The sequence below is a fragment of the Pseudoalteromonas rubra genome (assembly GCF_001482385.1).
Classification (GTDB): domain Bacteria; phylum Pseudomonadota; class Gammaproteobacteria; order Enterobacterales; family Alteromonadaceae; genus Pseudoalteromonas; species Pseudoalteromonas ardens.
Window position 1 is genome coordinate 865,071 of the sequence record NZ_CP013612.1, and the last position, 57,671, is coordinate 922,741.

General features: G+C 48.3%; 54 protein-coding genes (1 of these 54 only partly in view). 33 read left to right on the plus strand and 21 right to left on the minus strand.

The window, feature by feature from the left end; all coding sequences use genetic code 11:
• A protein-coding gene (locus AT705_RS22795; protein ID WP_058798616.1) for an ABC transporter permease crosses the window boundary here: on the minus strand, nt 1–162 show its 5' portion. Its footprint begins 2,226 nt before the window's first position; only the first 162 of its 2,388 coding nucleotides appear in the window; it begins with the start codon at nt 160–162; its stop codon lies beyond the left edge, outside the window.
• Nucleotides 163–339: 177 nt separating this feature from the next.
• On the opposite strand from AT705_RS22795, the gene AT705_RS22800 reads away from it, so the two are divergent.
• Nucleotides 340–1,452, plus strand: a complete 1,113-nt coding sequence (locus AT705_RS22800) for an amidohydrolase family protein (RefSeq protein ID WP_082669146.1) — start codon at nt 340–342, stop codon at nt 1,450–1,452.
• Between the two features lie 109 nt (nt 1,453–1,561).
• On the opposite strand, the gene AT705_RS22805 is transcribed toward AT705_RS22800, so the two are convergent.
• Complete coding sequence (locus tag AT705_RS22805) at nt 1,562–2,173, minus strand: hypothetical protein (RefSeq protein WP_058798617.1); 612 nt, start codon at nt 2,171–2,173, stop codon at nt 1,562–1,564.
• Between the two features lie 108 nt (nt 2,174–2,281).
• A complete protein-coding gene (locus tag AT705_RS22810; protein ID WP_058798618.1) occupies nt 2,282–3,316 on the minus strand; it encodes an alpha/beta hydrolase family protein in 1,035 nt (344 codons plus the stop codon).
• Between the two features lie 348 nt (nt 3,317–3,664).
• Between AT705_RS22810 and AT705_RS22815 the strand changes: the two genes are divergently transcribed.
• Nucleotides 3,665–4,339, plus strand: a complete 675-nt coding sequence (locus AT705_RS22815; protein WP_058798619.1) for a type 1 glutamine amidotransferase domain-containing protein — start codon at nt 3,665–3,667, stop codon at nt 4,337–4,339.
• Between the two features lie 73 nt (nt 4,340–4,412).
• Nucleotides 4,413–5,021: a glutathione S-transferase family protein gene (locus tag AT705_RS22820; protein ID WP_058798620.1), complete on the plus strand. Its 609-nt coding sequence runs from the start codon at nt 4,413–4,415 to the stop codon at nt 5,019–5,021.
• A gap of 131 nt (nt 5,022–5,152) precedes the next feature.
• On the opposite strand, the gene AT705_RS22825 is transcribed toward AT705_RS22820, so the two are convergent.
• The 4 genes from AT705_RS22825 to AT705_RS22840 form a co-directional block, all read right to left on the minus strand.
• On the minus strand, nt 5,153–5,653 hold the full coding sequence (locus AT705_RS22825; protein ID WP_058798621.1) for a phosphatase domain-containing putative toxin: 501 nt from the start codon (nt 5,651–5,653) through the stop codon (nt 5,153–5,155).
• Nucleotides 5,654–7,645, minus strand: coding sequence for a methyl-accepting chemotaxis protein (locus AT705_RS22830; RefSeq protein ID WP_058798622.1), 1,992 nt, complete (start codon nt 7,643–7,645; stop codon nt 5,654–5,656).
• A 262-nt stretch (nt 7,646–7,907) separates the two neighbouring features.
• On the minus strand, nt 7,908–8,333 hold the full coding sequence (locus tag AT705_RS22835) for a DUF2141 domain-containing protein (RefSeq protein ID WP_058798623.1): 426 nt from the start codon (nt 8,331–8,333) through the stop codon (nt 7,908–7,910).
• A 185-nt stretch (nt 8,334–8,518) separates the two neighbouring features.
• A complete protein-coding gene (locus AT705_RS22840; RefSeq protein ID WP_058798624.1) occupies nt 8,519–9,097 on the minus strand; it encodes a pyridoxine/pyridoxamine 5'-phosphate oxidase in 579 nt (192 codons plus the stop codon).
• Nucleotides 9,098–9,316: 219 nt separating this feature from the next.
• Here AT705_RS22840 and AT705_RS22845 point away from each other — a divergent pair, with 219 nt between their 5' ends.
• From AT705_RS22845 to AT705_RS22855, 3 genes are all read left to right on the plus strand, one after another.
• Nucleotides 9,317–9,934, plus strand: a complete 618-nt coding sequence (locus tag AT705_RS22845) for an HAD family hydrolase (RefSeq protein ID WP_058798625.1) — start codon at nt 9,317–9,319, stop codon at nt 9,932–9,934.
• Nucleotides 9,935–10,045: 111 nt separating this feature from the next.
• Nucleotides 10,046–10,771 carry a YebC/PmpR family DNA-binding transcriptional regulator gene (locus AT705_RS22850; RefSeq protein ID WP_058798626.1) on the plus strand — a complete coding sequence of 242 codons (726 nt, stop codon included), beginning with the start codon at nt 10,046–10,048 and terminating at the stop codon, nt 10,769–10,771.
• A 146-nt stretch (nt 10,772–10,917) separates the two neighbouring features.
• Nucleotides 10,918–11,190, plus strand: a complete 273-nt coding sequence (locus tag AT705_RS22855; protein WP_157576959.1) for a hypothetical protein — start codon at nt 10,918–10,920, stop codon at nt 11,188–11,190.
• 140 nt (nt 11,191–11,330) lie between these two features.
• Here the strand turns inward: AT705_RS22855 and AT705_RS22860 are convergent, their stop codons facing one another.
• Nucleotides 11,331–13,262: a phytase gene (locus AT705_RS22860; RefSeq protein ID WP_058798628.1), complete on the minus strand. Its 1,932-nt coding sequence runs from the start codon at nt 13,260–13,262 to the stop codon at nt 11,331–11,333.
• 114 nt (nt 13,263–13,376) lie between these two features.
• Between AT705_RS22860 and AT705_RS25995 the strand changes: the two genes are divergently transcribed.
• The 3 genes from AT705_RS25995 (at nt 13,377) to AT705_RS22870 (ending at nt 15,583) form a co-directional block, all read left to right on the plus strand.
• Nucleotides 13,377–13,511, plus strand: coding sequence for a hypothetical protein (locus AT705_RS25995; protein WP_257721235.1), 135 nt, complete (start codon nt 13,377–13,379; stop codon nt 13,509–13,511).
• A 153-nt stretch (nt 13,512–13,664) separates the two neighbouring features.
• On the plus strand, nt 13,665–14,579 hold the full coding sequence (locus AT705_RS22865; protein WP_157576960.1) for a GGDEF domain-containing protein: 915 nt from the start codon (nt 13,665–13,667) through the stop codon (nt 14,577–14,579).
• Nucleotides 14,570–15,583 (plus strand): AraC family transcriptional regulator, encoded by a 1,014-nt coding sequence (locus AT705_RS22870; protein ID WP_058798630.1) that lies wholly within the window; start codon nt 14,570–14,572, stop codon nt 15,581–15,583. Before AT705_RS22865 ends, AT705_RS22870 begins: the two co-directional genes overlap by 10 nt.
• A gap of 87 nt (nt 15,584–15,670) precedes the next feature.
• Here AT705_RS22870 and AT705_RS22875 read toward each other — a convergent pair whose 3' ends face one another.
• The 5 genes from AT705_RS22875 to betI all read right to left on the minus strand — a co-directional run bounded on the left by AT705_RS22875 (nt 15,671) and on the right by betI (nt 21,479).
• A complete protein-coding gene (locus AT705_RS22875) occupies nt 15,671–16,375 on the minus strand; it encodes a TorF family putative porin (RefSeq protein WP_058798631.1) in 705 nt (234 codons plus the stop codon).
• Between the two features lie 12 nt (nt 16,376–16,387).
• The gene (locus AT705_RS22880) at nt 16,388–17,605 is read right to left on the minus strand and encodes a BCCT family transporter (RefSeq protein ID WP_058798632.1); all 1,218 of its coding nucleotides are present in this window, start codon (nt 17,603–17,605) and stop codon (nt 16,388–16,390) included.
• A 134-nt stretch (nt 17,606–17,739) separates the two neighbouring features.
• Nucleotides 17,740–19,407 carry a choline dehydrogenase gene (gene betA, locus AT705_RS22885; protein WP_058798633.1) on the minus strand — a complete coding sequence of 556 codons (1,668 nt, stop codon included), beginning with the start codon at nt 19,405–19,407 and terminating at the stop codon, nt 17,740–17,742.
• A gap of 16 nt (nt 19,408–19,423) precedes the next feature.
• Nucleotides 19,424–20,887, minus strand: a complete 1,464-nt coding sequence (gene betB / locus AT705_RS22890; RefSeq protein WP_058798634.1) for a betaine-aldehyde dehydrogenase — start codon at nt 20,885–20,887, stop codon at nt 19,424–19,426.
• Between the two features lies 1 nt (nt 20,888).
• Nucleotides 20,889–21,479, minus strand: coding sequence for a transcriptional regulator BetI (betI, locus tag AT705_RS22895; protein ID WP_058798635.1), 591 nt, complete (start codon nt 21,477–21,479; stop codon nt 20,889–20,891).
• Nucleotides 21,480–21,902: 423 nt separating this feature from the next.
• Here betI and AT705_RS22900 point away from each other — a divergent pair, with 423 nt between their 5' ends.
• A complete protein-coding gene (locus tag AT705_RS22900; RefSeq protein WP_058798636.1) occupies nt 21,903–23,708 on the plus strand; it encodes a hypothetical protein in 1,806 nt (601 codons plus the stop codon).
• A 250-nt stretch (nt 23,709–23,958) separates the two neighbouring features.
• Complete coding sequence (locus AT705_RS22905; RefSeq protein WP_058798637.1) at nt 23,959–26,019, plus strand: TonB-dependent receptor plug domain-containing protein; 2,061 nt, start codon at nt 23,959–23,961, stop codon at nt 26,017–26,019.
• Here the strand turns inward: AT705_RS22905 and AT705_RS25085 are convergent.
• Entirely contained in the window at nt 26,016–26,180 is a 165-nt protein-coding gene (locus AT705_RS25085; RefSeq protein WP_237113848.1) for an SDR family oxidoreductase, read from the minus strand. The two genes, AT705_RS22905 and AT705_RS25085, sit on opposite strands and share 4 nt — an antisense overlap.
• Nucleotides 26,181–26,338: 158 nt before the next feature.
• Here AT705_RS25085 and AT705_RS25545 point away from each other — a divergent pair, with 158 nt between their 5' ends.
• Together AT705_RS25545 and AT705_RS22915 are read left to right on the plus strand one after the other, a co-directional pair.
• A complete protein-coding gene (locus AT705_RS25545; RefSeq protein ID WP_167552019.1) occupies nt 26,339–26,518 on the plus strand; it encodes a LysR substrate-binding domain-containing protein in 180 nt (59 codons plus the stop codon).
• 89 nt (nt 26,519–26,607) lie between these two features.
• Nucleotides 26,608–27,255 carry a glutathione S-transferase family protein gene (locus tag AT705_RS22915; protein WP_082669122.1) on the plus strand — a complete coding sequence of 216 codons (648 nt, stop codon included), beginning with the start codon at nt 26,608–26,610 and terminating at the stop codon, nt 27,253–27,255.
• A gap of 46 nt (nt 27,256–27,301) precedes the next feature.
• Here the strand turns inward: AT705_RS22915 and AT705_RS22920 are convergent, their stop codons facing one another.
• Together AT705_RS22920 and AT705_RS22925 are read right to left on the minus strand one after the other, a co-directional pair.
• On the minus strand, nt 27,302–29,548 hold the full coding sequence (locus tag AT705_RS22920) for a hypothetical protein (protein WP_058798639.1): 2,247 nt from the start codon (nt 29,546–29,548) through the stop codon (nt 27,302–27,304).
• A 111-nt stretch (nt 29,549–29,659) separates the two neighbouring features.
• The gene (locus AT705_RS22925) at nt 29,660–30,352 is read right to left on the minus strand and encodes a pirin family protein (RefSeq protein ID WP_058798640.1); all 693 of its coding nucleotides are present in this window, start codon (nt 30,350–30,352) and stop codon (nt 29,660–29,662) included.
• A 191-nt stretch (nt 30,353–30,543) separates the two neighbouring features.
• Here AT705_RS22925 and AT705_RS22930 point away from each other — a divergent pair, with 191 nt between their 5' ends.
• The 12 genes from AT705_RS22930 to AT705_RS22985 all read left to right on the plus strand — a co-directional run bounded on the left by AT705_RS22930 (nt 30,544) and on the right by AT705_RS22985 (nt 45,016).
• Nucleotides 30,544–31,356, plus strand: a complete 813-nt coding sequence (locus tag AT705_RS22930) for a hypothetical protein (RefSeq protein ID WP_058798641.1) — start codon at nt 30,544–30,546, stop codon at nt 31,354–31,356.
• Between the two features lie 168 nt (nt 31,357–31,524).
• Nucleotides 31,525–33,126, plus strand: coding sequence for a tetratricopeptide repeat protein (locus tag AT705_RS22935; RefSeq protein WP_058798642.1), 1,602 nt, complete (start codon nt 31,525–31,527; stop codon nt 33,124–33,126).
• A 422-nt stretch (nt 33,127–33,548) separates the two neighbouring features.
• Nucleotides 33,549–33,794 (plus strand): hypothetical protein, encoded by a 246-nt coding sequence (locus AT705_RS22940; RefSeq protein WP_058798643.1) that lies wholly within the window; start codon nt 33,549–33,551, stop codon nt 33,792–33,794.
• A 243-nt stretch (nt 33,795–34,037) separates the two neighbouring features.
• Entirely contained in the window at nt 34,038–34,646 is a 609-nt protein-coding gene (locus AT705_RS22945) for a hypothetical protein (RefSeq protein ID WP_058798934.1), read from the plus strand.
• Between the two features lies 1 nt (nt 34,647).
• The gene (locus tag AT705_RS22950) at nt 34,648–35,748 is read left to right on the plus strand and encodes a glycosyltransferase (protein ID WP_058798644.1); all 1,101 of its coding nucleotides are present in this window, start codon (nt 34,648–34,650) and stop codon (nt 35,746–35,748) included.
• Between the two features lie 17 nt (nt 35,749–35,765).
• On the plus strand, nt 35,766–36,938 hold the full coding sequence (locus AT705_RS22955) for a radical SAM protein (protein WP_049865836.1): 1,173 nt from the start codon (nt 35,766–35,768) through the stop codon (nt 36,936–36,938).
• A gap of 8 nt (nt 36,939–36,946) precedes the next feature.
• Nucleotides 36,947–37,630: a glycosyltransferase gene (locus tag AT705_RS22960; protein ID WP_049865837.1), complete on the plus strand. Its 684-nt coding sequence runs from the start codon at nt 36,947–36,949 to the stop codon at nt 37,628–37,630.
• Nucleotides 37,627–39,249: an ATP-binding cassette domain-containing protein gene (locus AT705_RS22965; RefSeq protein WP_058798645.1), complete on the plus strand. Its 1,623-nt coding sequence runs from the start codon at nt 37,627–37,629 to the stop codon at nt 39,247–39,249. Before AT705_RS22960 ends, AT705_RS22965 begins: the two co-directional genes overlap by 4 nt.
• 10 nt (nt 39,250–39,259) lie before the next feature.
• On the plus strand, nt 39,260–40,363 hold the full coding sequence (locus AT705_RS22970; RefSeq protein WP_058798646.1) for a glycosyltransferase: 1,104 nt from the start codon (nt 39,260–39,262) through the stop codon (nt 40,361–40,363).
• Entirely contained in the window at nt 40,360–41,079 is a 720-nt protein-coding gene (locus AT705_RS22975; protein WP_058798647.1) for a DUF1796 family putative cysteine peptidase, read from the plus strand. Before AT705_RS22970 ends, AT705_RS22975 begins: the two co-directional genes overlap by 4 nt.
• Nucleotides 41,076–44,123: an amino acid adenylation domain-containing protein gene (locus AT705_RS22980; RefSeq protein WP_058798648.1), complete on the plus strand. Its 3,048-nt coding sequence runs from the start codon at nt 41,076–41,078 to the stop codon at nt 44,121–44,123. Before AT705_RS22975 ends, AT705_RS22980 begins: the two co-directional genes overlap by 4 nt.
• Nucleotides 44,124–44,206: 83 nt before the next feature.
• On the plus strand, nt 44,207–45,016 hold the full coding sequence (locus AT705_RS22985; protein ID WP_058798649.1) for a substrate-binding periplasmic protein: 810 nt from the start codon (nt 44,207–44,209) through the stop codon (nt 45,014–45,016).
• Here the strand turns inward: AT705_RS22985 and AT705_RS22990 are convergent.
• Entirely contained in the window at nt 45,006–45,449 is a 444-nt protein-coding gene (locus tag AT705_RS22990) for a GNAT family N-acetyltransferase (protein ID WP_058798650.1), read from the minus strand. The genes AT705_RS22985 and AT705_RS22990 overlap by 11 nt on opposite strands.
• 314 nt (nt 45,450–45,763) lie before the next feature.
• Between AT705_RS22990 and AT705_RS22995 the strand changes: the two genes are divergently transcribed.
• The 3 genes from AT705_RS22995 to AT705_RS26140 all read left to right on the plus strand — a co-directional run bounded on the left by AT705_RS22995 (nt 45,764) and on the right by AT705_RS26140 (nt 48,778).
• Nucleotides 45,764–46,084 (plus strand): hypothetical protein, encoded by a 321-nt coding sequence (locus AT705_RS22995; RefSeq protein WP_058798651.1) that lies wholly within the window; start codon nt 45,764–45,766, stop codon nt 46,082–46,084.
• Between the two features lie 247 nt (nt 46,085–46,331).
• Nucleotides 46,332–47,927 (plus strand): PepSY-associated TM helix domain-containing protein, encoded by a 1,596-nt coding sequence (locus AT705_RS23005; RefSeq protein WP_237113849.1) that lies wholly within the window; start codon nt 46,332–46,334, stop codon nt 47,925–47,927.
• 98 nt (nt 47,928–48,025) lie between these two features.
• Nucleotides 48,026–48,778, plus strand: a complete 753-nt coding sequence (locus tag AT705_RS26140; RefSeq protein WP_058798654.1) for a hypothetical protein — start codon at nt 48,026–48,028, stop codon at nt 48,776–48,778.
• A 53-nt stretch (nt 48,779–48,831) separates the two neighbouring features.
• Here the strand turns inward: AT705_RS26140 and AT705_RS23015 are convergent, their stop codons facing one another.
• Nucleotides 48,832–49,797, minus strand: coding sequence for a hypothetical protein (locus tag AT705_RS23015; protein WP_058798655.1), 966 nt, complete (start codon nt 49,795–49,797; stop codon nt 48,832–48,834).
• Between the two features lie 86 nt (nt 49,798–49,883).
• A complete protein-coding gene (locus AT705_RS23020) occupies nt 49,884–50,831 on the minus strand; it encodes a LysR family transcriptional regulator (protein ID WP_082669124.1) in 948 nt (315 codons plus the stop codon).
• Nucleotides 50,832–50,915: 84 nt separating this feature from the next.
• On the opposite strand from AT705_RS23020, the gene AT705_RS23025 reads away from it, so the two are divergent.
• The 3 genes from AT705_RS23025 (at nt 50,916) to AT705_RS23035 (ending at nt 53,477) form a co-directional block, all read left to right on the plus strand.
• The gene (locus tag AT705_RS23025; RefSeq protein ID WP_058798657.1) at nt 50,916–51,998 is read left to right on the plus strand and encodes an alpha/beta hydrolase; all 1,083 of its coding nucleotides are present in this window, start codon (nt 50,916–50,918) and stop codon (nt 51,996–51,998) included.
• A 217-nt stretch (nt 51,999–52,215) separates the two neighbouring features.
• Nucleotides 52,216–52,845, plus strand: a complete 630-nt coding sequence (locus AT705_RS23030) for a LysE family translocator (protein WP_058798658.1) — start codon at nt 52,216–52,218, stop codon at nt 52,843–52,845.
• 131 nt (nt 52,846–52,976) lie between these two features.
• Nucleotides 52,977–53,477 carry a GNAT family N-acetyltransferase gene (locus tag AT705_RS23035; RefSeq protein WP_058798659.1) on the plus strand — a complete coding sequence of 167 codons (501 nt, stop codon included), beginning with the start codon at nt 52,977–52,979 and terminating at the stop codon, nt 53,475–53,477.
• 82 nt (nt 53,478–53,559) lie between these two features.
• Here the strand turns inward: AT705_RS23035 and AT705_RS23040 are convergent, their stop codons facing one another.
• Nucleotides 53,560–54,168: a LysE family translocator gene (locus AT705_RS23040; RefSeq protein ID WP_058798660.1), complete on the minus strand. Its 609-nt coding sequence runs from the start codon at nt 54,166–54,168 to the stop codon at nt 53,560–53,562.
• 236 nt (nt 54,169–54,404) lie between these two features.
• A complete protein-coding gene (locus tag AT705_RS25605; RefSeq protein WP_208856790.1) occupies nt 54,405–54,599 on the minus strand; it encodes a nuclear transport factor 2 family protein in 195 nt (64 codons plus the stop codon).
• A 278-nt stretch (nt 54,600–54,877) separates the two neighbouring features.
• On the opposite strand from AT705_RS25605, the gene AT705_RS23050 reads away from it, so the two are divergent.
• The gene (locus AT705_RS23050) at nt 54,878–56,983 is read left to right on the plus strand and encodes a TonB-dependent receptor plug domain-containing protein (RefSeq protein WP_058798661.1); all 2,106 of its coding nucleotides are present in this window, start codon (nt 54,878–54,880) and stop codon (nt 56,981–56,983) included.
• Complete coding sequence (locus tag AT705_RS23055; protein WP_058798662.1) at nt 56,973–57,458, plus strand: TlpA family protein disulfide reductase; 486 nt, start codon at nt 56,973–56,975, stop codon at nt 57,456–57,458. Before AT705_RS23050 ends, AT705_RS23055 begins: the two co-directional genes overlap by 11 nt.
• Nucleotides 57,459–57,671 lie beyond the last annotated feature (213 nt).

Sequence of the window (57,671 nt, forward strand, 5' to 3'; positions counted from 1 at the left end):
AAACCAGATGTGGTAAAGCACAGTAGCAACACAGAGTACGGCACTGAGTGTCAGTGTCAGCAGGACAAGCATGCTTAATGCCCAGCGTGGTTGCCTGCGCAATTGCATAAGCGCTGGCTGTAAACAGGTGAACCAGATAAAGTCGCGATAGTGCTGTGACATAACCAATATCTCTTGAATGGTCGGTGATCAGGATTTAGTCTACAGCAAAGAATGAACCAGAAAAATTGTATAGTGATAACAATTGGTTATATATTTCATGCTGCTATCAATTGCAAAAGCGGACCAAAAGTCCGGAATTGCCATGTTGCCATTGCTCAATCAGGGCAGGGAGAAACCGTGAAAATACATAAATTACGTGCTGCACTGCTACCTACGGTGATGGTCCTGACAGCGGCTTGTCAAAGCACGCTGAGCGAACGTCATTTGACACAGTTTAAGCCGGATACCGCTCAGGCTTGTTACGACAGGGATACACAGCCTTATACGTTTGTGGTGGATGCCCATGCCCACTTTCGCCCTTTCGGTGGTGAGGCGGTTCCTTACCCAGAACTGATTAGCTATTTTCAGCCTGCGGGCGTGTTATTTGTGAATGCTTTTGGGATCGGACAAATGTTCAGCGCGCAAAGTGGTTGTCAGCGCTTTTCAGTGTGCCCGACGGGAGAGATTAAGCCGACCATCAGAAACGATATTATCAATGCATCCAACGCGTTATTGCACCCAAACACAGATGTTCATCTGACCCTGTCAATGAGCTTTGCCGACCTCAGCGAGCCGCAGCATGTCGCGCAAAAAATGGCATTGCTGGATGATGAATTTGGACCTGCATTTACCTGGATGGGAGAGGTGAATCTGGTAAAACAGGCCTTGTTTGATCATTCGCACCGGGCAACGCCGCCGCAACGAATAGATGACTGGGCGCTGTTTATGGCCCGGCTCAGAGCACCTGAAGGCGGCAGGGCACCCATGCCTTTATCAATTCACGCTGATTTCGGCTCAGATCAGGCGCCAACCAAGTACTTGCATCTGATGGAAAGTGTGCTGGCCCGTTACCCGGAAAATCCGATTGTCTGGGTCCACATGGGGTTGTCACGGGAACAAACTAAGCTTGACCCGCAGCTGCACATCGAGATTTTATCCCGCTTGCTGGATACCTACCCTAACCTGATGCTGGACATTTCGTGGCGGGTTTTATATGAAGCGTACTTTCGTCATGGGGCAATACGTGAGCAGTATGTAGCGTTTTTTAATCGCTATCCAAAACGTATTCTGACCGGTAGTGATTTTGTGGCAGCAAAAGGCTATCAGCAAAGGGATTACAAGCGTGAAGTAGAGATTAATAGCCGCATTAATCAATATCTAGATGATGAGGCATTTCGATACATAGTGCTGGGGCAAAACTATTTTGATTTGATGAAGCTGGACTATCAGGCCCCTGAGGTATGCCGATAAATTAATAAAATACTGACAGACCTTGTAGAACAACCCCGTGCCCGTCATGTCGCGGCAAGCTATCATCGCATGGCGGGCTTGATTATTATTGCTATTGCTATTGCTATTGCTATTGCTGTTGCTGTTGCTGTTGCTGTTGGTACACCAGTTGTTCTTCATACTCATCAAGTGTTTGCTGGTACTCCTGTGCTGAGATCTCTGTGAGCTGAAAGCGACGCTCTAAAATCAGCACTTGCTTGATGTAACGCATACTGGCGATAAAGGCCTGAGGGGCAACCTGCTTTGAGCGCTGCAATGTGATCAGGTGCTCATTCAACTCACTTAACCCTTCCTGTGACAAGTTTTTACTGATCAAATTCTGAGTGAGCATATTATCCAGGTAGTGTGGGTAAACGAGTGGATTGCGGGTAAAAAAGTCGCTCTGTTCACCAAACTGTTCGGGATTACCCTGGTAGATTTCATTGAGTTTTATGCTGTAGTCCAGGCTTTCCTCAACCACCGCTTCGGCGGCATTAAGTACCTTAATTAAGTCTTTAATTTCTTTTTTTTCTGCATCGTAATTGCTGATCGCAATTGCCAACAGCACACCGACTAAGGTGGCAACCAGGGTCAGAATGAAATTGCAGGCAACTTCGTAACGGAGCGTAAAAGCTTTGCATGAAGGGGTAAACAGTAAAGCGCTGAGCGCCAGCAGAGCAATGGTCAGTATGATGTACAGCATAATTGGATATTTTTATTATTGTATAAATAAGGTATTGATTTTATGTCTATTATGCAACTAAAAGCGAAAGAGGGTAAAGCTTGCTTGCTGCTTCACCCTGGTTTTAGGCTATAAGCGTTGTGGTTGTGCCTTGTGAGCGTGTGTATTCAGCCACTCGACCAGTGTGTTCAGTGCGCCTGGAGCAAAGTCATCTTCCGTTAAATACAGTGCTGCTCGCATCGACAGCTCGGTTTTAAGCAGGCTGTGGGAAGCATTGCTGATCACCTTTTGAGTCAGCTTGTCTGATGCCCCCAGGGTAGTGGCAAATACCTGCTGGCTATGTTCAATATCAACCCGGATATCTGAATCGCCAAAGAGCGCCAGCATCGGAAAGCGGATCTGGGCAAATCCAAGACTGACGTCGGAGTCGATATTCGCACGTACAAAGCCAAAGCGTGCTTCATCCTCCAATGGTTGTGCCATAAATGGATGCAAGTGTAGGTCACTACCCAGATAGTCATTAAATCCGCTTTTAATGAGCTGATATTCCAGCTCATTAAGCTCTTCAATCTCTTGCCACACGGCCGTGTCGTCAGGGTGAATTTTTTCTTCCTCTATCAGGCGCAACCACATGGTATATTTACTTTGTTCCCGCCAGTTTGCTGCACCACCTATCAGGGCGGCAAAGGTGATTTCGGGTTCATTGCCTAATTCGGCCAGCACCCAGCTTGCCTGGCTGAAGCCAACCACGCCAACGGGGTTATTCGGATAGCCATTTTGTCTCAGATAGCGAATAGCACTGCGGACCTCCTCTGCACGTTGTGACATGGTTTGCATCAGCCAGTCGCCATCAGAACTACCAACGCCAGGTTTACTCCATGACAGCGTCGCGTATCGTTGTTCGTTTAAAGTGGTGATAATTGGCTCAAAGTAGCCTTTGGCGCTGTGATCCATCGCGCCATCACCATGTACAAGCAAAACGATAGCATCGTTACTTTGGTGCACTTTAGGTATCACCAGTCTGGCCTGTAACGTGTTGTCGCCTGAACTGAAGGTGATGATACGGTCTTCAACCAGCTCCTGGTTACGGTTATGACAACCGCTGAGTGAGCAAAGTAGAAAAAAAAAGAAGGCAGTGAAAAAAGTCGGATTCCATCTGGACATTATGGTCTCTCCTTTACTTGATACGTCCAATAGTCATCAGACTTCTACCATATAGACTGACCCGCTCAAAGGATGTAAAGCTCTGTGGAAAAGTTGTAATTAGCTGTAAGACTTCAGCTAGGGTAAAGGTAATTTTTGTCTGAGCCAATGGGTTTGGTCGCATCAGGGCTGATATCAGCAGCCTGCAACTAGTATCAAGTTATTTTTGCAGTATGGCAAAAGTGTTTGCCAGTTACATCCATTATCATTTATTGAGAAATAATCTACAGTGAATGCACACAAAGCAATGGCTTCGAAAAATGCCAGTATTGCACATACAGATCAAATAACTCAGGAGGGTAAAGTTCGATGAAAAAAGTTCTAATTCCGGTCACTAATCACGCAACCTTAGGCGAAACAGATCAGGCAAATGGTACCTACGCCCCTGAGCTGACACATGTCGTTCATGTACTAAAAGCACAGGGAATTGCCTTTGAGCTGGCGTCTATTGTGGGTGGTCATGTGCCTTTATATGGCACAGAAACAGAAGGCGATGAGGTAAACCGGCAGATGCTTGAAGATCCTGAATTGCAGGCAAAAATAACCAATACGCTGAAAGTCTCAGAGGTTAATATGAGCGATTATGATGCGATTTTTTACCCGGGTGGCTTTGGTCTGCTCAGCGATTTGGCAAGCGACGACCAGTTTGCTGCCTTGGCAGCAAGCCATTATGAAGCGGGTGGGGTGATAGCGGCAGTGTGCCATGGGCCAGCGGCCTTATTACCGATCACCCTGAGTAACGGTGAGCCGCTCATTGCTGATAAGTTGGTCACTTGTTTTACCCGCGAAGAGGAAATTGATTTTGGTACCATCAGCGATATTCCGTTCTTGCTGGAAGAAGCCATTGCCCGTAAAGCGACGCAATACAGAAAAGTGCAGCCCTGGCAGGAGCTGGTGGTCGAAGATGCACGCCTGATAACGGGTCAGAATCCGGCCAGCGCACACGCTGTGGGTGTGGCATTGGCTAAACATCTTACACAGTAATCATTGTTATCCACGCCGGCCGTTGTGGCTATGTGTACGGCCGGCTTTTCTCAGATAAGGGATCCATGTCTTCATGATTAAAGTACACCATCTCAATCAGTCACGTTCAACTCGCGTACTGTGGCTGCTCGAAGAGCTTAAGCTGCCTTACGAAGTGGTACATCACGAGCGCGATCCACATACCCGGCTGGCACCAGTAAGCCTGGGCCAGGTTCATCCGCTAAATAAAGCGCCGGCCATTGAACACAACGGGCTGGTGCTGTGTGAGTCGGGGGCCATCATGGAATATTTACTTGATCAGGCTGAGTCGACAGCGCTGCGTCCTGCAAAAAGCGACACCCATTATTATCAGTATCTTGAATGGTTGCATTTCGCCGAAGGGTCTCTGGCACTGCCGGTGATCACGACTTTGTTACTGGGTATGGAGCAGCGTGAGGGAAGCGCGCCAATGGATGGATATATTGCCAAAGAGCTGGCACTGGATCTGAGTTATATTGAAGCAACGTTGTCGCAGCAAACGTTTTTTGCTGGCCCGCAATTTAGCGCAGCAGACATTATGATGACCATCACGCTGGAGTTTGCGGCGAATCTTAAGCTGCTGGATGATAAACCACAGATACAGCGCTATCTTAACCAGGTACAAAGTCGCGAGGCTTATCAGGCCGCCAGAAAGCAAGGGTAAATTGTGGCTATGGGCTGCTTTGTTTTATCTGCGCAGAGCTACTCAAAGTCTTAGAGCATTTTCGTCAGCAATACGGGTTTGCGTAATGCATTTGCCACTGTGCTATGACAGTGGCAATCAATAGCGAATGATTACTCGAAGCGGGAAAATTGATTGAAAAACCCAAGCTGAGCCGGGTGATTTAACGCTTTTGGACGCAGTGCTTGCACCTGAGGGATGATGTCCGCTTTATCCAGCCCAAGTTGATACATTAACAAACCAATGGCCAGCCCTGTGCGTCCTGAGCCACCTTTACAGTGCACCGCAACGGTACCTTGTTTAGACAGGATTGCCTTAAGCTGCGGCCAGCTTTTCATAAATGCCTGTGTAAAGTCTTCATTAGGTGGGGCATCATCTGCAATGGGCAACTGAAACCAAGACATGCCAAGGTCTTCGCACACCTGAGGTAACGCGCTTGCTTTGTTGCTTTCTAATTCCGCAGGATACATGAGTGTCACAATAGCTTGTGCTCCGGCGTTACGCAATTGTTGTGCGGATTCATCCAATGTGGTGCTCTTAGTACCCGGGCACGGGGTAAATAACAAAGCTGCGCCATTATCAAGACGCAGCGTATCGAAAGGGTGTGAGGTCATTTAGTCTGTCTGTTCCTGTACTTTATAGCGGTCAATTAATTCATCCATATCCATTGCGGCTTCTGCGATATTAGAGGCCGCCACGGCAATTTGCTCAGCCCCGGTTACTGTTTCGGTGGCCTTGGCAAATATTTCTACTATATGCCGACTGACTTCGTCAATGACATTGCTTTGCTGCTGGGTATTCACTGACACCGAATCCGTTACTGATTCCACCTGTTTCGCCTGTTCGACTATTTTGCCTAACGCTTCTTTAATCAGCTCGGCACGTTCGGCAGCCTGCATGGCGTTTTCTTTGCCCTGGGTGATGACGTCCGAGGCACATCTGGCGCTGGTTTGTAATTCGCTTACAAGTGCAGAAATTTCTTCCGTAGACTGTTGAGTGCGACTGGCCAGGCTACGCACTTCGTCGGCAACCACTGCAAAGCCGCGGCCCTGTTCGCCGGCCCGGGCGGCCTCAATAGCTGCGTTCAGTGCCAACAAATTTGTTTGTTCAGCAATGCTTTTGATCATATCAACCATGCTGGAAATACTACCTACCCGTTCGTTCAGCGCATCGACAGATGTCGCAGATTTTTCCATATCAAAGGATGCTTGCTGGATCACTTGCACAGCGTCTGTCACGACCTTCTGACCATTGACAGACTCTTGTGAAACGGACTTTGCCGCAGCCGCATTTTCTATCATAGAGTTGGCGATGACCTGAATATTGGCACTCATTTGCTCAGCCGCAGAGGCAATGGTCTGCACACCGGATTGCTGTTCAACCAAATTGGTCTGGCTCTGGCTGATGGCACAGGCGGTTTCGTGGGTTGATGTAGTGATTTTGTGCGACGCACGACCAAACTCTATCAGGTCTTCGGCAAATTGCCGGGTCAGACTGTTTATGTCGGTTGCTGATTTGCCAAGTTCGTCGGAGCTAAGAATGCCGATTTCATGCGCCAGGTTGCGTTGATCCATTGCGATGATTATGCCTTCTGCGATCTTGGCAGACTGCTGATGGCGAAGACGGATTGATATGAACAGCGCTGCTGTTATCAGTAAGCCTATTACCAGAATGATCAGTTCAACTATCAGAATGGTCACCGCTGCTTCCTGAATTTCGATGGCCGTTTTATCGACCAGTGTCAGCGCTTTTTCTTCAGCTTCTTTGAGCGCATTAATTCGTTGAGTAGCGGCAGAAAACCAGGTCTCGGGATCTTGCCCAAACCCTGAATCCCGATCAGCGACGGTGGCTCTGAAGGCGTCAACGTTTTTCATAGCTCTGCTGCTTAATGCTGCAGAAAACATGGCTTTCATCTCTGGGGGCGATGCTTCGAGTGCTTCAGCCAGATAGACTTCTTGTTTGGTGTGAAGCTGGGTATAGCGGGTGCGAAGTGCCGGGGTAATTGTATTTTGCGCAAACACACTGGTTAGCACCGCACGCTCTATGCCAGCAGATTCTTTGGCGCTGGAGAAGTTGTATATTGCCATTAACTCAGTGGCAACGATGTAATCACGGCTCAGTCGCGCTGCGGTGATAACAATATGCAGGCCCTGGTTGTTAATGTCGGTGTAGTATTTTAATGCTTCAGGCAAGCTCATAGAGAGCGAGCTGACTTTGCGCCTTACACTGTCGAGCTGGTCAAACTTTTGCAGCAATATGTTGAGCTCGCGCGTCATTTCTTCCGACAAGTCCCAGTGTATCACCTCGCTTTTAAGCTTAGTGAGCTGGCTTTCGGTCAGACGGCGTTGCTGTGTCAGGTTGCTTTGAAATTTTTGGCCTTGTGAACCTATGAAGCCTGCCGAAGCACCGCGCTCTTTTTGCGTTTCGTGTATCAGCGCGAGCACAGCATGGCTCAAAAAGGCATTATATTCGGCGTCATAGGCGTCATTCATACGTTTTGCTGACACTGACACATCATAAAAAATGACGCCGCCTAGCAATAAACACGGAAGCAGAACGACAAGGGTAAGGTGGCTGGATATGGTTTTAGCTATTGTTTTGAGCATGCACGACTCACTTCTTGGGTTTTAGCGTAAATAGCTGTTTAAATATAGTGCGAAGTGACAATTTTGGATCACTTTACGCACACACTATTGCATAAAGTTTCGTTATTGATCCAGTAACTTCATAACACTTAATAAGAAAAAAATACTATTATTGTGTTGGGTGCGTCATGTTTCCCTTACGGGTATGTTAATGGGTTGGGCTTTTTTGATGGGGAAAGGGGGGAGTGTCACAGACTAAAGGCTTACTGTGACACTTTTCTGGCTAACGCAGTCGTATTTCTAAACTCTCATTTTGTTGCGTGACTTGTACCGCCAGTTGTGGGAACTGGGGGGCACCTGTGAGTGTTGCATTATTGCTAAAACCATAAGGCTCGGTCGGCAAACCAAAGCGGTTTCGATTCAGCCTACCGTCGTTGTTGAGGTCCTGATAAACCATAAAGCTGTATTGTCCGGGTTCTATGTCGCGTAATATGAGCTCTGGCTTGGTGCCTGATACATGCTGTTCTGCCACCCGCCATGCTTGTTGCTGTGTAAACGAGGCCGGAGAGTCATAACCGACGAGCTTCAGGGTGCCAGAGTGGTGTGCCAAACCACTGAATGTGATGGTCAGATCCTGTGCCATCGCGCTGGTTGAAAGTGCCGCAAGTATGCAGGCAAGGGCGGTGGTGCGAGTCAGATGTTTAGTCATGTCAGTTATCCTTTGATGAGTTATTTTGTTGATGGGATAACTTTACGAAATGGCGCGGGTGTTTACGTGTGTGATCTGTCATGACAAGGACATGACAGATGTCATTCGTGTTCAAATGACAGGCTTGTTGTTTGCACCTCTTGAGCTGAGCAAATCCTCCAAGATGGCAAGGGCCTTTGCACTTGCTAAGGTTGTAACCGGGTTTTGTACCAAGCCCCATTTTTATGCTGGTAAAGTTCGCGCACATGGAGTCTGGTTTCTTTGAAGGTCAGAAACTCGATACTGAGCGGTTGTATAACAAAGCCACCCCAGTCGTCGGGGAGTGGTATTGTTTGTGCCCGAAAGTCACTACCAAGTGTTTCGAGTGTGCTGGTAATGGCTTGCATTGATACCAGCGGCTGGCTTTGCTGACAGGCTAAGGTGGTGAGCTGAGCGTCATGACTGCGACTTTGCCAGTAACGCATTGCATCGGCACGGCTGATCTCTGATGCCTGTCCTTTAACACGAACCTGATAGCCCAGGGCGTCCCACCAGGCTGTCATAGCCACTTTGGGGTTACGTCGTAAGTCTTGTCCTTTGTGCGAACCCAGGTGCGTGCAAAAAGTAAAACCGGCATCACTCACCGCTTTAAGATCTACAAAACGACCACTTGGGAAGCCCTGTTCGTCTAGGGTAGAAACGCAAACGGCGCTGCGTTGTTTGAGATTAGGCTGAGCTTTGGCCTGCTGCCACCAGGACAGAAACTGCTCGATAGGGTTATCCATCACGATTCCTTGTTGAGTTGTTTATCTTTACCATGGCATGTTCCTACTTCGGTTTCAAATGATCTGTACAATGGTTGCGTGCGTATAAATTAAAAGTCCTATTGCTGCGATGTGACCAGCAGGTAGGGCCTCAATAATTTTATTTTTAATATCTTTGCAAGGTGTTTCGGCTTACCCTATGTTTAGTTTGATTGAAGCCTTGGTGATAAGGAAATATGAATGGCTGATTTAACGGTAAAAGGTGTGATTTTTGACCTGGATGGGACCCTGGTAACTTCCTCACTTGACTTCGCGTTGATCAAAGCGCAGGTTGGCTGTGATCGTGATGCAGATTTACTCGATTTTGTCGAGTCTTTGCCGTCTCCTTATATGCGCGAAGAAGCCATGGCGCTGATCCATCAACATGAGATGCAGGACGCACTGCATGCCGAGCCAATCCCCGGAGTGGTAGACACAGTGTCATTTTTTAAATCCATTGGCATACCTATGGCCATCGTCACGCGTAACTACTCCAAAGCAGCGCAGTTAAAGCTTGAGCGATGCGGCCTAGAGCTGGACTATATGTTGACACGCGAAGATGCGCTACCTAAGCCGGATCCTCAGGCACTGCATATGGTTGCTGACAGCTGGTCTTTACCGTATCAACACTGTGTTTATGTGGGTGATTATAAATACGATATTGAAGCTGCACAGCGAGCCAGTATGCATGCTTGTTTATTTGCCCCCGTTGGCCTGCCAGATTATGCTCAGCAGGCTGATATTATCATTGAGCGATTTGTTGACCTGCCTGCGGCACTTGGCTTGCATCATCGGGCTCGAACTGGCCAGTTTGCCTAAAAACCTCAGAGGAACTGCCGCAATATCGGGCAATTCTCGTCTGGGTATGGCCCAAAATGCAATGTCTTGTTAGAATCTTGTCCAATTTAATTTGCACAAACGAGAATTAAGATGGGTAGAGCATTTGAAGTCCGCAAAAACGCCATGGCAAAAACGGCAGCGGCAAAGACCAAAGTAAACTCAAAATATGGTAAAGAGATCTATGTAGTCGCAAAAAATGGTGGCGCTGATCCAGACACCAACCTCTCCCTTCGTCGTTTGATCGATAAAGCTAAGAAAGACCAGGTTCCGGCACACGTTATTGAAAAAGCGGTTGAAAAAGCGGCCGGTGGTGCAGGTGAAGATTACTCACCAGCACGTTATGAAGGTTACGGCCCTGGTAACTGTATGGTGATTGTGGACTGTCTGACAGACAACCCGAACCGTACTATCAAGGATGTACGTCTGCCGTTCACAAAGACAGACTCAAAAATTGGTAGTCCGGGCTGTGTTGCTCACATGTTCGATCACTTTGCTATCCTTGGCTTCGCCGGTGATGACGATGAAGCCGTACTGGAAGCGCTGATGATGGCGGATGTAGACGTGACTGACGTTGAAGTGGAAGACGGCCAAGTTTCTGTGTTTGCACCTCACACCGAGTACTTCAAAGCGAAAACTGCCCTGATCGAAGCGTTTGACGGCATCACTTTCGAAGTAGATGAAATTACCTGGGTACCACAAACACACGTTGAGATCACAGGTGAAGACGATCTGGCAAACTTCGAGAAGTTTATCAACATGCTGGAAGACTGTGACGACGTGCAAAACGTATATCACAACGCCATTGTGAAAAACTAATCTGTTTCGACAGATAAGTTGCCTTTCTGGGCGCAAAACTAAGAAAGCCGGGCTAGTGCGCTCGGCTTTTTTGTTGTTTTGTGTACATACTCTGGGTGAGTTGCTGACTAAGCCGAATGGCCAATATCAATCAGATCACGAAGTTAATGACTGAAGAACAATGGAATAAGGCGATTAAGGACAGTGGTTCAGGCCCTGATTTAGTCTATGCAAAGTCGATATTTTATAACCAAACGGATGAAGCAATATTTGGCCGTTTTCGGGCAAATTTTATTGAACGAGCGGACGAGCTTAGGTTTATGCCTCCATTGTTATTCAATGCTTATCTGGGCTACTTTACCCGCTATCTCACAGAGCATGAGCACCCTGATGATGATAAATCCTCATTTTACTACCTTGCTAGAAGAAAAGCTTACTGATCGGTTGATCGGTTGATCGGTTGATCGGTTGATCGGTTGATCGGCTGAACGGGCTGGAGAAAACCTTCACGTCTGAGTCAACTGAATAACACGAGTGTAAGCAAGAGGCCCACAGCGGGCCTCAAGATACAATTAGCAGGCTATTTAGCAGCTGTATGAAGCCCGGTGGTGCTCATAACATCCTGCCAGCTAACGTATTTAAAGTTTTGTGGTTTATCTGGAAAGCGGTTACGACCGTCCTGGATCACCAGCAGGCCTTCGGGGTAGTCTGGCGTATGCAGGCGGGTGGATAAAGCCAGGCCATCGGTTTCTGATGCCCCATCAATGCCCTTAAAGCCATCCAGACCAACGCGAAACCCTGCTAAATGGCGGTAGGGCGGTGTCGCTTCGTAAAGCTGGTAGCTGTTGTTGCCCTGACTGGAAACGACCAGAACAGGAGATTTGCCAAACGATAAGGCAAGGCCTTCGACGTCATCAACCAGGTGCTCACCCACTTTTGCCACTGACACAGGCTGGCTGTTATCCACCGGGTTCAGGCTGGTGGCCCAGATCCCAACATCTTCTTCGCCAATAAACAAGCGGCCGCGCTCATCATCTGCCACACAGCCTTCTGGTTGTGAGTTCAAAGGTATTTCGCGTACTTTTTCAGCGGCAATTTTTCCTGTGTTAGCTTGTAATGCGTACTGAATTGTCAGGCCAGCTTTGTTATTGGCAAATACATAATGGTTGCCCTCAAAAGCGGCCATACAGAGACCATAAATTTCATCAAACCCGGCAGGCACTGTTCCCAGCCTAAACACTGTGCCATCAGCTTCAATACCATAAAACGCGAGACTATCATCATTGCGCTTACTTGCCGCAGCGATACTGATGGTGCGACCCTGCCAGCTGAAACCATCGCGCAGGTCGACGTTATTGAGTCGACCATCTTTGAACTGTTGCAACAGGTTACCTCTCAGATCATAGACTTCCAGACCTTGTTTTTTGTGTGTCCCCAGTACCAGAGAAGCAGCGGGGTTACTCGGATGCACCCAGATGGCCGGGTCATCCATCGCATCGCCAAACTGCTCAGCAGGGCGGCTTTGTGCCTTAGCCCGAACTATTGGCAGCGTTTGTGCGGTTGGGGCAGATTTAAGTGCAATATCCGCAGTGGCATAACTGCCTTGTTGTTCATTGGCAAAGCTCAGCTCGGCAGTTTGTTGCCCCGGTGACTGGCTGAGGTTCATCATAGTGGCTTCGTAATTTTTGAGCACTAACGTGTCAGCGGGTATCCAGCTGTCTGCGGCGTTTGGTTTATCCCAGTACAGGATCTCCTGGCCATTTTCCAGTAACGCAAAGAGTTCGCCAGAGTGACTGGTTGCCAGGCTTATTGCGGGTGCTTGCTGCTCGCCGTATGGGGCAACCAGAGAGACCGGGTAATATTGTGGATTGTCTTCAATGCGCGCTGAGTAGCGCCAGATCCCCAGTGGTTCGCTGATGTAGAGGTAGCCATTGCCAGGGTCCACGGCACAGGAATCGGCGTCGTAGGGCAAAGATAATGAGCGCAGTAGCAAGGGGGCTTGCAGCCAACGCTGCTGCTGGCGAAGCAGCCATTGCTCCGCCCTGCCACGTCCATCGGAAACAAAGATAGACAGAGTCTGATCTGCCGGATCTGCAAATAAGCAGAAGTTATCGACCAGGAGTCCGGTTTGCGTGAGTTCAAAGCGTGGTTGCAGTTGTGCATCAGTAGCATCCAGCGTGCCCACAAATACACTGTCTTTGCTACTTTCAAGCGCGGCATATAGCCACTGGTTGTCATTTATCGCACTGAGGCGAAGTTGTTTAAATGCGCCCGGGTGTTTTGCTTTGAGTACATTACCCTGATGCAAACTGAGTCCATGTTGCTCTGACGCCGTCAATACCTGATCTGTTCCGGGCAAGGGCCAGCTGTCAACAATCGCCGCGACAGAGCCTTGTATTTTGGTTTGCAGTGGTTGCTTAACTACTAGCTGTGTTTGCTGGCTTTGGCAGGCGCTCAATGCGCCCAGTAGACCTAAGGTAAGCATGGTTTTAGATAAGGTTTGTATGTTCATATTTTAGCTCCGACATCATAGAGAACTGACAGAAGCGCGCCTACATCAGGTGTTGTGTTCAGGCCGCCAAACCATCAACGGGTGTAAAGAGAGCGGCTACCTTAAGCAGGTAATGTGACAGTTCTGTTTCACCCTGAGCTGGGTTTGGCAGTCGATGAACCTAAAACGATGCAGATAGAGCAATATCGTTGTAATGATGAGCTGCTTTGTCTTAATAGTATCGTCTTTATTTCATATAAAACGCAATAAAATCATAGTGATATTCGGTTTTATTCAGAGGGCCGGTATAACCCGGAGCAAGTTAAGTGAGCTATTCTGGCCGGGTCCAATTAGCTCAGACCATTATTGAGCTTGCCTTAAAAGTGTCATATATCCGAGCTAGGATACCCGGATGAATGCTAATTGGCTAAAAAGATGAATAATGTCAGCAGTTTATGTTTAACTCTCTGTGTCAGTATCTTGCTGACTATGTTGGCACTCTTCATCGGTGACCTGAAATCTGTGAATGACATCGATTGGGTTGACGCCGTGGGCGAGGCCACCACGTCGATGATGGCAGCTATTTGGTTTATTCTCTTGCTGTTGTGTCGTCCAAGAGGCCGGGTTACCACGGTTTTGCTGCTGGGCTCTGCAATCTACTGGCTCACGACCTGGCTGGACCTATTGGATGAGTTCATTGCTTACCCGCTACAGAGCAACCTGTTTACCTGGCTTGAGTCGCTGCCTGCCCCAATCAGTATGACCTTGCTAACCTTGGGGCTAGTCACCTGGTATCGCGAACAGCAAGCGGTCAATCGTCAGCTGAAACAAAGAGAGCATTTTCATCGTGAACATAGCCTGATCGACCCCGTTACTCAGCTTTACAGCCTGCGCTACTTGTTGATCCAGCTTAACCGTGAAGCGGTATTGCATGATAAACGCAACCAGCCGCTTTCGTTGGTGATGGTTGATATAAAGGGTTTTGCTCAATACAACCGGGTACATGGTGTGCAAAAAGGCGACGAGTCTCTCAATGAGGTTGCCTCTGCGCTGGAAATTGCGCTGCGAGAAACGGATCTGGCGTGCCGTTACACCAGTGATCGGTTTGCGGTTTTACTGCCCGAAACACCACCGGATGAAGCCAGAGTACTGTCGCAGTTGATCCAGGAGTGCTGTAACTCAGCGCTAAAGGGGGCGTTGACGGTGACCACAGTACAGGCCACCCGAATTGCCGGGGAATCAGAGCACGCTCTGTTCGAACGATTGAATCAACAGCTGGCGGGAGCGAAACGCACGAGCTCTATGGCTATGGACGGGGAGGATGTGCAATGTCTTTGAAATTTGCCTATTTGCATGACAAGCGCATGCCGGCACACTTCCTGATTACCATATTAGAGCTGGCTGAACACTATCAGATAAAACCACAGCACCTGATCCGTGGGTCTCAGTTGTTTCTTGAAGATTTAGCCTATCCGGGGGCCCAGGTTGCCCCAATCAACGTACTTATTATCCTGAAAAAGCTCAAGCGAGAGCTTGCTGAGCAGCCGCAACTGGCAATGGAGCTGGGGCAAAGAATTGCGACCGGGCACGGTCATGTTTTGTTTGACTTGTGGCGTTATGCCCCTGACTTACACAGTGCACTGATGGCCTGGGCAAGAGTACAAAAAGGGTTTGAGACGCTGATCCAGTTTAATGTTGAGCGACACCAGGGCAAGCTGTATATCAGGCTGACTGAATCAGCGTCATTGAGTACTCAACAGCGAATGGTGTTTGAGATTGTCCTGTCGGCCTGCCGCTTATTGCTGAAAGAGCAGCTAGGTGCACAGACCTGGATACAGATAGAGCTGCCCTGGTCGCAACCCGGTCAGGATTTTCATTATCCGGTCTATCTGGGTGAGCATGTACGGTTTAATGCACCGCGTTGCGCGATTGTGCTGTCTGATGAGGTGATGTATCAGCCTTTTAAAGAGGCCAGTGCATTGCGCTTTGCTCAGGCAAAACGCAGTGCCAGCCAGCTACCGCACCCACCGCAATTACTTCAGGCACACTTACGCCGCTTATTTCGAAAGAACCTTGGACAGGCCTGGTCGCTGGAATATACCGCCAATTATCTGGGCATGAGTCCGGCCACACTGAAGCGTCGCCTCAAACAAGACGGCACTAATTTCAAATTGTTGGTTGATGAAGTGAGGGGGCAAGAAGCCTTGCACCTGATGGACCTCAATCAGTGGAATAACAGCCAGCTTGCCAGCACCATGGCGTTTGCTGATGTGCATAGTTTTCGTCGCGCATTTAAGCGCTGGACGGGCGCTGTGCCAAGTGCCTTTCGCTGTGGCTCTTAGGTTGTTGGGATTAGGTGGTACTAGAGCGTCATTGGTGAAAAAACATGAGGCCTGGCACTGAATTAGCAGTGCCAGGTTGTTCTGGGGTTACAAATCAAACGTGCGTGCAATCGAGAACACAAAGCGTTCGTCGGTATGCTCACCATCGATAGTCGTGTCTTCCACAGTAAAGGTTAGATCGAAATCAAACTGCGTGGTGGCGTAAGATACTGCATAATGCGTATAAGAACTGTCGAGTCCATCCCAGGCATATTTTTCAGCATCGAATGAGTTAGACACGTCGCCACTGAGGGTAATAGAATGGTTATCGGCAATATCAAACGTATGTGACAGCATTACAATGCTATGACCGACATCAACACCGAAATAGTCCCAGCTATACCATAAGTTGACATTGGTGGTGCCCAGGCTACTTGCGTAAGCAAACTTAGTGTAGGCTTCAGGGTAGTTATAGTCGCTGGACGCATCATCGCCGTGATAGGTGTAATATGCGATACCATAGTCTACCGTCCATGCGCTGGAAAGCTCTGAAGAGCGACCAACGTAAAAATCCCACTCGTGGCCTGTGTCATCGCCAAAGTCTACACCAGAGGCCCAGGTACCCACATACCAGCCAGCATCGGCTGCGTAGTCCAGGCTACCCTGAATGGTTGGGTCGCTCTGTGTCTGTGATACCCCGTTAAAGGTGTAGTCAGAAGTACCTGTAATGGTTGTCGACCAGCCAGCCATAGCCATGTTGGACAATAGAGCCAGAGGAAGTGCGCAGAGTGTTGTTTTTAAGTTAATTTTCATTTCTTTTGAACCTTAGTTTACGGTCTCGATACGGCTGAAGTCGATGGTATTCTCTTTAGGTGAACGGGTAATGTTGGCCACTGTTTTGAATTTGCTATAGCAAATATAGCTAAAACAGCCAAAAAAGAGCGCAATAACCAGTGCACCAACCCATTGTATCTGCAAAAAGTTTAGTTTAAATAGCAGCGTCAGCAATGACAAGGCGGCAATATTAAACAAAATATAGTTGCGTTTCCCGAGTTTTTTAACCGTCAACCCAAGGTTGTCTGTATACAGTCGAACTAATGAGTCCAGAGAATTGATCACGAAAATCACGCCAACAATCACCATAGCAAGATTTTTAATCCCTGCTGTGTTGATGCCTGCCTCATGATAGTGATACAAAACACCAAACCAGACAGCGATGGGAATAGACGGGAACACCAGCATTGCAGCCAGAACCTGATAGGTTTTCAGGCCACCAACAAAACGGGAGGTGAACTGGCCTATCATAATGCTCCATGCAAACCACCAGAACAGATAAAATTCGTGGTAATCATTTAGCGGCAACACAAACTCGTTGATATTGCTAAAGTAGTCACCCAGTAGCGCAATGTTATTCGTAAAGGCGTTCATCTCACTGTCACCAAATACGAACGCAGAGGCCCACATAAAGGCGATCAGCGCGAGAAACATCCAGGTCGTAGAGATACTCAGAATGCGCACATACTTCAGGCTGGTGCTTGAATACACCGCAAAACAAATAGCGGCGAACACGATGAGATAAAAGGTTGGAATAATGGACTCGCCATCGCCCACACTTGGCATATACCAGGGCAGGTTAGTCAGCAACAGATAGGCCGTAAAGGCGCAAGTACCAATAATAACGACATTATTGATAAATTTAACCCAGGGAATTTCGAAAAACTTCACCTTAGGTTCTATTACGCAGAAATAAAAACACGTCAGAAAATAAAATCCCCAGATCAGGAAGCCCCAAAAGCCAAATTCGATGGCAAGTGGATTGGCAAACGCATATTCTGGGCTTGCTTTTATGTCTGCGTAACTCGCAAACTCCGTCAGCGGAAACATGATAAGTCCAACATCCAGGCCGGACGTAAATAAGATAGCAATAAAGGTAAAAGTTTTAACCGGTGTCACACCGACACAGCGTAAATTCCCCCATTTTAATAGAATAAAAGCGATAGCAACCAGGGTGAATACAATGCCTGCACTAAGCCATACTGTCATTGTCACCCTCCCAAAACAAGTAAAAATAACTCATTGTCTCTCCGTTTTTTTGTTTCCGCATTAACCCGATACAACCAATTTGTACCGCGCACCACTGCAGATCCCGCGGCCCGGTTGGGCCGCAGGTGGCTTTGTTAAATCTCCGTGCTACGTTGTGCTGTCTGCCATTGTCTCGCAATGGCAACCTGAGCGTTGTTTGCTTTAAGGGCTGGCTGACCCAGAATAAGGTCAGCGGCTTTCTCTGCGACCATAATGGTTGGCGCGTTGAGGTTGCCGTTAGGGATGGTCGGGAAGATAGATGAATCCACTACATTCAGGCCATCAATACCATGTACCTGGGTGTTTGAATCCACCACGGCCATGTCATCTTCACCCATTTTGCATGAGCAGGACGGATGATAGGCGCTTTCGACTGCCTGGCGTACAAAGGCATCGATTTCAGCGTCGCTCTGTACGTCTTTACCTGGCTGAATCTCGCCATCTCGGTAGACATCAAAGGCCGGTTGTTCAATGATCTCACGAGTGAGTCGGACACACGCCCGGAAGCCTTCAATATCATCCTGATGGGCCAGGTAGTTAAATTGGATCTTAGGCGCCTGCGTGGGGTCGGCTGATTTAAGGGTGATCTCACCGCGACTTTTTGGTTTGTTGTGACCAATATGGACCTGGAACCCGTGTCCGTCAAACGCACTTTTACCGTCGTAGCGAATGGCCGCGGGTAAAAAGTGATATTGGAGATCCGGCCACTCTACGCCTTCTTTTGAGCGGATAAAAGCACAGGACTCAAAATGGTTGGTAGCGCCAAGACCTGATTTATTCAGAAGCCAGCGTGCGCCGATCAAGCCTTTAGAGAAGCAGTCCAGTTTGCCATTCAGTGTGATGGGTTGCTTACACTTATACTGGAAATAAAACTCCAGGTGATCTTGCAAGTTCTTGCCGACACCTGGCAGGTGGTGCTTAACCTCAACACCGGCGGCCTGCAAAGCTGCCTGGTCGCCGATGCCCGACAACTGCAACAAGTGAGGCGAGCCAATTGGGCCTGCACTTAAAATCACGCGACGTTCGGCGCTTACACTGTGGGTTTTACCTTTATATTGGTACTCAACACCGACCGCGCGTTTACCCTCTAGCAGTACTTTATGTACCAGTGCGCCGGTAACGATTGTCAGATTGTCACGCCCCTTTACAGGGTCAAGGTAAGCACGGCTGGCGGAGCATCGACGACCACCTTTCACCGTCATATGCATGGGACCAAAGCCTTCTTGCTGCTCGCCATTGTAATCTTGTGTGGTGGCATATCCTGCTTGTGCACCGGCTTCGATAAATGCGCGATACAGCGGGTTGGCCATTTCATTACCATTGTTGGTACCCAATGGACCATCATTGCCACGATAAGGGTCGTCGCCCAGATACCAGCTTTCAGCACGCTTAAAGTAAGGCAGGCAGGCCTGATAATCCCAGCCCTGTGCACCGTGCTGCTGCCATTCATCGAAATCTTTGGCGTGGCCACGTACATATACCATGCCATTGATAGACGACGAACCACCGAGTACCTTGCCGCGTGGGCAATGCATGACCCGGTTGTCCAGATAAGGCTCGGGCTCAGTATGAAACTGCCAGGCGTATTTGTCGGTGTTCATCGGAATTGACAATGCCGTGGGCATCTGAATAAAGATGCTTTTGTCACTGCCACCGGTTTCTAGTAGTAAAACCCTGTGTTGTGGATTGGCAGACAGTCTATTTGCCAGTACACAGCCTGCTGAGCCAGCTCCGACAATGATGTAGTCGAATACTTTTTTCATAGTCTGGCTCCTTTGCTTAAAATGGGCTTTCGATTTGGCTCATACCGACGTAAACAGACTTGGTCTGGGTGTAGTGACCCAGTGTTTCGATACCATTTTCGCGGCCAATACCAGATTTTTTGTAGCCACCAACTGGCATTTCGGCAGGAGAATTACCATAGGCATTGATCCAGGTAATACCGGCTTGCAGTTGGTGGATAACACGGTGTGCACGTTGAATATCACGGCTAAACACGCCAGCAGCGAGGCCTAAATGGGTGTTGTTAGCGCGTTCAATCGCTTCTTGTTCGTCATCGAACACCATGACGCACATCACCGGACCAAAGATCTCTTCGCGAACTATGGTCATGTCCTCATGACAGTCAGTGAAGATGGTCGGTGCGACAAAGTAGCCGTTAGGCGCAGATGCAGGGCTCAAGGCATGACCGCCGGTAAGCACGGTGGCTCCTTCTTGCTTGCCTTGCTCAATGTAATCCAATACCAGCTGCTGATGTTTTTTCGAGATCAATGCACCCAGGTTCACTTCGGGATCAAGTGGATCGCCCGCAATGATATTTTGCTCTGTACGAGTCTTGAGTTGCTCAAGAAACTGCTCATACACCCCGCGCTGAACATAAACACGTGTGCAGTTGGTGCAGATCTCGCCCTGTGTGTAGAAGTTGCCTAACATGGCAGCACTGACTGCCTGCTCGATATCGGCATCATCAAACACCAATAGCGGCGACTTACCGCCCAGTTCCATAGTCACGTCTTTAAGGTTAGAAGCCGCACTTTGCATGACTTTTTTACCTGTGCCCACTTCACCGGTGAATGACACTTTTTCAATTTCCGGATGCAGCGTGAGCCATTGCCCAACTTCAGCAGCGCCTTGTACAACGTTAAAGACACCAGCTGGCATACCGGCCTCGATAAAAATCTCGGCCAGCTTCAGTGCACCCAGCGGGGTTTCTTCAGACGGTTTAAAGATCAAGGCATTACCTGCCGCCAGTGCTGGGCCGGATTTCCAGCAAGCAATTTGCAGTGGGTAGTTCCAGGCACCGATACCCGCGCAAATTCCTAACGGCTCTTTGCGGGTGTAGTAAAAATCATTGCCGACCATCTGTTGCTGGCCAACCTGCGCAGGCGCCAGTCCAGCAAAATACTCGATTACGTCAGCACCGGTTTGAATGTCAACGCACTCGGCTTCTTGCCAGGGTTTGCCCGTGTCCAGCACTTCAATTTTAGCCAGTTCATCATTACGTTCACGTAATAGCGCCACTGCTTTATTCAGAATTCTGCTGCGCTCAATGGGTGCCATGGCAGACCACTGCGCAAACCCGGCTTTGGCACTGTCGATGGCTGCTTTTTGAATGTGCGTATCGGCCACTTCAACGTGATAAATGACTTCGTCGGTCGCGGGGTTTTTTACCGCAAACTGCTCGCCGGTCTGGTTGGCAAGATAGCGGCCGTGAATAAAGTTCTGGTAGACAGGTGTGGACATATTAGACTCCAAATTGTTGGATGAGGGACTGGATATAACGCTTGGCCAGATCCTGCGCGCTATCAAACTGCGCATCATCGGCTTTATTGAGAACGGCTCTGAGCCACAGGCCGTCGATCATGGCGGCACTCAGCTCTGCGGCTTCACGCGCTTTGCCTGGGGCCATTAACTGTTTAAACGAGTACAACAAATTGCTGTAAAGTCGACGTGCATTGACGCGTTGTAAGCGATGTAATTCAGCATCGTGCATGGAATGCGCCCAAAAGCTCAACCAGGTGCGGGTGGTGTCTCGCTGTTGTTGCACCACGGCAAAGTTGGCTTCGACAATAAACATCAGGCGTTGCTCAGGCTTGCATCCCTGAGCTGTGCGTTGCAATAAGCTGCGTTGCAGACTGCTCAGCAGATAGCGCACTGTGGCTTCTATGAGACCTTGTTTACCACCAAAATAGTGGCTAATGATCCCCGACGACATGCCAGCCTTTTTACTGATGCTGTTAATTGTGGTGGCCTGTAATCCAAGCTCAGCTACTGACTGCAAAGTCGCCTCAATCAGCTGTTGGCGACGTACAGGTTCCATTCCGACTTTGGGCATATTTTTATTAATTGATCGTTCAATAAAAATAAATTTTAAAGTGAATGGAGAGACAATTCAAGGTTGACAACTTGTAAATAACACTTTTGAGAAAATAGGAATCATATCTAACTAAATAATACATAAAGGCTTTATTGTGCATAAAACATCAATGAAACTTTGTTTTAATTGTCTGTTATTGCAGCGCAAATCGAACACATTGTGGCGAACATAGGTCATTTATGCAGGGATTGGACCTTATTAACGAAATTCAGGTGCTTTTTTATTGAGCATTTTTACTCACTATTCCAACTCTATGGATTGTTGATATTTTCACCTCATCAACTGATGGCTGTCCTTGTGTTTCGGGTCATTTATTACCGTTGTATGACCCTTTATTTGCTGCTAGGTTAAAAGCTGTCTGAGCAAAAGGAGATTAAAAAAATGATAAAAGTAAGGAACTTAGCTATTGCCTCTTTGGTTGCATCGGGGTTCAGCATGACACCCGTATTAATGGCACAAGAGGCTGTTCAGCCGCCACAGAGCAACGCACTTGCGCCACTACCAAAGTTGCAGCTTGACAGGGAATTACTCTGGGATGTGAAGCAATTCGTTAAATTGGCGAATAAAGTGAAGTTTTTTTACCCCAGCCAAGCCGTTGCGGACACCAACTGGGATAAGTTTATTGCTGAAACTGTGGTGGCGATGAGCCAGGCTCATCCATATCGGAGACATACTCTGGGTTTGCAAAGGTTGCGTGACATTGCGCCATTTATTCGTGCGCCATGGCAGCAACAGCCCACTTTATCTGGTGATACGCCCGCTGTGGCCTGGAAACAATCCGCTGCCAGAGCTTTTTATGCGTATCAGCGGACGCTCTCTTACCAAAAATACAGTGAAATCAAAGAGAGTGAGTTTTTACCGGAGCGTGATTTTGTGCGTGTCCGATATGGTTGGCACACGGTATTACTTCCTTTGGTTTTGTCTCAGGGTGCCAGTGAACAAGGCCAAAGTTACAGTGATTACCGTCACTGGAAGGTTGGCACGGACTTCGAGTCATTGCCAGTTTGTATGTCGACCGTGGCGGGAATGTGGAGTGAAATTAATCACTACTGGCCCTATTTTGAACAAGTTGAGGTGAACTGGCAGCGCGCGCTTGGCCGTTTGCTAAAAGCTTGTGCGGCCGAGACAAAGTTTGAACGGGCAAAAGCCATCCAGCGCGAATTTAAAACCTTGCAGGACAACCATGTTGCGATTTACTTCCCCGATGGTTATCAGCCCAAGCTCAGCTACGAGTATCCGTTTAGAATCAGGCGAGTAGAAGGCAAGGCAATTGTTACTGGGATCAGTGAGTCCGAAAGCCAGTCGCTGGATATTGGTGATGAGCTGATTGCGATTAATGGTGAGTCCTTTGAGAATCGGGTGGAGGAAAGGTCAAGTTGGCTTGCTCGTAGCGCGCATATCAGCATGTACTCAGCAACTTTGCTGTTAAATTACACCGCGTCAAATGACCCAATCCATGCTGTGTTCAGAAAAGCAGATGGCTCAACCGTTGAGATTGAAGCCACACCTGTGCCGGTTGGCAAAGCAAACTATACGTCACATCATCCTGTCGTACCAAGAGAGTCTAATGTGGTAACAGACTTGGGTGAGGGCATGTGGCAACTCAATTTATATAACCTGACTCAGGCAAACCTTGAAGAAGTCAAATTGCAGCTGCAAAATGCGCGCGCTGTGGTACTCGATTTAAGAAATTATCCGAGGGACTTTCTAGCCTGGCATGAGGGCTTATCATGGTTTATTAAACAGCCTGTTACGAACAATACGCTCTTTGAATATTGGCAAAAAGGGCCCGCACGACGCGCTCATTATCAGCTTCCTTTGCCATCGACGATTGAGGTCTCAACGGCCCCACTACATGTCCCTGTGATTGCTTTGTCATCAAAGACGGCACGTAGCCAAACTGAGTATGCACTGACCTTTGTCAAAGAAGCGGGCATACCTGTTCTGGGTGTGCCTACCTCTGGCATAAATGGCGATTATATGCCAGCCAGCTTTTTTAGTTCGGATCCAAACGGTGGCGTGACCTTACTTTATACTGGCTTGCGCGCAGATAATGCGGACGGTTCTCCTTTGATTGCGCGAGGTGTGCAACCTGATATTTATGTTGCCCGAACTCTGGATTCCATTATTGCCAATGAAGACAACCAGCGCTCGGCAGCAATTGCCCATCTAAAAGACCAGCTCTAACTAACGGCATTGAGTTTGATGTAAATAACAAGCCAGCGACATAGCTGGCTTTTTTACTTCAAAGTACACCAGATTGTAGCCTGAGTACTTATTCAATGGGCTTATCTGATGAGCAAAAAGGAATATGCTCACTGTGTCGTTATGACGGGATATTAAGTGGTACCCACGACTTTTTTGCACCTCTATTTCACTCAAAAGTCAAAATGCTTAGCTATACTTGCCGAAGATCTCTTTGTTAAGTAAGTGGTACATGGCCCGGTTAGTTATCTGTTTTTCTGCTTTGGTGATATTGCACAGCTCGCCTGCTGCGGCGCAGGAGTCGCAGGGATCTGTATTTACAATGTCGTTCGAAGAACTACTCGACCAGGATGTGACCGTTGCCGCGCGCAAAAGCGAATCTTGGCTGGCTTCATCCGGCACCGTTTATGTGATCAATCGCACAGACATCGAACGTTATGGCTGGCGAGATCTAAAGGAGATCCTCGCTTCGGTTCCCAATATGGACTACTTCTATCAATGGGCCTGGTTGCCCGGTGGGCAGAGGGGCTTTACGGGCAACATGTCAGGGACCTTGATGCTCATTGATGGTCGGGAAGTACAAAATCTACTGGCGAATGAAGCCTTTATTATGAACAACTTTCCGAGTGCCCGAATTGAGCGTGTCGAAATACTTCAGGGACCGAATTCTACGTTGTATGGGGGGAATGCAACACAAGGCGTGATCAACGTAGTCACTCGTCTGGAAAGCGGTGTGAATGAGGTCTCTTTAGCTGCGGGTGAGGTGGGTACGCGCTTTGGCCATGGCGTGTTGCATTATCAGTACGGAGACATTGAGCTAGCACTATCAGCCAGCTATTTTGAAAGCGATCTGGATTATCGTGAAATACGAGAATTTATTGTCGATGATGAAGCGTTCAGCCGTAACAGCAAAGATCCATTAAGAAACCACAACCCTGATGATTTTCGTAATCGCGAAAAAAATATCACCCTGGACAGTCGTCTGAACACCCCTTGGTTTTACTTTGGTAATAATCTTACCCGCACCACTAACGTCAGTGGTATTGAGGCCATCGCGTTTGATTATATTACGGGAGATGACGCTTATCGTGGCTACAGTAGCTATTATCTGGGTAAGGATTTACAACCCTCTGCCAACTGGTCAGGTAATATCGAACTGAGTTACTTCAGGGAATACAAAGAGAAATACCGCCTGAGTGTCGATAATACTGAACAGGCAAGTCGTTATGAAGCCTTGGTGTTATATACAGAGCGCGAAGATATCGGTCCGTCGGACAGAATTCGACTCAATACACAATGGACCTATCAGGCCAGCGCCGATCAGGACTGGATACTGGGATATGATGGTTGGCGTACCAAAATTGGCCGTAAGATCAAATATCGGCAAACTGAAGACGGCGTTAAACTGGTCACCCCAGACTCCTGGCCGACAGACAAAGAACGCTCTGATAAGCATGCGGTGTTTGGACAATATTCCAGGCTGTGGCACTTTGGCGAGCGCACGCTTAAGGTCAATGCCGGGCTCAGATATCACCGCCAGGATTACACCAATGCCAGCTGGTTGCCCCGGATAAGTATGGTCTATCAGCCAGACCCAGACCAGGCTCTCAAACTGACCTATGGCAAGGCGTTTCGTCCGCCAACGATTTTTGAATTCGATCTGGTGGTTGATGACGAGATTGAATCTCAAAGCATGCAGATGTATGAGCTCAACTGGAGCAGCAAGTTCCGCTGGCGCGAGATTGAATTTGCCAATATTTCTGCCCTGTATAGTATGCAAGCGAAGAACTTTTATCAAAAAGTTCAAGACCCGAATACCCAGATCTGGCGTACTATAGTGGCAGGAGAACACAGAGTCTCAGGTTGGGAAAACCAATTGCGTTGGCAGGCCCGGCGCTGGAACGGACAACTAGCTCTGCGTTATGTCTCGCCAGATAAAACCCAGGTAGCAGCGCAAACCGTCAGATTGGATGTGCCCAGCTACAAGGTTAAGCTAGGGCTGGGTTATACCCTGGCTCAGCACTGGCAGGTCAGTGCATTTGTCGACCATTGGGATAAAGTTCTGACCGAAGCCAACCGCTTTCAACAAAGCGGCACTGAAGTTGTTACGATACCAGCCTGGACGACCTTAAATGTTAACCTGACCTATACACAAGGTGGGGGCATCTTGGGTTTGTATATCGAAAACCTGTTCGACAAAACCTATTATCATGGCAATGCTCGGGGTGTCTCTCCTGTGAAGTATATTCAGGCGCCCCGAAATTTGCGCCTGAGCTGGTCATATCGATTCTAGTGAGTGACGAAGCCACCGTTGACGCATAAAGTCTGGCCGGTTATCCAGCGTGCTTCTTCACTGGCCAGAAAATCAATCATGGGCACCACGTCTTCGATCTTACCCAGACGATTCAGGACACTGGCTGTAAAGTGGGCGAAATGAATGACCCTTCGATGCATGAGCGATGTCAGTTTGTGTTTTATTCGCGCGCTCAGGGCAGCGCTCATGTGAAAGTTCTGCAAGGCACAAAAGTAACCCAAGTCAAAGTGTCAGGGGGGGTTACAGTGAACAATGTATCTGCTGTCAGGCAGCTTGTACTGGTAGGCAAGGGGGGCATTTGGGACCAAGGTGGGCATTCAAAGAAGCGCTGAACAGTGGCAAGCTGGTGGCCTTGTTACCCGATTATCAGCTCGGGGGGGGTCCTTTCCATGCTGTTTATCGACCCGGAGGGTATGTCCCGCCCAAGATCCGATGTTTTATTGATCTGATGGGTGAGCATTGTAAGCGTGCGCTTTAAACGCTGAACGAAAAAACAGCCACCGCAGCAACCTTCCCAAGCTGGTCAGCAATATTCTTCATTTTATTCTGTCAGATATTTGGTGTTTAATGATTGACCAACACCACGATAAGGAGCATTTGGTTGCTATTATGAGTCATCTTCAGCTTTACTATTTTCCACTGTCCGGGCACAGCCATAAAGTGCTCACACTTGCGTCAATGCTGGATCTGAGCATAGAGACTGTGACCGTTGATATTAAATCCGGTGAACACTTGTCTGAGTCGTTTGTCCACCTCAATCCGGCTGCCAAGATACCTGTTTTGGTTGATGGGGACACGGTTATCACCGACTCTCACGCCATTTTGTTTTATCTTGCCCGGCAATATGATCCTGCAAGAGTCTGGTATCCAACTGACCTGACTACTCAGGTTGAGATCCAGCGATGGTTTGCCCTGTCTGCCGGTGAGTTGTGTAACGGTCCCGTGGCACTACGCGGGATCCGGGTGCTTGGGAAGCCCGGCAATGAGGCGCATGCGATGCAGCAGACGCTGAGGTTATTTTCACTGTTAAGCACTCAGCTTGAGCAAAGCCCCTGGCTTGCCGGAGTGACCCCAACTTTGGCTGACATTGCCTTGTACAGTTATACTGCACTGATTGCCAGGCTTGAGCCGAGCTTACGTGATTTTCCGCGCGTACTTGACTGGCTGGCGCGCTTTGAGCAGTTACCCGGATACCGGGCACTGCCTGCAAAATAATCATAGCTTTGGTTAAGATACACTGCTAATTTCGTCAATGTGCCAGTCACAGAGAGTGGCGCGTTGGCGCAACACCTGACAGCAACCAGGCTTGTCTTGCGGTCGCTGCGCCAAATTCAATCAGCCCTGTGTTCCGCAGCGCGATATGCTGATAACCCAACTCAGTCAGGCTCAGCTGCAGATAGTAAGCAAAAAAGCGCATATAAAAGTGTTGTGATCCCATATTATCGAATAAATGATAAATGGCTTGCAGTACTTCAGGGTCGCCATTGAGCGTGTCGTGTCCATTCAGCTTGTGCATGCCTGCTATCAGATTGTCCAGATCTGCTTTTATATTTGGGTGCATTTGCATTACTCGGCCAAGCGTCGGACCTGATTTGCTGCGCCAGTCTCGTTCTTTATGCGCGCTGTCATATTGTCTGAGCTGTTTCAAACGTGTGGTTGCAAGTTCAATCAGGGTAGCGGCGTCTGGCTCGTCGGCACTGAGATAGTGTGCAAAGGCTGGTGCATAAAAAGCGCTTCTTAATAATGGATTGGCCCGACAGTTAGGCATCTGAAGGTGACGAGGCAAAGCGGCTGCCAGTGCCTTGGACAATAGGGTCGAGTCCGCATTTGCCAGTGTTGGCAACAAGTTACGAAATACATCATGAGGTATGGTGAGTGTCAGTGTGACCTGAATATCTGTCTGCGCTTTGAGCTTGTGATAGAGTTGCCCGGCAAGAGTATCGACTTCACCGGGTTGAATGAGTCCCCAGATCGCTAACTCATCAGCTAGCTGGCAGGCAGCTTGTTCGCTAAGGCTGTCCTGATATGTGCTATGTGCCAGGGTCTGCGTTAGATCAAAGTCCTGCATTGACACCATAACCGGGGCTTTAAAGGTTGGCATAGCCGCTTCAAAGTCGATATAAAACTGGCGTTTCTCTTCGCCCGTCTGGTCCTGATAACATCGCAGGCCTTGCCCGGACAGCTTGACTTCACCATGAATATTTTCCTGGGTGATAACCTGAAACTTGGTATCTTCACGGCTCATCATCTGCCAGGAAAAGACGTTGAAGCGGAAACCCCTGGTGTGATGTTGCTGTGTTATTCGCTGATTGAAAAACTGCTCAACATTCACCTGTTTCAGGTGTGTGTCCAGTTGACTCATCAGTGTGCCGGCGACTGTGGCTTCATGCAATGCCGGTGTGAGTGCGTCGTCGCACACTGTCAGGTGCAAAAGTGCCTGATGCATCTGCACGCGATGGTAATGGTAGTAGAAGCTTAGCTCAACACCTGATTGAGCGGCTGTGCAGATAGAGGTTTCCAGGCTCTGCTGAATTTCCTTGATGCGCGGTTTTAGTTCTTCGAGTTTGTCCAGCCCCAATCGTTTTAAGAGCGCTGTCGCAATGGGGAGTAGTTGATCTGGCAGTGCATTTGGAGGCAAGTGGGCTGTCAGTGCCTCAATCTCTTCCTCGGAGCGCTGAAAGATAGCCTCTACCATGGCCGTGTATGCGACCTGAAATGCCTCTCGGTTACTCAGTTTTGCAGTAATATTGGCATTTACTGTGCCTTGTGTGCTGTTTGAGGTCGACTTGACATAGCTAAGGTAAAGTATACGGGGTGTGTCGACAGGCCGGGCAAATATAACCTGATAACCTCCCTCAATGGAGACCTCAAGGTCGGCGTTCAGACTGGCATTGAACGACAGATCCAGTAGCTCTCCTTGTGCAAGCCAGCGGCTGAACAGATGAAAGTTTCGACATAGCAACTCACTCCATTTTATGGAAGTATGGACCGTTAATGTACCCTGCGTATCAAGCGCGAGAGACTCGCCGGGCTTGAGCGCTTTGACGTCCTCGCAGGAATAAATGCAAGGCAGGGTGGTCAATTGCGTTGCGAGTGTGTCCGCGATGACGTTACCGGGGTGGGCGCTCAGGCAAGCTGTTAGTTGCATATGCGCACTGGCCTGGCCCGATATCTTATTTGCTTGCTGGCGGGCTTGTATCGTGGTGCCGCTAAGTGATGCTGACAGTTCATAATTGAGCCAGCAGGTTTGGGGCTCAGCGTTGGTTTGGGTCGTTGAGTACGTAGTCTGAGAGGTTGCCTGACTTGCCGGTGTTTGACTGTGCTCCGGGTGATCCAGCAGCGTCACGGTCAGTGCACCACTTGCAATGGCATGCCCACCCGGCACATCAAAGGTTGTGCTGTCGGTGAGCTGGTTGTGCAGCAAACGAGCGGGCCCGGTGTAGTCATTAAATGGATGGCTCAGGCGCTGTAATAGTTGTGATTGATTGTATTGCACATGTATTGGCATGCCTTACTCCCTCAAGATAAGAAACAATGCTGGTAGTGAGTATTTACATTGTTTTGTTGGTGCTTTAGGTGCAAGCTTCCTACCCTAAGGGATCATGCTCAAGAGCGCAACTCAACCCGGTGGTAATTCAAACCACAGCGCCTCAAGTGGGGCTGTTGCAGTTAGCTCAATAGACTCTTCTTCTGTGAGACTCGCTGCATCACCTGCACTAAGGTGTGTTTGCAAGGTTTGAGCCGCGCCTTTAATGAGGTGCAGGTAGCCCCAGCGCCCTGGTGCGTTCAGGATTACAGTCTCACCAGCAGATAACTTCAAACGATAGAGCCTGGCATCCTGATGAATGACCAGTGAATCGCTCTGTCCGTCCGGGGTCACAAGTGGCGTAAGGGCCCCTTTTTGGTGAATCGTAGCTTGTGCGTAGCTGGGGTTGAGCCCTTTTTTGCCAGGTCGGATCCAGATCTGTAAAAAGCGGGTTGGCTCAGTCGCAAAATAGTTGTACTCGGAATGGGTGATCCCGGTACCGGCGCTCATCAGCTGAATATCTCCGGCCGGAATAACGTGATGATTGCCCTTACTGTCTTTGTGTTCCAGCGCACCTTGCATCACATAAGAAATGATCTCCATATCCCGGTGGCCATGGATATCGAATCCCATACCCGGGGCCACTGTATCGTCATTGATAACGCGTAACATGGAAAACCCCATATGTTTTGGGTCGTAGTAATGACCAAATGAAAAAGTATGCAGGCTTTTCAGCCAGCCCAGGTTTACCTGACCCCGCTCTGAGCCACGACGAAGTAATGGCATAATGATGACGCTCCTAAACTGTGATAGCCCCACTTTACGGATTCTGTATAGAGAACGAAATGTGCGAATATCGTATTTATCATTCTGTAAAAAAGAATGGTTGTGTGCCTTTGCAGAGCACGCGCTTTTACGCCTGTATGCTAGAGTTATACAGTCGAAAGTAGATTGCTAATCCAGTTTCAGGGAGTGTTATGTCGTCTTTAAATCAGTTTATTCCATCGCCCGTGATTGCCGTTGCTTCAGCTTACCAGACACATCTGGGCGGCATCGATGTGTTCATCTGTTTTGCGCAAATTGACGATGACAATCAACTCCTTCTCCAGCTCAGGGAAACGCATGCATTGCAGGTTGGAGATTTGGTCACGGTACATCTGGATAATCGCACCGGTGTCAGTGAATATGACGCTGAACTGAGTGTTTATCGTTTGTCTTACAAAGGTCGGGTAACAGCACTAAACGAGACAGAGGTAACCGTTTCTCCAATTGAGTATCAGGTTTATTACGGGATTTCGGTGGAACTGGAATACCGTGCGCCGGGGTATGAGTTTCCAGACGATCCGCGTGTGCAAACGCCTTTGCCATGCACGCCGTTAACGACAACCCCTGTGATGGATGAGGAAGAGCACGATAACAAAGTCGGGGTGTTAATCACTAAGGCGCAATCACAACCGCACACCACAGTGATGGCATTTTTATCCAGCACCGATGATGATGTCTTTTTTATCACGCTGCCACAAACCTTTAAATCCAGCCTAATGAAGCGCGATAATCAGTGTTATTTTGCCATCGACAATCGTGCCAGCTTTACCTTTGAAAACTATGTGGAGTGGAATTACTCCATTATCGCAGGAAAGGTGCATCAGATAGCAAGTGACAGCGCCTTGTTCAATGAAGTGAGAGAATTGTTTATCTCTAAAAACCCCTGGGAAGTGGGGTTTTTTAGTCACCCGGACATTGAAATGTACCACCTGAAAGCTGAAAAAGTGGTGTGTCCTAAGCGATAAGTGTTGCAAGGTCAGAGTGATTGGGTATGAGCAGACAAGTAAAGTGCCTTAACATTTAACATCACACCTGTTTGAAATTGCGTTTATGAGACTGATCCAGATCACTTCCAGGGGTCACACTTTCGCGTTACAATCTCTCCAATTATAAAAATATTTATAAAAATTAACATGGACAGAGAAACATCAACAGCACAGGTTTGGGCCTTAAGAGGCTTCCTTGACGAATTACAGCGTATTAACGACACCATGGAAGACCGGCGTTTTGTGTTTATACTGGGCGCTGGTGCGTCGATCCAGTCTGGTGTTAAAGGCGCAGCCCCCCTGGCAAGGGAGTGGATGCAAATGCTGTTTCATCGGGTGGTATCGCCCGAGACTGACTTTGACAGCTGGCTTAAGCTGAACCCGTTAGATATTAAGGGTTGGCAGTCTGATAATCTGGCTGGTCATTACCCAGAGATTTTCGCTCACTGCTTTGCTGGCGATCATGAAGCTGGCTTCGCAGAGCTGGAAAAAGCCATCGAAGCTGGCAGCCCGAGTTTTGGCTATGCCGTACTGGCCTGGATAATGACCAAAACCAGCCACAACTTGGTGATCACTACTAATTTCGACAATCTGGTCGCCGACTCTTTGTATATTTACGGCAGACGCTCTCCTCACGTGATAGGCCATGAAACTTTGGCCGGATATTTAAAGCCTCTGGCGCGGCGCCCCATGGTGGCCAAAATTCACCGTGACTTGTTTACCGACCCCATCAATGACCCTGATGGTACAGGGCAGCTAAAAAAGCCCTGGGAAGATGCTCTGAAAAATATCTTCAAATTCTATACCCCCATTTTTATTGGTTATGGCGGTAACGACGGCAGTCTGATGAACTTTTTATCTGATTTATCACCCAGGGACATCAGTGGCAGACCGTTTTGGTGCTACTACGAGCCAGGCGGACAACCAAATGGTGACATTGCTGCGCTGATGCTAAAGCACAACGGTGTCTTGATACCAACCCCAGACTGGGACCAGCTGATGCTGGATATTGGTAACCTCTGGGGTTATAAGCATGATGATCAGTTAAAAGACCTTGACCGCTATACTGAGGAATTGAAGCAGACACTCCAGGAGCAGGTGATGAACACTTCTCGTGAGGGGGGAGAAGACATCAAAGCAAAGCTTTTGCCTAAGCATAAGAAAGAGCAGGATAAAAGCTGGCTGGATTGGGCGCTTGAGGCTGAGAATAAACCCAATTTAGAACAAAAGCTTGCGCATTACCAGTCTGCAATTAAAGCCTTTCCAGATTCACCTGGGCTACATAACAACTATGCTATATTATTGAAAGAGAACGAGAAGTTAAAGGAAGCAGAAGCTCATTATACAGAAGCGTTGGCGAAGGATCCTGAGTACACAACGGCTATGTTTAATTATGCCATATTGTTGGAAAGCTCAGGGGAAGTGGATAAAGCTGAGGCTTATTATAAAAGGGCGTTGGAGTTAGATGCTCAGGATACTGACTCTATGAATAATTACGCTTGTCTGTTGATTGATCAAAAACGCCTGGTAGATGCTGAGGCGCTGCTTCACAGAGCTTTGCAATTATTGCCTAATGACCTGGCAATTCTTGAAACGCACGCTGAATTATTGTTTGCACAAGAAAAGCACCATGAGGCGCTTCAAGTTATTGAGCAAGTGCTCGAAGTGGAGCCGACTCGAAAAAGTGCTAAAGACCTTAATACACAGATCATACAAGCAATCGAAGATACGGAAAGTGAGTTAGAATAACAATAACGTACGCTGACGGTTGCTTTTTATGCAGGTACCTGCTTAAAACCGTTGTGGCAGAGGGGAGTGGCCATGACGACAAGGCGTCTACCCTGGTCAGTATTTTATTATGGAGCTCACCCTTTGTGGGCGTCTCAAAATGAAGCATAAATCCATTCCTTTTCATCCGTCATCCCGTGCTCGACACGGGAGCTTGTTTCAGGCGACTCCGTTGATGATGTATTGCGTAGTCTCACCTTCGCCTGTTCTTCTCTCCCACTTCTTTCACGATAACGGCCCATAATCACGGTCGTACAGTCAAAGTAACGCCTAAGCCACAATCAAGTGTGATAGGAGTGCCGATGGGCGCTGACTCAGAGGTTATCTCGCCGACAGAAAAACGCTCTGTGTCCGTGTTTTGCTCAAAAGCGCTGCAGGCATAAATGACATACCAGTGTGCGCCTTCATGCCATAGTGCAGAGATAGTCGCCTGGAATGTTCGCTGTCCAACTTTGCCGCTGAATGTAGCCGCCTCTTCTGATAACAACAATCTGCCACCTGGCCATTCAACGACCTTGGGTGGCGGTGATACGCATGCCATTAAAGACAAACAGAGTGGTATCAGCCAGCAAAATCGTGGCTTGATTATCGGCATGATTGGCCTCTTTGTTTGCACAAGTTCCGGTTAAAATGACACAAAAAAACGTGCTTTTCCAGCTCGGAAATAAGGCGGGTTATAGAGCCTGTTGTTAAGCAAAAAAGACCATGTTAATGGCTTTGAAATGGGCTGTTTTATCATCAGTTAGAATAATCATTGCTCAGCCTTCATAGGGCTCTCGTAACCATTCATCACTTTTTCATAAGCGATTTTATCCAATACTTATAATAACTTGCAGCCCATCAAAGCAAAGCAAGAAAATGGGTGGCCGGATATGGAACAGCAATTTAAAGATCGCAGAGCAGAACTTTTGGTACAAAAAATGCGCCGTACCGAGCGCTTTATGCGTCATCAGCAGCTCGAAAAGACAGCGGTGTCATTTGGTGATGAGCAACTCGAATTTATCGAGCATGCAATGGTAGATGGACTGAACGAAGACACCATACGCACCATTGAATTTCATCGTCGTTGTCTGGCGGCGGGGATAGACAATGGTCGTCACTACTGGTGCTTTAAACAAGGCGAACAGCTGGTTGGCATGTCCGGTTATCATTATCGCTTATGGGACCCAAAAAGCATTGTCTGGGGAGGCTGGTTTGTAGCTGATCAGAATGTCTCACCTCTGGTCAAAATGGCAATGTTGCTGGATACCCTAAAGGTCTTGTTGGAAGAAACCAACTATGAGGAGTTGTACATTGAGGTGTTTGCCGACACCACGCAGTCCAATATTCTCAATATCTATCATTCTTTACAGTTTACCTCTTTGGGTCGATTCGAAAGCTTCTATGGTCCGCAGCAGGATATGGTGGTGATGAAGCTTGAGTTGGCTGAAGTAAGAGCTTTATGGCTCAACACCACGCGTCCACTCGAGCGGGTTCAGTAGCATGCTCCTGTTATATGTGGAGTCTGGCGCGGGGTCACGAGCACTGGCAGAGGCTCTGGCGAGCGGTTTTCGTAAACAAGGCAAAACCGTTGAGCTGTTGTCAGTGTCCGAACTGTTGCCACAGTGGCTGTCCGATTTACTGTTTGGCCAATATTACCAGTGGTGCATGTCGGGCAAGCAACATCACAGCAAGTTATATGCAAGCCGCTGGTTCTACCCGTTTCTTTACAGGCTAATACCGCTGTGGCTGGCGCTTAAAGGCAATGACAAGCAGGAAGACGCGAAAGCGGTGATCCGTCGTCATAACCAGGTGGTTGCCTGTAGTTATTACGGTGCATTCTTCGCCCGTTATTTTGCCAGACTGGCCGGGCATAAGGTCGAAGTCAGTGGTGTGCTGGGTGATTATCAAATCTCTAATGGCTGGCGGACCCCGTTAACTCAGTTGTTTGTTTCTCATCAGTACAGTCATCCTGTGCTGGACTGGCATCGCGCCAGAGGAACCGACATATTGCCGCTGGGGATCCCGACAGAGGTAGCTCAGGACTTAACGGTGACAGGCAAAGATACCGCGAAGAAAAGCGAGGCCGCTCTGAACATTTTACTCTGTGGCGGTGGCTGGGGGTTGGGCATTTCGGCTTCAACAGTGGCGTTGTTATTGGCTCAGAATCCATCTGGTACGGTAACGGTCATTTGCGGCCAGAACGAGACTTTACAACAGCAACTACGGGCTCGTTTTGAACAAGAAATAGCCCAACATCAGTTGCAACTGGCCGGGTTTGTGTCGGATATGCAGCCTTACTACGCCCAGGCGGACATCATAATTACGAAAGCCGGTGGTCTGACCCTGACCGAAGCGGCCCTGGCCAATACCTGCCTGATCATTCATGGCGCTTTACCCGGGCAAGAGCAACACAATCGAGCGGTGTTTGTCGCTCAGGGCGCGGCACTAAACGCGTGCAATGATCAGCAGCTCAGTGACTTGCTCAGTCAGATACAGACATCGGCATCACTGCGCAGCCAGACCATTATGAAGGCTGCCACTTTAGTGAACGCCAATGCATCAAACCAGATTTGTCATCATTTACTCGCAAGTAGCAAATAATATTGTAGGAGTCGATTATGTGGACTAAGAAAGCCACGCAACTGGCGGTCAGCGAATTACCGCAGGCACATCAGAATTTTATGGCCAGAAACCCAGGGTTTACCGCCCATCATCAGGCCAGCACCGAGCGAGTGGCTAACGCCCTCAGACGCTATGCCGCGAGCGGAAAAATCGAAGCAGATAATATCTGTAAGCTGGTCATTAAAATGACCAGCAGTTGTAATTTGCGCTGTGAACAGTGCTTTCAGTGGCGTGAAACAGGCTTTCACCATGGCCTGGATCCCACGGCCATCCCTTATGAGCAAAGTGGTCATTTGTTTGATTTTGTTGAGCGTCAGCGCTGCGACATCATACTGACCGGGGGAGAGCCCACTTTACACCCTGATTTTCCTAAGTTTCTCAGCCGCCTGGCTGAAGCCGGATGCTTTATTTATATCTGTACGAATGGCCTGATGATTAAGCGCCACTTTGAGGTATTGAGTAAGTATCACGATCAGCTGGCCTTTTTGATTTCCATCGACGGACCGAAAGACATCCATGACTCGATCCGGGGTAAAGGCACCTACAACAAAACCATGGCCGGTATTAAGTTACTGGCTGACGGTAAAAAAGAGGGCAAGCAGTGGCTGATCGGGGTAGAGAATACCATGATGGCCAAAAACCTGGACCGGGCGACCGAGTTACTTAATGAGTGCGAACAGGCCGGTGTTGACTGGATGATCTACAACCACCTGTGGGTCGTGGACATGATGGCGCGCAGCGAATACCACCGCTTTTGTGAAGACTTCGACACTGTGCCTAACTCCTATACAGGATTTGATATGGGGGATTTTCGTCCGGATTACATTGAACACGTCATAGACACCATAGACACATTGCGTGCCTATCCGTCACAGATCCCCGTGTTATTTGGGCCGGATTATGATGCGGATGAGATCCGTCAGTACTATCGCGGCAAAATGCCAGCACGGCCACATTATCTCAAAATGGGTGTGAAACTGGATGTTGATATTGGTGGCAAGCTGGTGATGACCAAGCAGTTCCCTGATCTGGTATTTGGTAATGTGCTCGATACTCCAATTGAGGAGCTCATTGCTTCTGAGCCATACCAGCGTGCTGCTAAGACGATGCGTGAGCAAAGCTTAAAGGTTCTCAATGCGTGTCCCGACGCGCATAACTTTTTGCTCTAGAGGTGCGTATGTTGTCCGTGATCTTGCCTGCTCATAATGAAGCAAAAACGTTAGCGGTTACTTTACCGTTATTGGTTGAACAGTTGCCTCTGGATGCTGAGCTGATCGTGGTCTGTGATACCTGCTCGGATGCAACCGTGCAGGTGGCGCGGGCCTATACTGAGCAGGTATTTACTATTTCCGCAGGCAGTGCCGCTGCAGCGCGTAATTATGGCGCTGCACAGGCAAGTGGCAGCATGCTGCTGTTTCTAGATGCTGATACCGTGTGCAGTGCGCAACTACCAGCGCAGATTGCTCAGTTTGCCAAGGACAGCCACAGGGCTGTGTATGGTACGGCGCCACTGAAGAGCGACAGTGGTCACTGGCTCGGTCGTTTTGTCGCGACGGATATCAATCGTTTTAACCAGCGTCACCAGAGCATGGGCGGCAATTGTTTTGTTTCGGCCGACTTGTTTAAAACCGTTGGTGGCTTCAACACACGTTTATTGCGTGGCGAAGACACCGATCTGGGTGTGCGTTGCCAATGTGAGGGTGGGCATTATGTGTGGCTTAGTCAAAGTCATTTTGTTCACAACGAGCGAAAGTTCCGCACTCATGGTTATCTGCGGTATTACGGTTCGTTGTTGCTCGGTGGCGTGTTATGGCAGCTTTCACCACGCTTGTATGCCCGCAGTCTGGGAGGACAGGCATGATAGAAAAATGCAGAGCCTTGTGGCAGGTGCTGTCACTCAAACTGGTTTTACTGAGCAGCTTAAGCGCCTGCACCACCATTTTGATCCTACATACCTTCACCATGGCACTGCAACTGGATAGCAGTAATTCGGCCAGCCTGGCTCAGGGCGCTATCTGGTTCTCAATGGCATTCATTGGTTTTGTGGTGGTGCAGCTGACCTTTCAGCGTAGCGTGATCCGACTGACCGAAACCACCATTAAGACCGTGCGGTTGGATATTCTGGATGCAGTGCGTCATGCACGATTACAGATGATTGAGCAGTTTGGTCAGGAGCGGATCCTCTCGGCGATTGCTTATGATGCCAACACACTCAGTCAGCTTAATCAGTTCGTCGCGTTAAGTGTGGGACACCTATTCACCGTGATAGCGGCACTGATTTACATGTTTGTGATTGCCCCTATGGGGGCATTACTTGCACTGGGTCTGATAGCGCTTGCAGTGACGGCCTATTGCTTACGCTTTGCCCGCATTCATCAGGGATATGAACGTGCGCGAGAGGCTGAGGACAGCTTCTTTACGCACTTGCACGATCTGCTGATGGGGATCCGGGAAGTGAAGCAAAATGCTGCGCGTAATGACTCGCTGTATCAGGAGCATCTGACCCGGGATGCGACTGCGGTCCAGCATAATAAAATCATGGCGGAATGTCGTTTTGCACATAATCAGCTGATGCTGATGGCCGCACTTTATCTATTGGCTGCGGTGGCGGTATTTGTCGCGCCGCTGTGGTTTGCTTTATCGCCCCAGCAGAGTATCAGTTTTGTGATCATCACTTTGTTTATGGTGAGTCCGTTCCACAGCAGTATGGAGTTATTTCGGGTGCTTAGTCAGCTCCAGGTTTCACAACAAAAGCTGGCTGAAATCAAACAACTGGCTAGTGAAGCCGGGGAGCAGAGTGTTGCGCCATCTAACGTGTCGTTTTCGCATCGGCTGACGCTCCACAAGTTGATGTTTGAGTACCAGCAAGGGTTCACCGTGGGGCCGATTAATCTGGAAGTTAATCAGGGAGATATCGTGTTTATATCTGGCGGTAATGGCTCTGGGAAAACCACCTTTATGCGCTTACTCAGTGGCTTGTATGCGCCGCGAAGCGGCCAAGTCTGGCTTGATAATACCCAGCTGGATGATGCTCAGTTATTGGCTTATCGCCAATTGTTTTCCGGCATCTCGGCGGATAGTGTGGTTTTTGCCAATCGTTATGGTCAGCCGATGCATGAGACCTTGATCAATCAATGGCTGGACAAGCTGGCGTTGAGCGACAAAGTGCAGTTTCGTGACGGCTGTTTTACCAATACCCGCTTGTCGACAGGCCAGATGAAGCGCCTGGCCCTAGTGCAGGCCTTGATGGAAGAGCGTCCTATTCTGGTGTTGGATGAATTTGCTGCCAACATCGACCCCGAAAGTCGTCAGGTGTTTTACCGTCAGTGGCTACCGACATTGAAGGCCATGGGTAAAACCTTGTTCGTGATCACCCATGATGAGGCGTACTTTGATTGTTGTGACTGTCATTACCTGATGCGTGATGGTCAGCTTCATCCCTATCCGGCACAGTCGTTGTCGCTGGTTAAATCCCACTAAGGAGCTTGCTATGAAAGATTATCAGTTAACCTGGTTGGCACCGAGGGTGACAACGCAAACGACGGCAATATTGGTGCCGTTTTACAATGAAGCGGGTGATAAATCACACTTTGCCGAGCGACTGGCTTACTTTGATGGGCTGGCAGCTCGTCATCCCGAACTTGATATTATCCTGATTGATGATGGCTCTACCGATCAACCCTTCTCGGCGAATACAGAGCAGCTAACACATCTCAGCCTCAGCCGGGTGACGCCAAACGGCCAAAAGATTGGGGCGCTTTACACTGTGATCCAAGCTTTGTCTCATCAGTACATCATTTTTACCGACTTTGACACTGAGCTTCAGGGCCTGGATAACCTGCCTGATATACACAACAAGTTAGCGGCGGACGCCACTGCAATGGGTTGCTATTTCAGTATGCGCCCTACAGCCGGTAACACGCCCGCGGTGCAGTTTCAGATGCTGGAATATGCGCTGGAGCGAGCGAGTTATCAGTTCAGTAAAAATGAGGGCAGTGTGCCTATTATGCCGGGTGCGGGCTGCTTGTATAAACGGCCAATCATAGAGGACCTGTTGTCCCGACACAGCGGGCTGCGCAGCGGTGAAGACAGGGAGACGTGTTTGCTGGGTCTGGAGCTGGGCTATACGGTATTTTATGCACCTCAGATCGAGGCACTGACACAGCCGCCCCAAACCTTCGGTGCTTTACTGCATCAACGTCGGCGCTGGTCGCAGGGGTTTGTGGAGGTCGCGTTGCATAAAGCGGCGTTTTATCGCAACCAGATGGCAGAGAAAACCGTATTAGGACTGCGCCATCGGATTGATATGATTTCAGTGAGCATTTTTTTATTAATGCCGCTGATATTACTGCTGGCATTTCTTATCAGCAGTACTGTCGGCGTGGCCCTGGTTTTGGCGTGGACGGCACTGGGTTTTGTTGAAACCTTTTGGCTGTACAGTAAAGCCAGCGATGAATTTCGTACCATCCCCTACCATAAGCTGAAGTTGTGTCTGATCCCATTTGCACGCGTGCTGCTGGAAGTGCCAACCTGGTGGCGGGTGATAGGACGAGTTTGTCTGAACAAACTACAAGGTAAAGGAGCGTGCGCATGAGTAGTCACTTTGTAGTCCAAACCGGCAACCCTTTTATTGCGGGTCAGTATAGCCGGGTACACAGTCTGGGTATGGATTGCCGGCCCCGTCATTTGACTCGTCAGCTGGAGCTGGGCTGTCGACGCGGACCATTTGACTGGATCGGAGGTCGTTCTGTGGCCGATCTCGACAAGGCACTGCAAACGCGGTGCAAAGAAGTACTCTTACTGGAGAACCTTGAGCCTTATGAACCTGATTGCAAAGAATATCGAAAATACGCCGATCGCTCAGCGGGATACCTTTCTGCCCATGACTTTGCGGTTGAAAATCATGATCTGGTGCGTGAGTATCCCGCATTTCGTGAGAAATTTGATGGCATCTGCAATCGCTTCTTTTCTGAACTGGCCGAGCTTGACAGTGTGCTGTTCTTTTTAAGTGTGGCATTGGAAGAAAATGCCGACTGGCAGTTTGAAACGCCGGACGAGATCCTGGCTAACACGCTGCAATTAAAAACGACGCTTGAGCAAGTGTGCCCAAATGCTCAGGTCGCTCTACTGGTGGCCACCTTTCATGACGAGCTGGTTGAGCACAGCCGGCCAGGGCTGGCGTTTATGCGCAAATACACTTTTGATAATGGTGAGCCCTGGATGGAAGGTCAGGAGCTCATACATTGGAGTAACATGCTGGTCGGTGTCAATGGCTTTACCGGGCTGGCACCCCACAGGGAGTCGGCATGAGCGCAGTCAACGTGGCCGATATGGTCGCCAATATCCTGGATCAGCCGGGTCAGGCTGTGGCACTTCAGGGCGATAGCTGGACCTTTAGCTATGGCGAACTGCGCGGGCAAGTGATGAGATGTGTTAAGCAGCTGCGCAACTTGGGAATTCAGCCAAATGATTGTGTTGCTGTGTATAGCGATGATCCGCGCTTAAGTGCCGTGGGGATAATCAGCGTACTGTTGCTTGGCGGTACTTTTGTCTGTCTGGACGTGCATTTTCCTGTTACACGCAAACAGCATATGTTGGCACGCAGCCAGGCGCGCGTTGTACTTTATAGCCAGGATGACCCTGGTTTGGGTGGTCCCAGTTGTCGAGTCGAGCTGGATTGCATTTTGGTTGATGATGCATCGGTGACTTGTGACGTATCGACAGACAATCAGGATGAGGCTACGCGCGTTGCCTACCATGTGTATACCTCTGGCAGCACAGGCCAGCCAAAGGGCATCGCGATTTCACGGCACAGCCTGGCTCAGCAGATCCAGGCTGCTCAGCAACAATACCAGCTGACACCGGGCAATCGTGCCTTATGTATTTTATCCAGCTCAACAGACGCCTTTTTGCAGCAATTATTGATGTTTCTCTCGGCCGGAGCGTGTGTGTGTTTCACACAAGGTTCAGTGCTTGATCCTGCCGAATTTGCAAAAGTCTGCATCTCGCAGGCAATCACCCATCTTGATGTGCCCCCCAGCTTGATGGCGAACTTTTTGGCAGATCCCAAAGCTCGTGACTGGCTGTCGAGCATGCACCTGAGTACGGTGATCCTTGGCGGTGAAGAATTCAGTCACAACATAGTACGTCAATGGGACAGGTTGAATTTGTTTGAGCACATTGCGTTATATAACGAATATGGCCCATCTGAAGCCACAGTGACCTCCTGCTTACACCAGGTAACTCGGGCTGATTTAAAGCGCAGCCGGGTGCCTATTGGCAGGCCTTCGGCGGGCAGTATTTTGCTGATTGTGGACGAGCAGGGCAGACCGGCCAGACAAGGTGAGTTACTTATCGGTGGTGAAGGGGTGGCGCTGGAATATCTGGCAGAGCCGCAAAAAACAGCTCAGCAGTTTATTTCTATGGCGCGCCTTGGCAGGACGCAGCGCTTCTATCGCAGTGGCGACTTGGTGTGTAGGGATGAACAGGGGCTGATCACCTATCTTGGGCGACTGGACAATCAGGTTAACCTGCTTGGCCACCGGATTGAGTTAGAAGGCATTGAAGCCGTGCTGGATCAGTACCCAGGTATCCGCAGCTCGGCGGTATTGTGTGTTGGCACTCAGCTGATCGCTTTTATCGCTGGCGACCTCAATGATACCGATACGACCGCGCTGCGCAAAATGCTAAGCGAGGCGTTACCTGCCTACATGTTGCCAGCACAGTTTTTTTATTACACGCAGCTGCCAACCACTGCGATTGGTAAAATTGATAAGCCAGCTTTAAAGCGCGTTGCTGAACTTAGATTACAGCAACACGAACAGGTGGCAACGTTGCCAGAGCTGGTGGCGCGAAGTCTGAATGTACCTTTGGCCGAACTCGATAGGGGCAAAGGTTACAAGGCACAGGGAGGTGACTCACTGAAAGCACTGACGTTACAAACCCGTGCCAGACAACATGGCTGGTCAGTATCGTTAAGTCAGTTGCTCAGCGATGTACCTCTGGCCCGGTTGACGTCTTCTTCAGCTCGCACATCATTGCGTTTTGAGCCAGCGTTGCTTAACTTTGCTCTGCCTAATAAGCTGGCCATGATCCATATCGATGGGATTGAGCGCTGGCAGATATGTACTATGTTGTTTACTCAACAACAGCTGAACTGCGAAAAAATCCATCAGGTTGTGCGTATATTACTGCTGAAATACCCGGCTTTAAGGCTGCGCTTTGACCCAGTAAACATGACACAGCGCGTGAGTAAAGGGGCTTTACACCTCAGTGCAGAGCTCACAGTATCGAGTTTTGATGATTTTAAACAGCAAGCCCGGGCGGCATTTAAAGCTTGTTTGGCTGAGTCTTCGTTGACTGAACAGTTGGTTTCCATCGCCAGCTATCGAAGTCGCTATGGGCATATAGTCGCGGTAGGGATCAGCCATTTGTTGGTGGATGACATCAGCTTGCAAGTACTCAGTAGCGACCTCGAAAGCCTGCTGAACGCCCCCACACATTTCGACAGACAGCGGGACTGGACGCTATTGCATTGGCAGCGGCAATGTCACAATGCAGTCATGGCGGGTCATTTTAATGCCGATCTCAGCTACTGGCGGGAAGCGCTCAGCACGCGTGGCGCATTTTGTCAGGAAGCGGAGCGTAAACTCACAAAGCTTCACAACAATAAGCCTATTTATAGCCAGGTACAGTTAGCCACTCCACAGCAGCTAGCTTTGCTATTACCGCGTTTAGCCCGTCAGGGCACATCACTACAAGCCGTGTTATTTGCTGCCCTGGCACACAGTTACCATCAATGTAGCGGTGACAGCGCCGTTGCTGTTGCACTGGAAAACAATGGTAGACAGCCTTTCTCAGGCAGTAACTGCGGGGTTTCGGTGGAAGTGGGGCAGGCTGTGGGCTGGTTTGCTCACAGTGCGCCGTTGCTGTTGCATGCGGGTGAGGAACCTGGTTCACAATTGGCACTGACGCAAGCGGATTTAGCCAGATATCCGGTGGGTGGGCACAGTTATGGCTGGCTAAGTATGTTTAGCACAGATGGGGCATTTAAAACGCTGGTGCAAACCCAGGCTCCAAGAGTGTCGGTCGCTTTTGCAGATCTGAGTGAATTGCCGGAGCAGCAGCTGTTTGCTCAGCCAAGGTTTGGTCTGAGTGGGCAGGACTGGCTGACAGACGGGCAGGTATTTGCGTTCGAGCAGCGCTATCATTGGTTGCAGGTTCGTTTTGTTCGCGATCAAGAAGTAGGCCTGATGGTTGAGCTGAATAGTGATGCCGACCTTGTTAGCGAGCTTTGGCTGGATAGCTTATCCGGGTTGATAGTAAGGTGCTTTGAAGAGCACTGCTGCGAGTGACAGATAATTTGTCTTTGGTAACTGGCGGAAAAAGTACCTGATATGTTATAAGCTTAGATACCTGTTTAAATAGGTAGGTAAAAGTGCAATTGGGTCGAGGCTACTTAGCGTTTATATTTGTCAGCTTGCTATGTTTTAGTACATTTAATGCAGCGGCACAGACCTGTGGGCAAACCGTTACGGTCAGTGCCAGCGACAACTGGCCACCTTATTCTTACCGGGTAGGCGAGCAATATCACGGGCTGGATATTGAGATCCTTGAGTTGGTCCTGAAAAGTGCCAATTTATGTTGGCGCTATGTATCATTCCCCTCATCCAGCCGGACCTTTGAAGAATTTAAAAAAGGTAAAGTTGATGTGATTTTTGCCGCCAGCTTTACCCAGGAACGACGCCGGTTTTCGGAGTTCAGCTTGCCTTATCGGGATGAGGTGATGCAGTTGTTTCGCCACGTTGATAACCCTTTGAGTCCTCAAAGTGCATTTGCGCCTACCTTAAGCTTTTTAACCAAATCTATCGTGGCCGTGAATCGCGGCAGTGTCTATGGCGACGCTTTTTCACGCATAGTTCAGCAGTGCCCGGATTGTGTGGTGGACATTAACCTGGCCACAGAGCGTTTTGATTTGCTGGTCAAAAAGCGTGTCGACTATGCGGTGGAAGATTTGTTCACGGGTATTTATTTAATTAATCGAGACCCCTACAAGGCACATGTGAGAGCAAGCCGTCTGACTGTACATAAAAACCCCGCACATTATATGATCCGGCCAGGCTTGTTTAGTGAACAACAATTGCAGCAGTTCAATCTGGCCATCGTGCGCAATCAGGCAGCTATTGACGGACTGATTGATTTACATTTTCAGCGCCTGTTATCCGGCTCTGTGCAAACTAAGCAGTAAGTGTGGTCTGTGCAGGTCGGCGCATATGGTATTCAAATTCGTCTTCATCATAGGTTCTGAAGCCCAGCGAAAAATATAAATGACGGGCCGGATTATGTTTAAGCACAGTCAGGAGAAAAGGGTGTTCGGGATATTGCGCAAACATGTGCCTGAGTGTGTTACTGCCAAGTCCCTGCTTTTGGTATTGAGGATCAATTTGTAACTGCATCACTTCCACTTGCTTGTCTCTCAGTCGGAATTTGAGGGTACCGACCGTTACCTGATCAATGATCAGCAAGTGAGAATGGGCATAGTCTTCCTCAAGCCGACACAAATGCGCCTCGTCACTGAGAAAAACTCCCTCCCGTTCCAGGTGCTCCACCATAGTTTGCAGGCGTAGGTTTAACAAATAGGGTTTGTCGGTATCGCAGGCTTGTTTCAGTTCAATATGCATTGTCCTTTCCTTGTTCTGTTTCTGAACATTCTGTCAGAGTGCGTGGATATGCAGTAATACTTTCTGTACAGGCTGGCGAGGACCCTGCCCTTGCAGGCCTGAATTCATCTAATCCCAAAGTCACCGGAGTTGCAAGCAGAAATTGTTTAAAGAAACAAAACTTTAATGAAGCTGAATAGCCATGACCAGGACACACAGATAATGACAAAATAACATCAATCCTCGCTCATAGGCGACTATATTTTGTGCTTTGCTGTTGAATGTCTGGTTTTAAAACCGTACCATAATTGCAAATGATAACGATTAGTATAAATATGAGTTTTATTGCAATTATCCCGCTTTGGCTAGCTGCACTGAGTTTGTATCTCGGTAGTGAGCGCCAAAATTTAATTTCCAACGCATGGCCAAAGTCTTTGGCTGGGTTTAGTACACTCCTTTTGTTCATTCTGGGTATCGTAGTATTCAGTTTTGATTACCCCTGGGTATCGTCCATGCTGGCGGCGCTGGTGGTGTTTATGCTGAGTTTGTTCACTGTCACAATCAGCTCTGGATATTCCAAAATGCGCACGCTCACGATAACAGCTGCATTGTGTGTTTTGAGTCTATCCTTTTGGGGGGCGAGTTATGTGGCCTAAAACACTAATTGGTCTGTTCATTGGTTTATTTTTGTCAGTTTCTTTGGTGCTGAATTTGAACTTATTACTTCCTTTTGCGGAAGGCGTTAGGCTACTTATTGGTTTGATCCTGGCATTTCCTATCTGGGCGGGTTGTATTGTATGGGCTTACTCCTATCCGTCGGCCTGGAAATCGTTCAAGGCGCTAATGCTCACATTAGTGCCGTCCGTTATACTTAACACAACGCTGATGATGCTAAGGTAGGCAATGACGATGAATAATCAGACGTTAAAATCACTCACTAATGCACACGCATGGGTGGGGCTTATTATTTCTACAGTCCTGTTTGTGATCTTTTTTGCCGGTGCAATTGCGCTTTTTAAGGCAAATATCACCAGCTGGGAACGCACACCTTTGTTGGTCGACGCAAAATCAGCTGCAGGCACACCAGCAATTGACAAAGCCTTGGCTACAATTGAAGAAAAGTACGAAGTGGAAATGCATGGAGGCTTTTTTATTTTTCCGCCAGACGAGCATAATCCTTATATCGAGATCGGATTTGAGAGCGAGTTAGCGCAACCAGATCCTGTTACTGGTGAAGATCATGCGCATCATACGTTATTGTTTGATGCGACAAGTGGAGAACTGGTTGGTGATAGTCATGAGTACAATTACGCTGAGTTTGTCTACTTGCTTCATTATAATCTGGGCTTGGGCCGTCCAGGTCTTTATTTTGTGGGCTTAGTTACTTTATTTTTCTTTGTTGCGATCATAAGTGGTGTCGTCATTCATTGGCGTAAATTGTTCAGTAAGTTCTTTCAATATCGTAAAGAAGGTAAAAAGGATAAATGGCTGGATGCACATAATCTAATTGGCACTATGGGTTTGCCAATGCATATTATGTATGCGTTCACAGGGCTGGTGTTCAATCTGGTAATTATTTACCAAATCTCTTATGCGGTCATTTTGTATCAAGGTAATCAGGATGCTTTACTTGACGCCGCAGGATTTGACCAGCCTCATTTGGAAGAGGTCGATAAGCAAATGGCCATGACAGGCATAGATGATATGTATCGGCGTGCAATGGCTACCATGGGTGATGTGACACTCGAGCGTATTAGTATTGAGCATTATGGTGATGAGAGTGCCATTTTGGTCTTTGCGGCAACCAGTAATGATGACTTTTCTCTTTGGCGAGAAGTGCGCTATCTGATGAGTAATCAGGAGCAAATTTATCTTACGATGGATAATTATGACAACGCAGTACGCGGTGGGTTGTCAACCATTGCAAGTTTGCATTTTGGAGACTTTGCAGGCTATGGCATGCGTATGGCCTTTTTCTTATTCGGTTTAGCGACAGCTTATCTTATCATTACCGGTAATTTAATGTGGATTGACAAGCGCGCAAAGCAGCGTAAGCAAAGTGCTCGTAGTCTAACCTTTGTCAGGCGTTTGACATCTGGTGGTTTTATCGGAGTGGTTTTGGCTACTGCGGTAGGGTTTGTGTTAGCAAGACTGTTACCTATCGAGCAGCTAGGCAGAGCGGACTTAATTGAACGCAGTTTTTATATTGTATGGATTGCCTGCATGGTAATTTCTCAACTTTTTGCTAATCAAAAGTTGTTTTGTAAGGCGCTATTGAGTGCGAGTGCCGCATTATTTGCATTTACTCCTGTCGCTGATTGGACGTTATTTTACAACGTCTCCAGTCAACTTGAAGGCAATGTGCTGCGCGATGTCTTACTGGTTGATGCAATCTTGCTATTGTTGTCTGCGATTTGCATTGGAGCAATGAGGCGGGTATATGCAAAGGAAGTGAAGGCACAGCCAATTGGCGCTGAGCCCATAACATCTCGGGCATAACATCCATACTGAGAAGGCGCTGTGAACAGCGCCTTTTTTTGTGCCCGAAATAAAGGCATACTCGTAAATTATCACACTACACAGGACCCTGTGCCATTATGAAAACACAGACTTTCTTTTCCTGGATCTGGCGGATTAACGGCCTGATCATTTTGCTAATGGCGTTGTCTTTGGGCGCACTTTTTGTTTATGAAGTCGGCAAGGACCTGTTCAGGGAGCGTAGTGAGCAAAACGTACCGTTGAACCTGGCTGAGGATAAAGATCAGGAAGAGAACTGGGACCTGGGTTATCCGGTACAACTGGGAGACTACGATTACTTTTTAATCCCACTGGAATCTGAAAAGCTGACTGTCGACGCGACAGATCTCTCTATGGTAGAAGGTTTCAATCGCCAGAGTGGGCCACACAAAATGTATAGCAGTTATCGAGAGTCGCGGATGAAAAACGCAATCTTGGTCAACGCCAGTACCAATGAATCCCGTTGGCTGTTCGACTCAGTGGATCAGCTTATCTATCGCTTTGGTACCCTGGAACAAGAACGCTCTAGGCTGAATGAGCAAAACGAGGCGATTTTCTACGAGCTCATCAATGAAGACAGTAATGCGGATCAGCAGCTGGATTATAATGATGATCTTATTTTTGCTTTAAGTCGTCTTGATGGCTCCGGCTACACCGAAATCATCAGCGGTTACAGCGAGCTGATAACACAGGCTGTAAACAAACAGGGCAACTTATTGATAGTGTATCGCCGACAGGAGCAGGTTTTCAGTGCCCTGATCGATTTGCGTGACTTTAAGCTGCTTGATAAACGCGCCTTACCTAAAGTGGGAGATCAAGTAAGCACGCGTTGAGTATAGAAATATGAGGCACTGACAGCGGTGCCTCAGATTACTTTTTAAATTTTTTAGTGGCAAGTGACCGGGCAGTTGTCAGGGCCCAGCGGGTTCTTTCTGCGTTGACTATCTAACTGTATCTCCAGCGTGTCAGAGAGCTTAACGTTTAAAGAAGCTGAATGCGTAGTGTAGCCCAGTGAATTACCCGAGACAGAAATACGGACGGACTGACCACTGATGATGTGACGAATCGCATCTTTTGCCTTCACTCCCAAATCTTCACCACCATAGAAAAATTCACCGCTTGGGATCGCTTTATCCAGAGAGAAAATAGTGCGAGAGCCAGTTAACTTATCACTGTTAATGGCGGCATATGCCATGCTCGATAGCTTGGACTCAACAAAGTTGTCTATCAGGTTTGACAGGCCAGGGATGCTGATCCCCAAAAAGCGCGTTTCAAAGTCAATGTTCAGGTTCACCGGATTCACTCTGATGTTACTCACTTCACCACTGAAGGCATTGTAGTCTGCGGTTGCCCAGATTTCAGGGGAGTTGATCCTGCCATACGCTTTAAAAATAAACGACGGGGTGTTTTTTAAGGTTATTTTTGCGGTAGAACTGATACCGACACCACCCACTTTTGCTAAGATACGACCGCCTGATTCACGCAGCTCAAATACCATTGGACCATTGAGGTTGGTGTTAACATAGTCAAGGTCAAAGCTGCCATTCAGGTTAGCGTCGACGCTCTGATAAATCTTTTGGCGGATATCTGCCTCAAGTGCATTTCTGCGCGCAGAGGTTTTTGCCAGCACAGATTTCACATAATTGTTTCTGTCCAATGCACAGCCCTGATAGCCTTTGTAAGAAACAGATGCGGTAACCCGGGTCACATAATCGTCCCGATAGTTTTGCTCAAATAAGCTGTAAAAATCACACTCACCAATGTTGTTATTGATTGCGGCTGATGCCATACCAGGCATAAAACCAGCGCTTAAAACCGCTGCAAGTGTGAGTGCTTTTACTTTTGTGATCATTTTTCATTTCCTTTGCGTTTTAATTTTCGGTAACAAGCTATCTACTTTTGTTGTCTAATGTCAAAGGAATAAATATTAAATTTTAACTAAATTAAATCTAGATCATCTTTTTCAGGTTCACGCACAGGAGGAATCACGTCGTTTAGGTCTTCTTTCAGCAGGCGTAGCAGCGCTCTGAGCCCTGGATGTCGCTCTAAGTCACGGCAATAGAGGTAATAATCAACGCTGGGCAAAGATTGTTTTATTGATATGAAATCAATGTGCTTGTTGTCTGATTCAGACAATGATGAAGGCACGATTGCAAAACCAACCTGATTGGCAACCAGCGCCAGTGTGGCGGATTTGGTTTTGACTTGCTGGACCAGTTTGGGACGCACATGTGCGATGGCAAATGCCTGGTTAATTTCATCATACAGCTCAGGATGCAAATCCCGTGGATAGCTAATATAGGGTTTTCTGGCCAGTGCTGACAAGCACAGTTCTGCTGCGGTGAGTTGCCACGCTCGCGGCACTGCCAGTACGTAAGGCTCTTTTTTCAGAAGATATAAATGCTCATCAGACAGGGCATGTTGATGCAGCCTGATAATTGCGGCATCCAGCAACTGGGCGTGACATTGTGAGATAAGTTGCTGGGTGGTGCCTTCTTCCAGGTCAATCAAATAATCCGGATGCTGCTGGTGAAATGTCGCAATACGGGGCGCAATTAACACATCGATTGCCAGGCCGATGGCACCTAAGCGCAAAGGGAGTAGCTCACCCGACTGTTCAGCCCCCAGATAACGCATTAACGCATAATGACTTTCCAGTACTTTATCAGCATGCTGGATCAGTCGCTCTCCTCTGCGTGTCAATGAGACCTGACGTGTTGAGCGTTCAAAAACGGTAAACCCCAGTTGTTGTTCAATTTTTTTGATCTGCTGACTTAACGGGGGCTGGGCCATATTCAATCGCCGAGCTGCTTTGCTGAAGCTGAGCTCCTGGGAAACGGTAACCAGATAGCGGAGTTTTCTAAGGTCGAGCCAATCTATATTCATTTGATATAAATAAAGGTGATTTATATATTGGATTAAACAATATGCATTGGGTAGCTTAGATGCAAATAATAAAAAGGAATAATGATGATGCAGAGACTATTAACCGCATTGCTGACATGTGTAGCCCTGGTAAGTGCAGTTGTTCAGGCAAAGTTGGTACAACACTCATACTATTCGCAGGCCATTGAGGGCAGTTATATTGGCACTGACCCCAACCGCACCATCAGTGTTTATCTGCCCAAAGACTATGACAGCAGCACACAAAGTTATCCGGTATTGTATTTTCTGGGCGCTTATAACTGGCCAGATCGATTTGCTCAGAGCCTGGCTAAGCGCTTTGATACATTCGTGCAAGACGGAAACAGCATGGACTTTATTGTCGTCATGCTAGACGGGGATACCCCCTTGCGTGGCAGTTTCTACGTCAATTCAAAGGCGCACGGTAATTTTGAAGACTTTGTGATGAAAGAAGCCTTGCCTTTTGTGGATGCAAATTATCGGATCAGCAAGCAACCCGGAGATACTGCCATTGCTGGTTTTTCTATGGGCGGAACAGGCGCATTGCGCTTTGCCGCCAAATATCCGCAACACTTCAACCATGTTTATGCCATGAGCCCGGGTCTGTTTTCAGAGCAAGGCATGCAAGACTCCTATCTGGCTGATGAGAAAGCGGTGGCAGGTTATAAGCTGTTTCGTCAGCAACTGGCAAAAGCAGCCGACCCCGCGGCATTTATGGCAAGTGCATTTGCCGATTATCAGGGGTTAAAACTCTGGCAACAAGGGGTCGATCACTCTAATCTGGCACTGGTGCTTGCCTATGGCAGTGCGTTTGCAGGCACACAAAGTGATGCGTTTGGCCCCCATTATACTGAGCTTGAGAGCAGCAAAGACGCCTGGCAAGGCGGGTTTGGTGAGTTGCTCAGACTATACACAAACCCACATGTCCTGAGTAAGTTGCAAACTGTACATGTAGAGGTGGGTAATAAAGATGAGTACCGTTGGATCTCAGACGGCAATATGCGCCTTGGTGAGCTGAGCCGGGCCAGCAATAGCAAGGTACAGGTAGAAGTGTTTGAAGGCGACCACAGTAGCGGTTTTGGTCATCGCATCAGCCAGCGAGTGCTGCCACACTTTGCAACTGTATTTAGTAAACGTGCTGAGCTGTAAACAAGCTAGGGGAGTGCTCGCTCAGAACTCTGGACGAGTTTTTCTCACGCGTAAATTAAACGATAGCGAACTACAAAATCTATATTGCCCATTTATCTCGACACTGACTATGCGCTAAGTAAATGGATATACTCAAGCTTAGCTGCATACAGCTACTTGCCTATTTACACAGAGATCTGTAAAAGAGGATTAAATAACAAAAAAGGAAACGCCTAATATGGAATATCTCTATGCAATCATCCTCTTTGCGATTTCGTCTTCTGTTACACCTGGCCCTAACAACATTATGGTCATGACCTCTGGCGTTAACTTTGGCGTAAAAAAAAGTCTGCCTTTGCTGAGCGGGATATGCATTGGTTTCGCCTTTATGCTGCTATTAGTTGGGCTTGGTTTTTCTCGCTTATTTGAATGGTTTCCTGCGCTACATATGATCATCAAATGTGCGGGCGTGCTGTATTTGCTGTATCTGGCCGTGTTGATCGCGCGTTCAGCCGAGACCCAGGATACGGATAGTCAGGGTGAGCCGCTCTCGTTTCTGAAAGGCGCTTTGTTTCAATGGATCAATGGTAAAGCCTGGGTGGTGGCGACCGGCGCGATTGCTGCCTTTACCACTGTGGGTGGTGGCGTTGATACTCAGACTATGTTGATTGCCACCACTTTTTTGTTAGTGTCCTTTCCGTGTGTCGGTGTCTGGCTGTTGTTTGGCTCACTACTAAAAAACTGGCTGAACAGTGCCGCCAGTCGTAAGTGCTTTAATCTGGCGATGGCGGGACTCTTGGTGATCTCTGTATTACCAGTCTTAAAAGAAATAGTGATACAGTTATCGGGACCGATGACCACGCTTTGATCGAGTGTAGTGTAAAGGGCATTTACACTTGCGTGTATCATCACGACTATGAAAGACAAAGTGTATGGTACGTACTTGGAATGGTAGTTAATTCAGGTCTGACAGATAATAACAACATAAGGTATACCCAGATGATCACCTATCGACTCGCTTTACCGACCGAAGCCGACACACTAAAAAACCTGCTATGGCAGCATGGTCAGAATGAATGGAATTACCTCACCGAAGAAGGGGTGAATGCCGAGTTTGAGTTGCTCGAACGTGGGGCTGCAAGTGCCGTGGTGGCAGTACAGGATGACGAAATTATCGGCTGCTCGGTACTGATTGACGCAACACATAGCCCGGATTACCTTAACAAATACACGCACCAGAAATTGATGTACTTTATCGGCGATGTGGTCGTTGCAAGTCAGCATGGTGGGAAAGGCATTGCCACAGCACTGTTACAGGCATGCATCACGCTGGCCAGGCAAGTTGGCGCTGAAATCGTGTTAATTGAGCGACATGAGGAAAACCTGGCTTCGGCCGGTATGATGCGAAAAGCCGGATTTCATATCCTTGATACTTTTCATGATCCGGACAAACGCAGTGCGGGCTCACAAAATAGCTGTATTCTAGCTATAGAGCTTTGAGCGTGAACTTAATAAAATCTATGATGCTCATTGAAGCCTTGTTCAGGCCACACGTATAAAGGTGTGGCCTCTGTTGACCAGATCAGCGAACCGCAACCGTCACGCCCGATGCTGCTAATACCGAGCCGGCACAGCGGTTGAGCATGGTTAGTCGCCGTGGTGTAGATATGAGCTTTCTGGCCTGACCGCCCAGATAGACATACGCCAGATTAACTGAGCCAAATGCCAGCGTTGCACATGCCATGATCCCTAATATGTCCGTATAGGTCATACTTTCTATGGCCACAAAGGTAGGAAACAAAGCAACATAAAAAACAATGGCTTTTGGGTTACTTAGCGTCAGCAAAAAACCACTCAGTACGGCCGATTGGGTGCTATGTGTTGCCGTGTCAGTGGCCGAAGCACCGGGCTTTGACAGTAGCAAGGAAATGCCCATCCAGATCAGGTAGGCGGCACAGAGGTATTTGATGATAACAAAAGCGCTGCCCAACACCTCGGCAACGACCGCCAGACCAGAAATAGCAAGCAAAATCAACACATAATCGGCTAGCAGCAGGCCCGCAGTCATAAATATGCCCCGTTTGTATCCACTGGCAACAGAGGCCGACGTAATGGCGAATACGGCAGGTCCGGGTATGATGGCGACAACAAACATTGCGATAAACAATGCCATATAGTGTTCAAAGGTCATGCAATTGCTCCTGTAGGGCTGAATAAACTATCCTTGCTGATGGTATCTCAGCTCACGTCTTTAATGTAACTTATTTTATTGTTGTGGAAGCGGAACCGGGTTTCGCCCTCAAGCTGGAGCGTGTCTCCGGCCCTTAAGCCATTCGGCAGATCCGCTGCAAGCGTCGCCTGGTATTGAATGTAGGCCGTGGCTGCCTGCTCTTCGAGTGCTAATTCTGTGATTGTCTGTTGGCGGGCTTAGAATAACGCAGCACCTTTTACAGCGAGTTGTTCAAACGCCGCTTTACCATGTGTGCTGGCCGTGATCTCGCCATTTGATTCGTTTTCAAACACGATCTGTTCATCTAACAGTGCCAGCATAGCGGCGATATCAAAGGCGTTGTAGGCGTGAACATAAGCCTCAACCAGATCAATGTGAGTGGGTTCTGACATATAAATTCTCCTTATTTAAACCATGTTTGCCACTGCGATTTTGTACAGGGCTAAAGTTATTAAATCGACTGAGATATAGTTTGACAAGAGGCTCAATGGTAAAAAACAACCTAAGTAAAGTATGCAGATTTTTTTGGCAGGTCTGTGCGCTGTTTTCTGACTAAATTATTCACTTCGTCTTACGTTTTTAGTATTTAACCCCAATTTAATGAAAAGTGAAATGTTATATTATAACATTTGTGGGTTGTAACTAAGATAAGAACTAGGATCTCACAAACATGTTATTGCTTTTGTCAACGCTGACGGTCATTGCGTCAGCTGCATCCGCGCCTGCTACCGGGGTGGACAAGTCAGTAGAAAAAATTGAGGTACAAGGGGTGCGCTCACGCCTGATCAAGTCAGGTGCATTAAAAGACGATATTGCCAAAACGGAGCTGCTTTCAAACGAATATATAAAAAACACCCAGTCCTCTAGCCTGGCAGATGCTATCCAAAATGCCATTGGCATTCGCGTGTCTAATGAATGTGCGATGTGTGGTGCAAAGCGGATCATGATCAATGGATTAAAAGGAGAGCATACTAATGTTCTCGTTGATGGCATCCCCATGCATACTATGATTTCTGGCTTTTACGGCATGGACTCAGTAGCGGCATCTGGCATCGGGCGTATTGAAATTGCCCGTGGTGCCGGTGCATCACTCACTGCGCCGGAAGCCATTGGCGGTACGGTTAACCTGGTTACGGCGCAGCCCAGCGAAGATAAAATTGAACTGGATATGGCGACGGGTAGTGATGGATACAAGCTGATCTCTGCGCTGGCAAGTGGCATTAGTACAGACGGCAATACTCGGGCAACCCTGATTGGTCAGTATGATAACAAAGATCAGTTTGACGGTGATGGTAACGGCGTAAGTGAAAATCCGGCCCTGACCAATCAGTCACTGACGTTAATGGTATCTCATGATATTGGTTATTCAGACAATATTCGTGTGCGGCTGAATCAAACCCAATCAGAGGTGTTTGGTGGCCCGGTTCTGGGTGATACTGCAACCAGTATCTCTGCTACCTTGGCCAGTGTCAGCCAGGGGGAGGCTGATTCCTTATTCGTAAATGATGACGTCAGAAATCGTTACATCGGCAATGCCTGGGAAACTGCGGAATGGGTTAAAACAGAGCGTGAAGAGGCCAGCTTGAGCTGGTTACATGAGATTTCATCCCGTCTGAACGTGACCTCCAGTTTGGCCTATGTTGACCATATTCAGGACTCGTTCTATGAAAGCACAGACTACTATGCTGAAGATACTATGTACTATTACTCGGTGCGCTTTAACTATGATCTGAATACTGAGCACCTGCTTACCTTTGGTGCGGACAAGCGAGATGAGACGATGCGCTCCTCGTCTGCTGCGCTCGAAAGCACTGCAAATTATGTATCGGACAGCTTTGATTACGATACAACCGGCCTTTATATACAGGATACCTGGTTACCAAACGAGTCCGTTGAGGTCTCAGCTGCGCTACGTCTGGATCAGATCCAGGCCGACTTCGTTGACCCTCAAAAGCCTGGCGTTGAAATCGACAAAACCATCCTGTCCCCCAGGGTCGATATGCGTTATTTCCACAATGATACTTTTACCTCACGTTTGTCACTGGGGCAGGGTTATCGCGCACCTTTATCTTTCTTTGAAAGTGACCACGGCATATTGGATTCCGGTAAAGGTTTTCAGGTAGAGGTCAGTGAACCAGAGCGCTCAAAATCGGCCACCTACGCGTTAAGTTACGAAGCAGAAATGCTGACTGTCACGGCTTCAGCCGCACACACTAAAGTGGAGCACCTGGCCACTTTGTCCCATACTGATTCAGGCACGCCGGTGCTCACTCAGCTAACAGAAACTGCCGCGGTGACTGCTGTGGATATTTCGGCAAACTGGCAGGTTTCAGATACTTTGACTGTGTCAGCAATCGCGGAGCAGTATCATTACGACGACACATTCAAGGCCTCTTTTGGCATCGCACCCATCGAAAAGCGCGCGACGCTTAGCACCGACTTACATATTAATGAGTGGGAAATCATCACCAGTGCAATCTGGGTGGCGAGTCGAAATCTGACAGAATACGGCTATGAAGGTTTTAACGATGCCAACGGCGAGTTTGCCAAACCCACCTCAGCTGAAAGTTATGTCACGGTTGACTTAAAAGTGGTTAAGTCACTCTCCAAAGCACTCAGCCTGTATGCCGGTGCCAGCAATCTGTTTGATTATAATCAGGCTGAAGATATGGGCAGTCCGCTGATGTATGATGCTGAAGGTGGCTATGATGTGGTGTATATTCATGGCCCATTGAGAGGCAGACAGGCTTACCTCGGGCTCACCTATGAATTTTAAATGGGTGGCCATGTTGCTGATCACTTGCCTGGTGTATGAGAGTCAGGCGACTGACTTTTATACACAACCCATGCAGCGTCTTGATGACGCTGCTTATGGCGAACTGCAAACCCTGGCCCCATTTACCGGGGCGCCAGTGCTTATGTCTTTTTTTATGCCAAACTGTCGCTGGTGTGAAAAGCAGCATGTCGCACTGAGTGATCTGGTCGAGTCGTGTGCCGGCGTTCAGCCCGTGATGATGGGCGTGAATGGTAATCGCCGTGATTTACGTCGCGCACTTAAGCGAAAACACAATGAGTTCCCCGCCTTTTTAAGCAGTCGTGAGTTTACTCAGGCGTTAGGAAAAAAACCGCCAGTCCCGATGACCTTGATCTTTAATAACCAAGGAGAACTGGTGCTTTACACCCAGGGTTATCGTTCACAGCAAACTTTATCTGCACTGCTGAAAGAGCATCAAGTAACACAGTGCCTCTGAGTTAGCGCTGATCTTAAACATCAGACATAATATAAAGTGATTGATGTGCTGTTACGGCAATCAATAGCACTGGTTAGGCTATGGAGAGAAGATGTAGAAACCACTTTGGTAACTTTAAAAAATTCACATTGGTGTTTCAACGTAATGGCGTGTGTTTTATCGAGTTGATGTCTCAGACGTGTGACTGGGCATTGTTGCCTGTAAATCGCGCTT

Excerpts from the sequence above, each read along its gene's own strand:
- AT705_RS22805 (WP_058798617.1), bottom strand. The coding sequence starts at position 2,173 with ATGCTGTACATCATACTGACCATTGCTCTGCTGGCGCTCAGCGCTTTA.
- AT705_RS22810 (WP_058798618.1), bottom strand. The coding sequence starts at position 3,316 with ATGTCCAGATGGAATCCGACTTTTTTCACTGCCTTCTTTTTTTTTCTA.
- AT705_RS22815 (WP_058798619.1), top strand. The coding sequence starts at position 3,665 with ATGAAAAAAGTTCTAATTCCGGTCACTAATCACGCAACCTTAGGCGAA.
- AT705_RS22820 (WP_058798620.1), top strand. The coding sequence starts at position 4,413 with ATGATTAAAGTACACCATCTCAATCAGTCACGTTCAACTCGCGTACTG.
- AT705_RS22825 (WP_058798621.1), bottom strand. The coding sequence starts at position 5,653 with ATGACCTCACACCCTTTCGATACGCTGCGTCTTGATAATGGCGCAGCT.
- AT705_RS22830 (WP_058798622.1), bottom strand. The coding sequence starts at position 7,645 with ATGCTCAAAACAATAGCTAAAACCATATCCAGCCACCTTACCCTTGTC.
- AT705_RS22835 (WP_058798623.1), bottom strand. The coding sequence starts at position 8,333 with ATGACTAAACATCTGACTCGCACCACCGCCCTTGCCTGCATACTTGCG.
- AT705_RS22840 (WP_058798624.1), bottom strand. The coding sequence starts at position 9,097 with ATGGATAACCCTATCGAGCAGTTTCTGTCCTGGTGGCAGCAGGCCAAA.
- AT705_RS22845 (WP_058798625.1), top strand. The coding sequence starts at position 9,317 with ATGGCTGATTTAACGGTAAAAGGTGTGATTTTTGACCTGGATGGGACC.
- AT705_RS22850 (WP_058798626.1), top strand. The coding sequence starts at position 10,046 with ATGGGTAGAGCATTTGAAGTCCGCAAAAACGCCATGGCAAAAACGGCA.
- AT705_RS22855 (WP_157576959.1), top strand. The coding sequence starts at position 10,918 with ATGACTGAAGAACAATGGAATAAGGCGATTAAGGACAGTGGTTCAGGC.
- AT705_RS22860 (WP_058798628.1), bottom strand. The coding sequence starts at position 13,262 with ATGAACATACAAACCTTATCTAAAACCATGCTTACCTTAGGTCTACTG.
- AT705_RS22870 (WP_058798630.1), top strand. The coding sequence starts at position 14,570 with ATGTCTTTGAAATTTGCCTATTTGCATGACAAGCGCATGCCGGCACAC.
- AT705_RS22875 (WP_058798631.1), bottom strand. The coding sequence starts at position 16,375 with ATGAAAATTAACTTAAAAACAACACTCTGCGCACTTCCTCTGGCTCTA.
- AT705_RS22880 (WP_058798632.1), bottom strand. The coding sequence starts at position 17,605 with ATGACAGTATGGCTTAGTGCAGGCATTGTATTCACCCTGGTTGCTATC.
- betA (WP_058798633.1), bottom strand. The coding sequence starts at position 19,407 with ATGAAAAAAGTATTCGACTACATCATTGTCGGAGCTGGCTCAGCAGGC.
- betB (WP_058798634.1), bottom strand. The coding sequence starts at position 20,887 with ATGTCCACACCTGTCTACCAGAACTTTATTCACGGCCGCTATCTTGCC.
- betI (WP_058798635.1), bottom strand. The coding sequence starts at position 21,479 with ATGCCCAAAGTCGGAATGGAACCTGTACGTCGCCAACAGCTGATTGAG.
- AT705_RS22900 (WP_058798636.1), top strand. The coding sequence starts at position 21,903 with ATGATAAAAGTAAGGAACTTAGCTATTGCCTCTTTGGTTGCATCGGGG.
- AT705_RS22905 (WP_058798637.1), top strand. The coding sequence starts at position 23,959 with ATGGCCCGGTTAGTTATCTGTTTTTCTGCTTTGGTGATATTGCACAGC.
- AT705_RS25085 (WP_237113848.1), bottom strand. The coding sequence starts at position 26,180 with ATGCATCGAAGGGTCATTCATTTCGCCCACTTTACAGCCAGTGTCCTG.
- AT705_RS22915 (WP_082669122.1), top strand. The coding sequence starts at position 26,608 with ATGATTGACCAACACCACGATAAGGAGCATTTGGTTGCTATTATGAGT.
- AT705_RS22920 (WP_058798639.1), bottom strand. The coding sequence starts at position 29,548 with ATGCCAATACATGTGCAATACAATCAATCACAACTATTACAGCGCCTG.
- AT705_RS22925 (WP_058798640.1), bottom strand. The coding sequence starts at position 30,352 with ATGCCATTACTTCGTCGTGGCTCAGAGCGGGGTCAGGTAAACCTGGGC.
- AT705_RS22930 (WP_058798641.1), top strand. The coding sequence starts at position 30,544 with ATGTCGTCTTTAAATCAGTTTATTCCATCGCCCGTGATTGCCGTTGCT.
- AT705_RS22935 (WP_058798642.1), top strand. The coding sequence starts at position 31,525 with ATGGACAGAGAAACATCAACAGCACAGGTTTGGGCCTTAAGAGGCTTC.
- AT705_RS22940 (WP_058798643.1), top strand. The coding sequence starts at position 33,549 with ATGACATACCAGTGTGCGCCTTCATGCCATAGTGCAGAGATAGTCGCC.
- AT705_RS22945 (WP_058798934.1), top strand. The coding sequence starts at position 34,038 with ATGGAACAGCAATTTAAAGATCGCAGAGCAGAACTTTTGGTACAAAAA.
- AT705_RS22950 (WP_058798644.1), top strand. The coding sequence starts at position 34,648 with ATGCTCCTGTTATATGTGGAGTCTGGCGCGGGGTCACGAGCACTGGCA.
- AT705_RS22955 (WP_049865836.1), top strand. The coding sequence starts at position 35,766 with ATGTGGACTAAGAAAGCCACGCAACTGGCGGTCAGCGAATTACCGCAG.
- AT705_RS22960 (WP_049865837.1), top strand. The coding sequence starts at position 36,947 with ATGTTGTCCGTGATCTTGCCTGCTCATAATGAAGCAAAAACGTTAGCG.
- AT705_RS22965 (WP_058798645.1), top strand. The coding sequence starts at position 37,627 with ATGATAGAAAAATGCAGAGCCTTGTGGCAGGTGCTGTCACTCAAACTG.
- AT705_RS22970 (WP_058798646.1), top strand. The coding sequence starts at position 39,260 with ATGAAAGATTATCAGTTAACCTGGTTGGCACCGAGGGTGACAACGCAA.
- AT705_RS22975 (WP_058798647.1), top strand. The coding sequence starts at position 40,360 with ATGAGTAGTCACTTTGTAGTCCAAACCGGCAACCCTTTTATTGCGGGT.
- AT705_RS22980 (WP_058798648.1), top strand. The coding sequence starts at position 41,076 with ATGAGCGCAGTCAACGTGGCCGATATGGTCGCCAATATCCTGGATCAG.
- AT705_RS22990 (WP_058798650.1), bottom strand. The coding sequence starts at position 45,449 with ATGCATATTGAACTGAAACAAGCCTGCGATACCGACAAACCCTATTTG.
- AT705_RS22995 (WP_058798651.1), top strand. The coding sequence starts at position 45,764 with ATGAGTTTTATTGCAATTATCCCGCTTTGGCTAGCTGCACTGAGTTTG.
- AT705_RS23005 (WP_237113849.1), top strand. The coding sequence starts at position 46,332 with ATGACGATGAATAATCAGACGTTAAAATCACTCACTAATGCACACGCA.
- AT705_RS26140 (WP_058798654.1), top strand. The coding sequence starts at position 48,026 with ATGAAAACACAGACTTTCTTTTCCTGGATCTGGCGGATTAACGGCCTG.
- AT705_RS23015 (WP_058798655.1), bottom strand. The coding sequence starts at position 49,797 with ATGATCACAAAAGTAAAAGCACTCACACTTGCAGCGGTTTTAAGCGCT.
- AT705_RS23020 (WP_082669124.1), bottom strand. The coding sequence starts at position 50,831 with ATGAATATAGATTGGCTCGACCTTAGAAAACTCCGCTATCTGGTTACC.
- AT705_RS23025 (WP_058798657.1), top strand. The coding sequence starts at position 50,916 with ATGATGCAGAGACTATTAACCGCATTGCTGACATGTGTAGCCCTGGTA.
- AT705_RS23030 (WP_058798658.1), top strand. The coding sequence starts at position 52,216 with ATGGAATATCTCTATGCAATCATCCTCTTTGCGATTTCGTCTTCTGTT.
- AT705_RS23035 (WP_058798659.1), top strand. The coding sequence starts at position 52,977 with ATGATCACCTATCGACTCGCTTTACCGACCGAAGCCGACACACTAAAA.
- AT705_RS23040 (WP_058798660.1), bottom strand. The coding sequence starts at position 54,168 with ATGACCTTTGAACACTATATGGCATTGTTTATCGCAATGTTTGTTGTC.
- AT705_RS25605 (WP_208856790.1), bottom strand. The coding sequence starts at position 54,599 with ATGTCAGAACCCACTCACATTGATCTGGTTGAGGCTTATGTTCACGCC.
- AT705_RS23050 (WP_058798661.1), top strand. The coding sequence starts at position 54,878 with ATGTTATTGCTTTTGTCAACGCTGACGGTCATTGCGTCAGCTGCATCC.
- AT705_RS23055 (WP_058798662.1), top strand. The coding sequence starts at position 56,973 with ATGAATTTTAAATGGGTGGCCATGTTGCTGATCACTTGCCTGGTGTAT.